Below are 57671 nucleotides of genomic sequence, written 5' to 3'. Positions count from 1 at the left end.
AATCTCTGGGCAGTTGTCTTTCTCAACACACTGCTCTTGCAGATTTTTAGGCAAAGTATAGTTCAGATAGTCAGTGCTACTAATCAGGCTGCCAGCGTTTGCGGACATAGCCATTGTCCCTAGTAGCACCCCACTCACTAGTAGACCTAACAGACGTGTAGGACTGGCGTTTATCGCTAAGCGCCCCGCCGTTTCTGGGGTTTTGATATCGAAGTGATTCGCAGCGTTCATATATCCTCTTTTATCCACATAAGACGTTACTGAATATTCTACCGTAACCATGGCAACGTATTGTAGGAACACTGTTTGTGTTTTTGAGGTGCTATTCCTACTGAGCACACCCCTTGCCACATTCAATAGATAAATAATAGCTAATAAAAAAGACACGGCTGGCGTGTCTTAAGAGATAGCTATACATTATATTTACGGATATTAGTGCTCACGCGTACTACTAAAGGTGACTTCTGGATAACGATCTTGCATCAGCTGCAAATTAACCCGCGATGGCGCAAGATAGGTCAAATAACCACCACCATCTAACGACAGCTGGTCGTGGGCTTTTTTCTTAAACTTAGCCAGTGCCACTTCATCATCACAGTGAATCCAGCGTACCGTGGCAATCGAGACCGGCTCAAAGATACATTGTACCTTGTACTCTTCTTTGAGACGATGCGCGACCACCTCAAACTGTAGTACACCCACCGCACCCAAGATTAAATCGTTGTTAATCTGCGGCATAAACACCTGTGTTGCGCCCTCTTCACTTAACTGCTGTAGACCTTTTTGCAGCGCTTTTGATTTCAGCGGATCTTTTAGCACCACACGGCGGAACAATTCTGGGGCAAAGTGCGGAATACCGGTAAAGTTCAACTCCTCGCCTTCGGTGAAACTGTCACCGATAGAAATCGTCCCATGGTTATGAAGCCCAATAATATCACCCGGGTACGCCTCTTCTAACGCTTCACGGTCACCAGCGAGGAAGGTCAATGCATCGGCAATGCGCACGTCTTTACCCAAACGCACATGCTTCATTTTCATGCCTTTCTCGTACTTGCCTGAGCAGACGCGTAAAAAAGCAATGCGGTCACGGTGACGCGGATCCATATTTGCCTGAATCTTAAAGACAAACCCACTAAAATCTGTCTCCGTTGCTGCCACTTCACGCTCTTGCGTGGGATGGGATTTTGGCGGCGGCGCATACTTCACTAACGTATCGAGTACCATATTGACACCGAAATTGCCGAGTGCCGTGCCAAACAACACAGGCGTCATCTCACCCGCTAAAAACGCCTCAACACTGAACTCTTCTAACGCCATTTGTACCAGCTCAAGTGACTCTTCAAAGGCATCAAACATCAATGTCCCTAGACGCTCACGTATATCCGGATAATCATAGCCTTCACGGGTCTCAGCAACCGTCATCTTACCGCCATGACCTTTTTGATAAAAGTAAGTCTTATTTTCGGTCAAATGGTACACGCCGATAAAATCTTGTCCCATGCCAATAGGCCAAGTCACAGGAATACATTTAATTTTTAGCACCGCTTCGATTTCACTCAGTAGCTCTAGCGGCTCACGAATCTGACGATCGAGCTTATTGACGAATGAGATAATCGGCGTATCACGCATGCGGCAAACTTCCATCAATTTGATGGTACGTTCTTCGACACCCTTGGCGCCATCCACCATCATCAGCGCGCTATCCACGGCAGTCAAGGTGCGGTAAGTATCTTCACTAAAGTCGGCGTGACCGGGTGTGTCTAGTAAGTTGACGATGTGGTCTTGATAAGGAAACTGCATGACAGAGGTAGTAATCGAGATACCACGCTCTTGCTCCATACTCATCCAATCTGAGGTGGCATGACGATCTGTTTTGCGGCCTTTGACTTCACCAACCACCTGAATCGCCTGCCCCCACAACAGTAACTTTTCAGTCATGGTAGTCTTACCTGCATCGGGATGCGAGATGATGGCAAAGGTACGGCGTTTGGCAACTTCTTTGGCTAACTTTTTTGGATCTACGCTCATAGTTTTCGGCTTCAACGGTTGTGTCATTTAGAAATCAATCTAAATAAATAGAATAAATAATGAGCGTATTGTAGCGGATTTAGCAGAATGGTGCAGAATAAGCGTATAAAAAAACCCGCCCTAATCGTCAAACACAGCGTGTCAGTCGCCTTTTTGGTGGCAATTTATGACAGGGTGTTTGGCCTCGTACTTACAAATACACAGTATATGTTTACGACTGACCTATATAGGAACTTCACTAGTTTGTTATGCTAAATCCCATATTAAAATTTACCGCTTAAATATAAAAATTCAAAATATTAAAATAAAGGATGTGTTATGAAAACATTATATTCTACTAAATCTAAGGTTACTGGCGGTCGCATGGGTACAGCAACGCTAAGCGATAGTGATCTTGAAATAAACATGGCACCGCCAGGCGGCAACCAGAAGGGCAATAATCCTGAGCAGTTACTTGCTATGGGTTATGGGGCTTGTTTTGATAGCGCCTTGGGTGTGGTCAAAAAAATGGAAAGCGCAAGCTTCGGTTCAACGACTGAAACTTCTGTTGATTTGTTACAAGGTGACAATCATGAGTACAAACTTTCCGTAAAAATTCACGTCATTGCTGATAGCACTGATCTATCAGCGGACGACATTCAAAAACTGGTCGAAAAAGCCCACCAAGTTTGTCCCTATTCAAAAGCGACCCGTGGCAATATCGATGTAGAAGTCACCTCAGAAGTAAAATAAGCAGTTAGGGCTTATCTTTACAGAAAAGGTTTCGTATAAAAGAATCCAGTCAGCGCTGGATTCTTTTTTATTTTAGATTTTGGAAAACCCTAGAATATCTCGTAACGGTTAAGCAGTTCGGCACGCGCTGATTTTAGCGTTATAATAAGCACATATTTTATCTAACAGATACTAAGTGACTTTTATGAGCGATAATATGAGCGACAGTAATCACAACTCCCACCAGGCACTCGACCCCAAAGCCCTACCAAACTTTGACACCATGCCCAATGTCGCGACCATGGACACCAGTCACGTCGACAAAGACCAACCGCCTTTTATTTTGGTTGATGGCTCTTATTATCTATTTCGTACTTATCACGCTTTACCAAAAACCATGCAAAACTCGCAAGGGCTGGTAACCAATGCCATTCGTGGCACGCTCAACGCGCTGCTAAAACTGATGCGTCGTTATCATCCGACCCATATGGCCGTGTGTTTTGATACTAAGTCGCCGACTTTTCGCCATCATATGTCTGCTGATTATAAGGCGGCTCGTCCACCCATCGATGTAGAGTTGGTAGAACAGATTCCTTATATTCATCGTTTAGTGACGGCGTTAGGCATTCCGCTGTTACGCATCGAAGGCGCAGAAGCCGATGACATTATCGGCACACTGGCCCACCGTGCGGTTGAACAAGGTCATCACGTGGTCATCTCCACGGGCGATAAAGACATGATGCAGCTGGTCAATGACTGCGTGATACTAGAAGACAGCTTTACCGGTAAAGTGACGGACACCCAAGCGGTCATTGATAAGTTCGGCATCAATCCAAATCAAATGATTGATTTTTTAACTTTAATGGGTGATGCCTCTGACGGTATCAAAGGCGTGCCTGGTATCGGTAAAAAAACCGCGAAAGACCTGCTTATTGAGTACGGCACCATTGACAATATGTTAAAGCACATTGGCTTTATTAAAGGCCGCGGAGCCAAAGGTCTGATTGAGCACGCAGACGATATTCCGTTTAATGCCAAGCTGGCCACTATCGTCACGGATTTGGAGATCGGTCAAGACTGGAATGACTTAAAAATCAATACAGACCCTTGTGCCCACATAAACGAGTTGCGCGAGCTGTATGGTGAGCTTGAGTTTAGAAATGAGCTGGCATCGCTTGATCATCCCAACCATCCCGCCAATGCTAATGGGAACGGCTCGCAAAGTGTCGCTGATAGCCAGGCGGATGCCGAATCCCAAGCGCAAATCGCCAAATCGCTACAATCAACCAAGATCGACAATATCAAAGACAGTAAACATCATGACAAAGCATGGCACACTGTTTTAGATGAGCCGGCATTTGATAATTTGGTCAAATTACTAGAATCTGCGCCGCACTTCGTCATTGATACCGAGACGACCAGCGTTCACTGGCGCGAGGCACAAATCGTCGGTCTATCTTTTGCCGTACAAGCCCATGAGGCTTATTATGTACCGCTAACGCACAGCTTAGAAGGTGATGAGCTGACAGCCAAGCAGCTTGATCGCGATATGGTATTGGCACGCTTAAAGCCTATTTTAGAAAACCCAAGCATTGGTAAAATTGGTCAACATCTAAAATACGACGCTCATATCCTCGCCCACTCCGGTATTGACCTCATCGGTGCCATCCATGAGCAGCCAAATAACTGGGCAATGGATACCATGCTCGCCAGCTATGTGATTAATGCGGCTGTCACTCGTCATGGTATGGACGATCTGGCACGGCACTATCTGCAAACGCAAACCATCAGCTATGAAGATGTCGCTGGCAAAGGGGCGAAACAAGTCACCTTTGATCAAGTCGCCATTGATATCGCCAGTGACTACGCGTGTGAAGATGCCGATATCACTTATCAGCTGTTTGAGGTGTTTAGCGTCGAGCTTGCTAATGACGCCAATAATGCCAAATTACTCCATGAGCTAGAGATTCCAACGGCCCAAATACTTTGTCAAATGGAAGCGCACGGTATCCTAATCAAACGCTCATTTTTGAACGAGCTGTCCAAACGCTTTGATGAAGAAATCATTGCCTTAGAAAAACGCGCGTATGAAGTCGCTGGCGAAGCATTTAACTTAGGCTCACCGAAACAGCTTGGTGAGATGCTGTTTGACAAACTGGGCGTCCCTGGTGGTAAAAAAACCAAGTCTGGTCAATACTCAACAGGTGAGGCGGTCTTGTCAAAGATTGACCATCCATTGGTCGATATTACTTTAGAGTATCGCGGGTTATCTAAGCTAAAAAGTACTTATACCGATGCGCTGGATAATGTGGCAGATGCTAAGACTGATCGCGTCCATACCAGCTACCATCAAGCATTAACCAGTACGGGCAGGCTGTCCTCAACCGATCCTAACTTGCAAAACATTCCGATCCGTACGGCCACAGGTCGCCTGATTCGCCAAGCCTTTATCGCACCAGAAGGTCGCGTGATCTTGGCCGCGGATTACTCACAAATTGAACTGCGTTTGATGGCGCATTTTTCAGGCGATAGCAACCTGACTCGTGCCTTTAACGAAGGGCTGGATATTCACGCGGCCACCGCGGCCGAAGTGCTTGGAAAGGATGTCTCAGACGTGACACCAACCGAGCGCCGTAATGCCAAAGCCATTAACTTTGGACTGCTCTATGGTATGAGCGCCTTTGGCCTTGCCAAGCAGATACAAATGAGTCGCGGTGAAGCGCAAGATTATATCGATATGTACTTTGAGCGTTATCCAGGCGTCAAGAACTATATGATCAACACGCGTACCAGCGCTTATGAGCAAGGCTATGTCGAGACGATATTGGGTCGCAAGCTCTACACGCCCGATATCACTCACAGCAATCGTATGGTCAAACAGGGCGCTGAGCGTGCTGCTATCAATGCACCGCTACAAGGCTCTGCCGCTGATTTGATTAAACTTGCCATGATTGCCGTTGATAAAGTATTACCAAAAGATCAGGCCAAAATGCTGCTACAGGTGCATGACGAATTGGTGTTTGAAGTCGATGCGGATAAAGTGGATGAGATTAGCCAGTTGATTACCGATGCGATGCAAGATGTCTTGACCACGACAGCGGTAGATAAAGGTTGGAGTGTAGACTTTGCCGTGCCGTTACTCGTTGAGACTGATAGTGGGCAAAACTGGGATGAGGCGCATTAATCGCTGATTTCAGTTGGCTAAGATATAAAATGAGTGGGTTTTTTAAGTGCTCAAAAAAAGCGCAAATAAAGCCAACTCACCAGTGCTAATGCGCACTAACATAACAGTTTGGAGAGTACAGTCGATTCACTTTAAGAACGATATAAGGCGACTGGAATGCATTTTTCGCAGCCTCTGTATTAGCAGCAAGCAAGGAAAATTGATACCAGTCGCATGTCGCTATTAACGTATCAATTTTATTTTGTACTGCCTATAGTTAATCATCATACTTATGGTTAAACACGTTGTGCTGTCCAGCTTAACCTTTCCTTATGACCAGTTGGTTAATATAACTAACTGACCACAACAAATTTGGCGTTATAATAGCCGTCTATTAAATAGTATGTCATTGGATAATTTTCGATCTACGGTGAGCCTTTGCGCTCACTTTTTTATTTTTCAAAAACTAGGAGTTTCCTACTTTGGCTTCAGATGGCATCATTGAAATCCCTGGCAACTTGCTCTTGTTCGCCTGTTTGCTACGTTGCGCGCAATATCTTTGGCAGAGCCATCTCAAACACGCACGGGCTTTTTGGTTGGCTGCGGCACTGATATTTTTTACTGTGATACGCCGCGAATTGAACTACCTACCAGATTTATTTGTTCCCAGTGACTTCTCACTTCTCAGCCAATCTTATGACTGGTGGGAAGATAGCATTTTGACCGTTATTTACCTCGTTGCGCTTGGCTTGCTGGCTTACTCAAGGCATTATCTTTATGCGGTATTGAAGCGTGTTCCTGTTTCTCTCTATCTCAGTGTCACGGCATTGGCGGTAATACAATATATGGGAGAAAATGCGATTGTGTTCCCTCATACTATTGGCGGTATCGTCGAAGAGCTGGCTGAAACGGTGATCTATACTATCGCTTTGGTTTATTTATGGCGATTACACTTAAGCGCTTATAGCGGCCAATCATATAGTGGTCAACCATAGAGCGTAAGCAAGCCATATCGTCCTCCGTCACAGTAATACTTTTGCGACCCTCTTACAGACACTGGCAAAAATTGTGCCCAACTCCTCAATGCATTTGGTCAATACCAGATCGGTGCCAACTAAGTCTTTAACATGACGTCATTACACCCATCAAAAACTCATTATCATCTTATAAATTTCCATGACAGCTACTCAACATGAGTGGCCGTTGTTACTTGTCCCCACACACTCATCGCTTGCGCCGACGCTCTATTGACAAAATTACTGTCTTTCGTCTCTATACTCTATCAGATCTTCTTGAGTTATTTTTCGGGCTATCTTACATTTTTTGAACATGCTGTGACAGCTTACTACTATGAGCGGCTAGCATAACGCGTCACACTACTCTTGATAAACAAATCTTGATAAACAAATCTTGATAAACAAAACCAATAATAACCATCGATAGTAAGGAACCCATTATGGACAACTCAAAAACCCCACTACCAAAAGAGATGGATCAAATTGATGGCAATGCCCGTCGCAACAATGACAATAACGATGTCACTCTAGATAACCAAGACAACCAGTTAGTCGACTTAGACAACCCTATGCTGCACACGACTGATGATGACGACGTGATTGATAACAGGGCAGGTTTTGATAATTCAGAAGTCGGCACGGATGCAACTCAAGGTTTGACGCCCATACATCGTCAGAATATCGATGAAGCACGTGTTGATGAGGTGTTGGTTCAAGACAACCTTGATGACAGTGACTATCCAGATGTGGTAGACATCGCGGATAAAGAAGCGGCAGAACGTAGTAATGATGATGACTTTTAACAAAGCCAATTAAGCCATTTTTTGGCTTTAGGCGTGTGTGCCTTATTTGCAAAATAAAAGCCCCTTTATTGCTATTATTTTACTGTTATTAAAGGGGCTTTTGATACGATAAAAAACGTAACTATTTACGCCCAGCCTTCTAACGTTCCCGCCCAGCCTTTGACCAAAGGCACACTTAGGGCTTCGAGCAAATCAATGTGAGCCTCATCAAGGTTTAGTGCTGGAATATAATGATACTCTTGCCCGCCCGCATTTAAAAAGTTATCACGGTTTTCAATCGCCAGCTCCTCTAACGTCTCGAGGCAATCCGCTGAAAATGCAGGGCTGATGACTTGTACTGAACGTACCCCTGATTTACCCCAATCCTCTAGCACCACATCGGTATAGGGCTTGACCCACTCTTGTTTGCCAAAGCGTGATTGAAAGCTAATAATCCACTCATCTTCTTGCAAACCAAGCGCGTGCGCCACTTGTGCGGCCGTACATTTGCAACGACTAGGGTATGGATCCCCTTTATCCGCATAAGGTTGCGGGATACCATGAAAGCTAAACATGAGCTTATCAGGCTTGCCATGCTCTGCTTGAAAACGACGTACCGAATCGGCCAGTGCTTGAATGTACAGCGGGTGGGCAAAGTAATCTTTAACAATCGTATAGTTTGGCAAGTTGCGTTGTTTTAGCGTCCACTTAGTAAGCGCATCATATACCGCCCCACCTGAAGAAGCCGAATACTGCGGGAACAAAGGCAAGATGACGAAATGGTCAACCCCTTCACCGCGCAACGTATCCATCACCTCAGGCAGTCCAGGATTACCATAGCTCATCGCTGGATGTACAGAGACACGAAAGGGGCCCGCACTATCCGCCAAACGCGGCGCTAACAACTCAACTTGGCGCTTTAGTATCTTACGAATCGGCGAGTCCCCCTCCCAGATACTGGCATAAGCCTTTGCCACGCGTTTAGGGCGACTGGGCAAGACAAACAGGTTTAGAATAATCGCCCACAAGAATTTTGGGATTTCAATCACCCGTGGGTCTGACAAAAACTGTTTTAGGTAACGACGCACCGCAGGCGCGGTCGGCTCATCAGGTGTACCAAGGTTAACTAATAGGACGGCGATACGGGGTGGCAGTTCAGGTTTCATAGCAGCACTGTTTTAGGAGTAGGTTAATTAGAGAAAAACATGGGATCATGTCAAAGATTAGCAGATAAAAGATTGTTAAGTCATTATTGAATGAACGCCCGATTAGTGTAGCATTTTATCCCTTAACAACGCATGAGAAAAGTTCACTTATATCGTATGATACTCGATCACTATTCTTTATCACCCACCATTATCTATCTATTATACAGTCACGATAAAAACTCGGCTCAAAAGATGTCCCTCGAAGGTTGTACTCATATGCGCATCACCATACAATAGGCAAGCGCGTTGTAGTAAACAAAGTGTAGGTAAAAAACGTAGGTAAAAACAATGTCGGCAACACAGCCTATCGACATATTGCCATTTTATTTTATTGATGATTGTTGTCTTGCGAGGTAGCTTTGAACGCACGCCCTGATAATACCAGTGACCAGCTCCCAAAAGATGAAGCTGATTTGACTAGCCAAGTGAACACTGTTGGCTCAGTTGGAGTCGTCACGCCCGAAATTTTTCACTTCCCTGAGCCATTAACCTTAGAGTGCAATCGTACCCTGCCCTCGTTTGACTTGATCGTCGAAACTTATGGCACGCTAAACCACGATAAGTCGAATGCCATACTTATTTGTCATGCGCTGTCAGGCAGCCATCATGCGGCAGGTTTTCATAGTGCCGATGACAAAAAGGCTGGCTGGTGGGACAACATGATTGGCCCGAATAAAGCCATCGACACCAATCAATTCTATGTGGTGTGTGTCAACAATATCGGTAGCTGTTTTGGCTCCACAGGCCCCACAACGATCAATCCAGACCGCGTCAGCTCAGACGAGCATCATTTAGACAAACCACATACAAGTGATCATAACGAAGCTCAAGTTTATGGGCCTGATTTCCCTTTGGTTACCATTAAAGACTGGGTAAAAACCCAAGCCATGCTGTCAGACCGCCTAGGCATTGATATTTGGCACGCCATCGTTGGTGGCTCAATGGGCGGGATGCAAGCGCTACAATGGTCGGTTGATTACCCAGATAGGCTCAAGCGCTGTGTGGTGATTGCCAGTACCCCCAAGCTGTCCGCACAAAATATCGCCTTCAATGAAGTCGCGCGTCAGTCCATTCTCTCTGATCCTGACTTCAAAGACGGACGCTACTTACAAGCAGGCACTTATCCTCGTCGTGGCCTGATCCTAGCGCGCATGGTCGGACATATCACCTATTTGACCGATGACGCCATGAAAGCCAAATTCGGCCGTGATTTAAAATCCGGCAAGTTTATGTATGGCTACGATGTCGAGTTCCAAGTCGAAAGCTATCTACGCTATCAGGGCGAACGCTTTAGCGAAAACTTCGATGCCAATACGTATTTGCTAATGACCAAGGCACTAGATTACTTTGATCCGACGCGTGATTATCCAGCAGCAGTGGCAACAGAATCGACAGAACCATTAGTCCCACTTGAGGACTCAATTGGCGCATCAGTCGAGGCCACCAAAAAAGCCACTCAAAATGCGCTAGAAGAGACGGTAACCGCGATAGATGAGGGCGAGAATAACCGTCAGCAAGAGCTTAACGCACTTAAAGCCGCCTTTGCCCACACCCAGTGCCAATATTTGGTTGTGTCATTCACCACTGACTGGCGCTTTGCCCCAGAGCGCTCACAAGAGATTGTCGATGCGCTGATGGCCACTGGTAAGCCGGTCAACTACATTAATGTCGATGCACCGCACGGTCATGACTCATTCTTATTTGATATTCCGCGTTATATGGGCGCCGTCAAAGGCTTTTTAACCGCGCCATTTATAACAGGTAGCCTACCGAAAAACAGCCGCGGCAACAATCATCAGAAAACAGGAGCGCGCTCATGAGAATGGACCATCAGTTGGCTGAGCGTTGGATTGCCCCGCACTCACACGTGCTTGACTTGGGCTGCGGTAATGGTGAGCTGCTCGCGCACTTGCAACAAAACCGCGGTGTGACGGGGTATGGGCTGGAGATTGATGAAGAAAAAATCAATGACGGCATTGCCAAAGGTTTATCTATTATTGAGCAAGATCTCAATGATGGTTTAGCACGTTTCGCTGATAACAGCTTCGACACTGTCGTTATGGCGCGGGCCCTACAAGCGGTAAAATCACCAGATGTATTATTGCTTGATATGCTGCGGGTGGCTCGCGAAGCCGTCATTACCTTTCCTAACTTTGCTCACTGGCAAAACCGCCTACACTTGGGACTAAAAGGCCTCATGCCCGTCTCAGAAGCTCTGCCTTATGAATGGTATAACACCCCAAACATTCATCTGTGTACCTTTAAAGACTTTGAGCAGCTGTGCGCCAAGCATGATATTCATATCATCAACCGCTTTGCGGTCAGTGACTCTGAGAAAGGTCACACGACTCTGATGAAGTCATTGATACGACAAGCCCCCAATCTGTTGGCCGATGTGGCTATTTACCGTGTCACCAAACAACAGCCAAAATAATCCAAGGGTTTATTAATGGACATGCAGCGGATCCATAAGGTCAGTTTTTAACCTTAACACGGTATTAATCCTTTATTGCGCTTAAGTAACTCTATGATTTTATTGAGGACAATGAAGTACAAATAGGAATTAAATCGTGTAATTAGTATTTGAGTTTCGTAAGTTTGGGTGTTAAGCTAGCAAAATAGTGTCAATCGCACCATGTTTTTCACCGTTTATCGGTTGAATGAAGACCATCTGCCATGACTTTATGCGTTGTCACACTACAATGATGAATGATATTGCTAATAATTAGGTAAGCTGCTAAAGCAAGATTTCACCTAATTGTTATCACCGTCTAAACGGATTTGACGGTACAACTTTTTCTTTTGCTTATTAACTGCCTAATTTTGGAGCTGCTATGAAATTATTAAAAGCTGCGTTGTTTACTGCCTTATTTTCTTGTGCCGGTATTGCCAACGCTGAGTTAATATCAAACGTACCACTGGACACGTCACGCTTTGAGCTGATGCCTATTAGCGAGCTATCTAATCGTGCGGCTCAAGGTAATGACCATGCTCAGTTTTACCTAGCCAAGCGTTTGCAAAAAGGTGAAGGGGTTGCCCAAAACACGCAACAAGCGATTCAGTGGTACACCAAAGCAGCAAACCAAGGCGTCGCTCCTGCTCAATTGAACCTTGCCATCATGTACTTGCGCGGTGAAGGTGTCCAGCCAAACTTGCAACAAGCCCGTGTTTGGTTAGAGAAAGCCGCCATGCGTGGCGATAACCGTGCTAGCTATACGCTTGCGTTGTTAGACGAAAAGCAAAAAAATCTTGTCGATGCGTATAAATGGTACGACTTGGCTGCCCGTGATGGTATGCTCGATGAAAAAGTGCGTAACAAAGCACGCGGCAAAATCGGCCAGTTGGCATTGAACTTATCAAGTGCAGACATCGCGAGCGCCCGCACCAAAGCAGATACTTGGTTCCAGAGTAAGTAAACTCTACTTTTGAACTTACGCCGCGAATATAAAAAAGCTCAGTATTTTACTGGGCTTTTTTGTTTTTTAGCATTCCTTCAAGTGCTTTGGTGCCTATAGAATATTTTAATAAAATCGCCAACATATTCTAAAAATTTGCTACACTACGCGCGCATTGGCCAATTCCACAATTGCACCAATGTTTTATCACTTCAAAAAACTTAACGTATTGCACTAGGTTTGCGACCTAGCCAGCAGGAGAAAGACATGAGCACGACCCAAAATAGCAATATCCAAGATACCACTGTAACTGATGATAAGTCAGCCCCCGCCTACGATAGCGTCACTAATAATATCGTTGTGGCTGCCCTTTATAAGTTCACGCGCTTTGCTGATTTTGAGCAATACCGCGAGCCAATTTTAAACACTATGCTCGATAATGAGGTCAAAGGCACCTTGTTAATCGCAAGCGAGGGCATTAACGGTACGATTTCTGGCACGCGCCAAGGTATTGATAATGTCCTTGAGTATCTACGTAGCATCGAAGCGATTGGCAGCTTTACCTTTAAAGAGTCTTATACTGATGCCCAACCTTTTTATCGCACCAAAGTAAAGCTCAAAAAAGAAATCGTGACCATGGGCGTAGAAAACATCGACCCATTACAGTCAGTCGGTCGTTATGTGAAACCTAGTGAGTGGAATGCGCTAATCTCAGATCCAGACGTTATTCTCATTGATACGCGAAACGACTATGAGGTAAAAATCGGTACGTTCCAAAATGCCGTCAACCCCAATACGGAAACTTTCCGCGAGTTTCCTGAATATGTGGCAAAAGAGCTAGATCCCGCGAAACATAAAAAAGTTGCGATGTTCTGTACCGGCGGTATTCGCTGTGAAAAGTCCACCGCTTATATGCGTGAGCAAGGGTTTGAAGAGGTCTATCATTTAGAAGGTGGTATCTTAAAATATCTAGAAGAAGTCCCGACCAGTGACTCTATGTGGCAAGGCGACTGCTTTGTCTTTGACAATCGCGTTTCGGTCAATCATAACTTAGAAAAAGGCAGCTATGAGCAATGTTTTGCCTGCCGTATGCCCATCACTGCCGATGACATGCAAAGCCTTGCCTATGTTAAAGGCGAGTCATGCCCGCACTGTATCGATAAAGCCACAGACGAGCAAAAAGCCCGGTTCCGTGAGCGTGAGCATCAAATGCAGTTAGCCAAAAAACGTGGCGAAGCCCACATTGGTAGCGACGTTATCGATGTGATAGAAAAGCGCAAAGCAGCTAAAATTGAAGCCCGCCTGCAAGCAGAAGCAGCTAATCATATCAAAGCTGACTAGGCTGTCGCCTGACGCCATAAAAAAAGAGATGCCCTAGTGAATAGAGCATCTCTTTTTTAATACCAGTTTTTCATGAGAAGTTGTATATTCAGGCAATCAGCGCTGTTATTAGAATAAAATACGCACGCGGATCGTTTCTTCTACGTCTTTTAACTGATCTAGCGCGGCTGTTGAGTCATTGTAGTCGACATCCATGACCAAATAACCGACATCGCCTTCTGTCATTAGGCTCTGTGCGAGGATGTTAATCCCTGCTTCAGCAAACAGGCGGTTGATCTGTGACAATACGCCCGGTACGTTTTTATGAATATGGAGCAGACGATGCGAGTTTTCTTTAAACGGAACAGAAACCTCTGGGAAGTTGACAGCAGTCGCGGTATCGCCTTGATCAGAATATCTGACAAACTTATCAGCTACTTCTAGACCAATATTGGCCTGCGCTTCTTGCGTTGAGCCACCGATATGCGGCGTCAAGATGACATTATCAAACTTACGCAGTGGTGATTCAAACTCTTCATCAGCTGATTTTGGCTCTTTTGGGAACACGTCAATTGCCGCGCCCAATATCTTTCCAGACTCAAGTGCCGCCGCCAGATCGTCGATCTCGACACAAGTACCGCGAGCGGCATTGATAAAGTAGCTGCCCTCTTTCATTTGCGCGAACTGCTCCGCTTTCATCATGTAACGCGTGCTTGGCACATCAGGGACGTGCAACGTCACGATATCAGCCGTTGATAGCAGCTCCTCTAAGCTGCCTACTTGTACGGCATTGCCCAGTGGCAGTTTGGTCACGGCGTCATGATAGATGACTTTCATACCAAAACTTTCTGCCAACACAGACAACTGCGAGCCAATAGAGCCATAACCGACGATACCGATGGTTTTACCACGCACTTCATGTGAGTTGGTCGCAGACTTGCCCCAGCCGCCGCGATGGACGGTTGCATTTTTTTCAGGGATACCGCGGTATAGCATGATGGCTTCAGCCAATACCAGCTCAGCCACTGAACGGGTGTTAGAGAATGGCGCGTTAAAGACTGGGATACCTAGATCACGAGCCGCGTCTAAGTCTACTTGGTTGGTACCGATACAAAAGCAGCCAATACCGATCAGCTTGTGTGCGTGCTCAAGGACGTCACGTGTCAGCTGCGTACGCGAGCGAATGCCGATAAAATGCGCATCTTTAATTTTTTCGATCAGCTCATCTTTATCTAAGGCGTGACTGATATTCTCAATATTATGATAACCAGCTCCTTCTAGTACTTTTAACGCATTGTCATGCAGGCCTTCGAGCAATAAAAACCGGATTTTGTCTTTTTGTAGTGATAACGCCATATGAGAACTGTCCTATAATTGCTTATAAAATTATCTAAGGGATAATCTATGATGAATGAAACGAAAACAGTCTAGATATCTTACACAAAATCGGGCGCTGATGTTAGCAGATTAGATGAATTATTGATTATCAAGCCTGAAAACTTTTTATGCTATAGTGAATTATTTTGTTCAACATTGATTGCATTGCTTTTTCCTACTGACGCTCAACTATGGACACTCAATCGTGTCATTCTATAGTTGCTCGCGAACGAACGTGCAGTTATACCCACACAATTATGTAAACATCGTTATATGTGTTTCGTTAGAGACATTTAGCGATATAATATTCCCTTTCATGCATCGCGCTTCCGTTATTACTGAGATTTGACCATGACTTCTTTATCTAGCCAAAGCCCTTCTGAAACCAATACCGCTGCTGTCCAAATTGTTTTAAACACTCTACTCGACACCCATCAGTTTGACCCCGCCCAAATCAAAACTGACCTTGAGAGCTTAGAACATTGGGGCAAAGACTGGACCAAACACTTTGCGCCAGCCGCTGCTGCCATCGTCTTTCCAAAGACCACCGAGCAAGTACAAGCCATCGTCCTCCTTGCCAATGAGCACAATGTCGTTCTAACCCCAAGTGGCGGTCGTACTGGTCTGTCTGCAGGCGCCGTCGCGGCCAATGGCGAGATAGTCGTCAGCATGGATAAAATGAACCGGATCGGCCAGTTTTATCCTGCCGATCGCATGGTTGAGATTGAAGCAGGCGTGGTCACTGAGCAATTACAACAATTCGCCGAATCAAAAGATCTGTACTACCCCGTTGACTTTGCCTCAGCCGGCTCCAGTCAAATGGGTGGCAATATCGGCACCAATGCAGGCGGTATCAAAGTTATTCGCTACGGTATGACCCGTCAATGGATCATGGGACTCACCGTCGTCACCGGTCGTGGCGATATCTTGCAGCTTAATCGCGGTATGGTCAAAAATGCCACCGGTTATGACTTGCGCCAATTGTTTATCGGTAGCGAAGGCACGCTAGGGCTAGTCACCCATGCCCAAATCAAGCTGGAACGTCAGCCGCAAGACTTAAACGTCATGGTACTTGGCATGGACAGCTTTAACGATGTGATGAATGTCCTATCGGCGTTTCAAGCGCAGATTGATTTGACCGCGTTTGAATTCTTTGATGATGTCGCGATTGATAAACTCATGGCCCACGGTCAAGTCCAAGAGCCATTTGAATCACGTACCAAGTTTTATACGCTGCTAGAGTTTGAAGCGCCATACGAGCCGATCATGGATAAAGCCATGGCCATATTTGAGCACTGCATGGAGCAAGGCTGGGTCGTCGATGGGGTGATGAGCCAAAGCCTCGCACAAGCTGAGGAGCTCTGGAAACTGCGCGAATACATCTCTGAGACCATCTCAGTATTCACCCCTTACAAAAACGATGTGTCTGTACTCATCAGCTATGTGCCTGAATTTATCACTGAGATTGATCACATCGTCAGCAGTAACTATCCTGACTTTGAAGTCTGCTGGTTTGGCCATATCGGTGATGGTAACTTGCACCTAAACATCTTAAAGCCTGAAAACATGAGTAAAGACGACTTCTTTAGCGAATGTCAGATCGTCAATAAGTATGTGTTTGAGACGGTACAAAAATATGGCGGTTCTGTGTCTGCTGAGCACGGGGTGGGTATGACTAAAAAGCCGTATCTACACTATAGCCGCAGCGAGACTGAAATAGACTACTTACGTGACATTAAAAAAGTCTTTGACCCAAATAACATTATGAATCGGGGTAAGATTTTTGATATTTAACTGACCGTCTTATCATCAGCCTGACATAAAAAAGACGCTAAACTGCAAAAGTTAGCGTCTTTTTTTACACGTTTGAGCTTATAAATACAGCAGTACTAAAGCTGCAATAAGTAGCGCACTTAAAAAGCCTTGAACGATTAAAAAGGCTTGATGCGGTGCAGCAATATGACCACATAGGTTCCCCAGTGTACTTTAAGTAATGCCAATACGTGCGCTTTCTCACCTTCGATACATTGCAAAAAGTGACCACTGCCATAACATAAGACACCTGTGATACCCGAATAAACAAAAAGTGTTAACTCACAAAAACGTAGCAAATAGTTACCACGTTAGACTGTCACTGATCAGGCAGCTTGTTATGATATCGAACAAAACAAAGGGCGCTAAAGGCAAAGCCTTGTCAACTTGAGTACCGCCCCACACATATACTTGATACCACCAAAACCCGTAGAGTCCCACAACAGGAAAATTATGAGTAAAATAGAAAAATTAGATGATTTTCATCTTACGATCGCTGAAATCAAGAAAAAAGACTATCCGCAATTAAAAGCACTGATGGACCGTGTCTATGTAAACTTAGGCGGTGCGTGGTCAAAGAACACCATTCATGCCTTAATTGATGCCTTCCCTGAAGGCCAGATTGCATTATTTGACCACGATCAACTGATTGGTATCGTCCTATCCATGCGTGTGGATTATGCCAAGTTTTCAAACCCGCATACCTACGATGATCTGATTGGACAAAAAGAAATTATCAGAGACAATCCAGAGGGTGATGCTATCTATGGGTTGGATGCCTTGATTGATCCTGAATATCGCGGTTATCGCCTAGGTCGTAGGCTTTATGATGCCCGTAAAGAGCTTTGTCGCCAGCTTAACTTCCGCGCTATTTTGGCAGGTGGCCGCATTCCTAATTACCATAACCACCAAGACCTCACCCCTGGCGAATATATTGACGCTGTGGCAGCTCGGGAAATACATGATCCTGCGCTGTCGTTTCAATTATCGAACGGCTTTATCGTCAAGCGTATCTTGACCGCTTATTTGCCCGATGACAAACAATCCAAAGGGTTTGCAACTTTGCTTGAGTGGGCAAATATTTATTATGAGCCACAAGATTACAAGCCTAGTACGCGTAAGTCTGAAGTACGTATTGGTGGTATTCAATGGCAAATGCGTGAGGTCGAATCCCCTGAAGAGTTGTTACAACAAGTCGAGTTTTTTGTCGATGTGATGGCAGACTACAACTCAGATTTTGCTTGCTTACCAGAATTCTTTAACGCGCCATTAATGGGTTTGTGTGAATCGACGGATCAAAACATCGCTATTCGATTTTTGGCCGGTTATACCGAATGGTTCAAAAATGAGATTTCGCATTTAGCAGTCAGCTATAACGTCAACGTGATCACTGGTTCCATGCCATTACTCGATGAAGACGATACTTTGTACAATGTGAGTTATCTATGTCGCCGCGATGGTACGGTTGAAGAGCAACGCAAAATTCATATCACGCCGCACGAGCGTAGCGCTTGGGTCATCGAAGGTGGTGATGAGGTCAAAGTATTCGATACGGATGCTGGTCGTATTGGTATCTTGGTCTGCTATGATGTTGAATTCCCAGAGCTTGCCCGCCTACTCGCGCTTGATGACATGGATATTTTGTTCGTCCCTTTTTGGACAGATACCAAAAACGGTTATCTGCGGGTGCGCCACTGTGCACAAGCACGGGCGATTGAAAACGAATGCTATGTCATGATTTGCGGCTCAGTGGGCAACTTACCGCAAGTTGAGAGCTTGGACATTCAGTACGCACAGTCGTCTGTTTTCTCACCATCAGACTTTGCCTTCCCCCATGATGCGATTATGGCAGAAACGACCCCCAATACTGAAATGATCTTCTTCTCAGACGTGAATTTAGATAAGCTCACCCACGTCCGTAACGAAGGCTCGGTACATAATTTGCTTGATCGCCGTGATGATTTGTTTAGCTTAAAGTGGAAGCGAAAAGCCAAAATTCCAGCGAGCAAATTAACTGATGAAGAGCGCCGTGAAAACTCAGGCAGCGTACTGACCGGTGATCCGTTACAAAACCGCGCCAAAAAACCCTAATCGGTTAAGATAAGACATCTATCATAAATCGTTTGATAATACGGCTGACCACTCAGCCGTTTATTTTTATCTATAGTCAACTCGACATAAAAAAGCAGCCATGATGACTGATATCAAAAAGAAAAAAGACAAACCTAAAAAAACACCAACGCAAAAGGCGTGGTCTGTCTTTAGAACCATACTATTATACGGTCTGGTATTCGCGGTGATTTATACGGCGTTTAATTGGTGGCGCCAACCGGTCATGCCAGCCAACCCGCAGCTACAGTTAACAGACTATCAAGGACAACCGGTTGATTTAGCAGCGCTGAGTCGTGAGCAACCAACGCTGGTGTATTTTTGGGGGACGTGGTGCCCCATTTGTCGTGTTACCTCTCCGGCAGTAGACAAACTTGCGGCACAAAACCATTATCCCATCGTCACTATTGCGATCAAATCAGGTTCTGACCAAGAACTCCATCGCTACCTCACTGAAAACAACTATCGTTTTACCACAGTAAACGACCAAGAGGGCCGTGTCTTTGCCGACTGGCAAGGGCAAGTGACGCCGTCCTACGTCATTTTAAAAGAGGGTGAGATGGCACAAGGTCTGACAGGGATTCAGCCCCTATGGTCATTGAAGTTACGATTGTGGTTGTCGTCCGTTTTTTAACGTTTAGCCAATTTTTTGTCGGTTATAAATAAACCCTCAACAAGGTCACACGTATGACGTGATAGGTGACATATCCCTGAGATAAACAGTTGATTTTCGGCAAAATACGCGCGACACTGGTCAGCCCTTTTTACCCTACCCTTTTTGTCATATAATAGCTGCCGTTATCCTTGCACCTATTTAATGTATTCTTATCACGGTGTTTTGTGGCTGATAAACGTATTTTATGTTGCATTCGTCTCGTGAGCATTTATTATTGACGTAACGGGCCTTATAAATGGCATATCGCGGCCTAACCTTACAGTCACAGCACCACTAAATAAAGACGCTAACGGTCTGTGCTACTGGTAAAATCTTTTAGCTTGCGGTTTGCAAACATGACAGAGGTGGCAAACGTTTTATCGCATACACACCATAGCACCTTTAAAGCGTTTTAACCCTATTAACAAAAAAACGCCTAGGCACGTTGAAACGATCAGCTAAGCGTTGCCTTAAATTTTATATCCGATTGTACACTGACCTTTTAATCCAATCCTAACCTACCTTTTAAAAAGACACCTTTATGACTGATAAAAGTACTGATACACCAAGCCACGATTATAAAGACACCCTAAACCTTGCCGACACGCCATTTGCGATGCGTGCAAATCTTGCTAAGCGCGAGCCTGATTGGCTGGCGGCGTGGGAAGCGGATGACGTGTATGGCAAAATTCGTCAGGCACGAGCGGGTGCGCCCAAGTACATTTTGCACGATGGCCCTCCATACGCCAACGGTCAGATTCACTTAGGTCACGCGGTCAATAAAGTACTCAAAGACATTATCGTCAAGTCCAAAACACTATCAGGTTTTGATGCGCCATACGTGCCTGGCTGGGACTGTCATGGTCTGCCAATCGAGCAAAAAGTCGAAGCCAAGGTCGGCAAAGTTGGCCAGAAAGTCTCGGCCACTGAGTTTCGTGGTCTTTGCCGTGAGTACGCCAGCACACAGATTGAATTGCAAAAAGCGGATTTTAAGCGCCTAGGCGTGTTTGGTGATTGGGACAATCCTTATCTAACGATGAACTTTCATCAAGAAGCCAACATCGTACGTGCGCTTGCCAAAATTCATGAAAACGGTCATGTGACCCGCGGTATGAAGCCCGTCAACTGGTGCTTGGACTGTAGCTCTGCCTTGGCAGAAGCTGAGGTCGAATACCAAGATAAAGTCTCAGATGCCATCTATGTCAGCTTTGATGTGCTTGGCACTGATAAGGTTGGCGCTTTGGCTAATGTTGAAAGCCGTATTGCCGCTGTTATCTGGACGACGACGCCATGGACATTGCCTGCCAACCAAGCCATCTCGGTACATCCTGAGCATGACTATAGCGTGGTTGCCACTTCAAGGGGCAATTTGCTGTTGGCGGCTGATTTGGTTGAAACCGCACTGACTGAGCTTAAGTTGGACAACAAAGGTATCCTTGCGACTGTAGCCGGACGCGAGCTTGAAGGGCTGCGTGCCCAGCACCCACTGATTGCAGAGCGTCAAGTACCACTTATCTTAGGCGATCACGTGACCACTGACAGTGGTACAGGTCTCGTGCATACCGCGCCGGGTCATGGTTTGGACGATTATATTGTGGGTCTTAAGTACAATTTACCCGTTGAAAACCCAGTAAGCGGTACAGGCGTTTATTTAGACAGCGCAGCGGTATTTGCGGGTGAGCATATTTATAAAGCCAATCCAAAAATCATCGCAGCCTTACACGACAACGGTCACTTAATCAGCCACACCAAGATTGAACACAGCTATCCACATTGCTGGCGTCACAAGTCGCCGATTATTTTCCGCGCCACGCCGCAGTGGTTTATCAACATGGAAACCAAAGGGTTACGCGAGCGAGCACTTGCTGATATTCCATCCGTCAATTGGACGCCAGCATGGGGCCAAAACCGTATTGAAGCGATGATGACGGGTCGCCCTGACTGGTGTATCTCCCGCCAGCGCACGTGGGGCGTGCCGATTACCTTCTTTACCCACAAAGAAACGGGTGAGCTACATCCAAACACGCTAGAGCTGATGGAAACGGCCGCGCAAAAAATCAATGAAGGCGGCGTGGAAGCGTGGTTTGATGCCAGCTGTGAAGATTTCTTAGGTAGCGAAGCCGCTGACTATGACAAAGCCACAGATACGCTCGACGTGTGGTTCGACTCTGGTACGACGCACTTTGCAGTACTTGAACAGCGTGATGAGCTGACCAATCCTGCCGATATGTACTTAGAAGGCTCTGATCAACACCGTGGCTGGTTCCAAACGTCACTACTAACGTCTGAAGCCATGTACGAGCGTCCGCCCTTTAAACAAGTACTGACGCATGGTTTTGTCGTTGATGAAAACGGCCGTAAGATGAGTAAGTCACTGGGCAATATCATCACCCCGCAAGAAGAGATCAATAAAACGGGCGCAGATATGCTGCGTTTATGGATTGCCTCAAGCGACTATCGCTATGAGATGAGCGCTGGTAAAACGGTGTTTAAAGGGGCAATCGATATGTATCGCCGCATCCGTAATACGCTCCGTTTCTTACTTGCCAACACCGATGACTTTGATCCAACGACCAACAGCGTTGATATCAATGAGCTTGTAAGCTTGGATAAATTTATCCTTGAGCGCGCGCAAACGGTACAAGCGCAAATCATTAGTGCGTATGATGCGATGGACTTTCACCAAGTCACGCAACATGTGACGGCGTTTTGTTCGCAAGATTTGGGCAGTTTCTATTTAGATATTATCAAAGATCGTCAATACACCACCCAGACTGATGGGCAGCCCCGTCGCTCTGCGCAAACGGCTATTTATCATATCGCTCATGCCTTGATTCGCTGGATCACACCGATCTTGTCATTCACGGCGCAAGAGGCTTGGGAAGTATTGAATCAACGTGATACGGCTAAAGGTGGCTACGTCTTCACTCAGGAATGGTATGAGTTCCCAGAGTTTGAGCTCAGTGCCATCAGCAACGATGACTGGCAACGTATTATGCTGGCCAAAGACATGGTAAATAAACATATCGAAACCGCACGTGGCGAGAAGATCATCAATGCTAACTTATCTGCCGATGTCAGTCTGTATGCTGAGGGTTCGATGTTTGAAAGCCTAGCCAAGCTGGGTGAGGAGCTGCGTTTCGTCCTGATTACCAGCAGTGCCACATTACAGCCCATGAGCGCGGCCCCTGCTGACAACGTTGCTCTAGAGGGGCAAGCCGACAGCGAGACAGAAGCATCTGTAGAGTTAGTGGTGGATGTTAGTGCCGCCACGGGTACCAAATGCGTGCGCTGTTGGCACATCCGTGATGATATCGGCACAGATAGCGCACACCCTGAGATCTGCGCTCGCTGTGTGACCAATGTCAGCGGTGATGGCGAGGTGCGTCACTATGCCTAACTCAACGGGTCCGTCAGAAAATAACCAGCCGCATGTAGAAGTCGATCATTCTCCCAAGCCTGCGCATGCGACCACGGGCAGCTCAACCACGCCGAGAAGTCGCTTAACTAAGACGCCAAAGGTCATCGCTAATGGTCGACGCGCGTTTATGTGGTATTTGTTGGCATTGGTGGTGGTGGTCATCGATCAATGGACGAAGTGGTTGGCGGAAACCAAGCTGACCTTTCATGAGCCCGTACCAGTGATTGAACCTGTTCTTAACTGGACACTCGCCTACAACTATGGTGCGGCCTTTAGCTTTTTGGCAGATGCAGGTGGGTGGCAAAAGTGGTTCTTCTCAGGCTTGGCGCTGGTCATGTCGCTGTTTTTGATCATTTATTTAATCAAAGCACCGCGTAAAGCCACACTGCTATCGTTCGGTTTAGCTTTGGTGCTTGGCGGTGCGGTTGGTAATTTAATTGATCGTTTACTACATGGTCATGTGATTGACTTTATCCATGTACACAATGCCGACGTTTGGCATTATCCAATCTTTAACATTGCTGATATGGGTATTAGTATCGGTGTGGCACTGATTGTCATTGACATGCTGTTTTTGGAAAAGAAGCGCAGCATTTAACGCTTATTACTCTAGATAATGCTGTGAATAAAGGCGGGTGACGTGTACGTGACCCGCCTTTTTGCCATCTATCTTTTTAACTGTATAGTCTAAGCTACGATCTTATGACGCCCAAACACCAGTCTCTGTACGAATTGGGTGGGTATATTTGTATAAAGTAATCACTGAGGTTCGCCTTTTGTGAACGCAACCGTTTTTAAAAAGTACAACTTATTATACTCATACCATATACAAGCAAACGCTATAAAATCATTTAGAATATATGAGAAAAGGCGAAAACAAAATAAGTAAAAGGATATTCTCTATGTTACCTGCTCACCCAAACCCTGTTTTTCAAAAACGAATAACCATTTCCGATGCAGCGAATAACGAGCACACAATCACTAGAAAGTCAGTCACTTTATCCGTGTTACAAGCAGACATCACCACGCTAAACGTTGATGCCATTGTCAATGCTGCCAATTCAAGCTTATTAGGCGGTGGCGGTGTAGACGGTGCGATTCATCGCGCCGCAGGCCCTGAGCTGCTTAAATACTGCCGTACGTTGAATGGCTGTCCGACAGGCGATGCCAAAATAAGCCCAGCGTTTAATTTGCCGTCTCAGTGTGTCATTCATACTGTCGGCCCTGTTTGGCATGGTGGCAATCGAGATGAAGAGGCACTGCTTGCCAGTTGTTATCAAAAATCTCTCGCAATAGCGACTGAGCAAAATCTGACGAGTATCGCCTTTCCCTCCATCAGTACAGGCGTCTATGGTTATCCACTAGATAAAGCCACTGAAGTAGCAATTGACGCCGTACAGGCCTATATAAAAGGCTATGAATCAGACGATAAACAAGCATCCAACCTCCCAATTCGTGAGGTGATTTTTTGCTGTTTCTCAGATAAAGCGGCAACCGTTTATAAGCAATTATTAGAGAAGGAAGAATAAGTAAACTTGTATAGTCGAGCCGCTATCAAATAAATATAGTGCTACTGAGATAAATTTTACGCAGCCTCTGTCTGCGCAGGCACAGCAAGCAAGCAAGCAAGCAAGCAAGCAAAATTTATACCAGTAGCACGTCGCCTTCAATGTAACGATTTCATATCCAACTGATTATGTCATCGATAATGTCTACAAGATGCCGTCTAAAAACGCCAAGCCGTCACCCGCTAAGACAAACAACAACCCTGCCATATTGATGACCACGGTCAAGTAATAGGTGAGTCGAAACTCAGGCTTTTGTGACTTATGACGCAAATAAGTCTGCGCAACCATTGCCCCGACCCAGCCGCCAAGGACACTTAGCAAATGCAGCGTTGATTCAGGCGTTCGCCAATCGCCGCTTTGAGCAGCGGCCTTGTCTTTGGCGTACATCGCATAGGTTATGACTCCCAAAGCCGCATACCAAGCAATGACCAGCCAACTCAGTTTATGAGTGACCGCCAATAAAATTAACACGCCATAAAATCCAATGCCTAAGAACAAGCGTTTCTTTTGCCCTGCTTCAAAGTCCGCTTGAGCGCTACGCTTTGTATTACGCTGACGGATTTGCTGATTTTTTTGAGCCATTTTTTGTTGTACAAAGCTCAGCTCTTGTACTTCTTTTGCTTGTATCCGTCCTTGATTGTCTTGTCCAACGGTAAAAACCACTTGTTCACCGACCTCAGGCCGACGGCGCGCTTTAAATTCATTGATATGAAAAAAAACGGACTCACCATTCTGCGTTTCGATAAAGCCAAAGCCCTTGTCATCTTGCCACTTTTTGATGAAGCCTTGTTGTTTATTTGCCATATCTGCCTACTTTTTTATCATTAGTCATTACTATAGATAGTATATCCTGTTAACTGACTCATAAAAAAAGCTAAGAGCAGACTCTCAGCTTCTTTGGATGGGATATAAAAGCATTTTAAACACTTACCATTAAACCAATGGCATTAACGACATTTCTTTTGTTCATATAGATTATTCAAATTATCACGACGTTCTTTTGCAGCGTCAATGGCTTCTTCTGTATTAGAGTACGTACCAATTAATGCCGGCCAGAACAGTACTGCGGCAGCTACATTCTTACCAGTGACTTTACGCTCAGCACGCGCGTCTTTTTCAAATTGTTCAGCTTCTTCAATTTCACTAAGAATTTGTGTGCATGACAAATTAACATCACTTACTTTTTTAGTCTGTACGACATGAGGGGTCGCACAACCTTGTGCTAATAATGCAAATACACCAATTACTAATATAGCTTTTTTCATAGTCGTCTCAAAATTGTTTAAATTAAACGTTATAGAACCCGATTCGCTATGTTAACGAATCGATAACACTTATATACAATATAGAAATTTAAGTCAACTTAAATTTACTTTTAACAGTAATTTATTGAAATTTAGTCAGTAATTAAGCGATATTTATATATGTTTTTACACTCTTCTCAGGATATAGCGGTATGTAACATACTGACTATGCTAGACTATTTATCTGCTAGAAAGACAGCCTCTCATACTGATATATTTATCATAATTTATAAAAGAAATGACAACTATGACCGACTCACAATTTGTTAAGCCCAATGAAGACACACGTATTACTTATGGCAGCCTTGTGAAGCTGCACTTTGAAGTATCCCTAGAAAACGGTACGGTGATTGATTCGACCTTTAACCGCGACGCGCCAGTGACCTTGACGATTGGTGATGAGAGCCTATTACCAGGCTTTGAGCAAGTGCTCATGAATCTACGCGCAGGTGACACCCGTACTGCCCATCTTGAGCCAGAGCAAGCGTTTGGCGACTGGAACCCTGACAATATCCAACATTTTAGCCGTACCCAGTTTGCGCTCGTGGCTGAAAACCCTGAAATAGGGATGATGGTGGAATTTGAGGATAAAGGTAAAAACACGCTGCCCGGTACCATCAGCGCGATCGATGATGACGAAATCGAAGTGGATTTTAATCACCCGCTTGCGGGGCAATCCGTCCTATTTAAAGTAAAAGTATTCAAAGTCACCCCGCCTGGCGTTACGGGTATCAAGTTAATGTAATAATTTAATATAGTTATTTCAACTATCGTTTATAAGCTATACAAGAGACACAGTGCTACTGAAATAAATTTTATGCAGCCTCTGTCTGCGTAGGCACAGCAAGCAAAAAAAATTGTTTCAGTAGCGCATTATAGTGTACGTTTTTACTGATAACGGATTGTATAGTCGCTCAAATATCCTATCAACGACCACCAAACAAAAAACAAAAACGAATTTAAAAAGGACACTTACATGCAATATGAAACGCTGCCACAGCTGGATGAAAAGGTTTCTAAAATTTGCCTAGGTACCATGACATGGGGACAGCAAAACACCGAATCTGATGCGCATACACAGATGGATTTGGCACTCTCTGAGGGCGTGAACTTTTGGGACACGGCTGAGATGTATCCTTCACCACCAGATAAAGACAAGCAAGGTGATACTGAGCGCTTCATGGGCACGTGGTTTCATAAAACCAAGCAGCGTGACAAAGTGATCCTTGCCAGCAAAATATCTCCGATGGATTTTTTACGGGATGGTCAGACACGTTATACGGCCGAACACATTAGTCGTGCTATCGATGACAATTTAGAGCGTTTACAAACTGATTATATTGATATTTATCAGCTACACTGGCCTGAGCGTCAAGCGAATTTTTTTAGTCAGCGCGGTTACACAGAAGAGATGGCAGCGCAGCCGCTAGATGATTTAACGCCCTTTTTAGAAACCATCCAAGCGTTAAATGATGAGATTAAAAAAGGCCGTATTCGCGCTTATGGGCTGTCAAATGACACCGCTTGGGGTCTGATGCGTTACCTTTGGGAGGCGGATAAAAACGGCCTGATTGCGCCCATCACCGTGCAAAACCCTTATAGTTTACTCAATCGCTTATATGAAGTTGGTATGGCCGAAATCGCGCATCGTGAAAACGTTGGCCTGCTCGCTTACTCGCCGCTTGGCTTTGGCGTACTGTCTGGTAAATACCTCGACGGCAAACGCCCTGCTGGTGCGCGTCTGACGATGTATGATCGCTTTGCCCGTTATACCAATGAGCAAGCAAAGGCAGCCACGGCGCAATATGCCAAAATCGCAGCTGATGCGGGGTTGGATATGGCACAGATGGCACTGGCTTTTGTCAACACGCGTTCGTTTGTCACCAGTAATATCATTGGCGCAACCACTACCGAGCAGCTTCAGTCCAACATCGACAGTATTCACGTCAATCTGACAACAGACGTATTAGAGGCAATTGAAGCGGTACATACACAGCATCCCAATCCGTCACCTTAGAACGTTGCAATTAACTTAATCACTATTAAGCTTTGATGATTTACTTTAATTACTGGGATGAATTTTTTGAAGCCTCTGTCTGGCATAGCGCACAGCAAGCGAGAAAATTTCATCCCAGTAAGTCATTTTTATCAGTAGAGCATTCTTTGTTTTAAACTGACTAAATAAAAAAAGGCGCCAATCGCGAGTATTATCACTGCGATTGGCGCCTTTTTCTTTGCGTCTGCTTTCTCACTTAAACGAGAAGTTAAGCATTAGAGGCTTTCGTCAATACCCGAGAATGTAGCTCAGCCAGACCTTCTTGCATCCGTGCTTGCAATAAATTGGTCAGCTCACTTTTATTCAGCCCTTTAGGATCTATCGGCTCAAGTGGTAAGACATAGGCTGTGACATCCTTGCTATCGAGCACCTTTTTTATGCTGTCTTTCATCGTAAGCTTACCGTAATAGGGTAACGCTTCGCTTAGAGTACCATCTTTATTGACATAAGAGATAATGAGCGGACGAACAGGGACATCGGCGTCGATTGCCGCTTGTAGCAATGTGCCATGTATGCGCTTGATTTTTTTACCATCCGTCGTGGTTGCCTCTGGAAAAAAGATCACCGAGAACCCTTCGGTCAAAAAACTGGCTATTTGCGCTGCGACCGAACCTGCATCCCCAGAGCCACGCTCAATAAATACCGTACCTGCCGCATGGGCCAGCTTACCAAAGATAGGCCAATCCCCAATTTCAGCTTTGGACAAGAAGAAAGCAGGGCTTAGCGTGCCTACCACAGGAATATCCATCCACGACACATGATTAGATACCCATAAACCATGATGCTGCTCTACTGGCTCAACGGCTACAACCTTTACGCCAAAAGAGCCGGCCATTTTGCGACAAAACGTCTGGATATAGCGTGGCAGCGTTTCGCGTGGTGGCTGTTTAAACGCCCCGATACGTTGAGCGGCGCGCATGCCCCCAGCGATTGTCGTGGTCATGCCAGCAATTTGTCTGCCGCGGCCCAATTGTCGTTTGAGTGAAAAGCCTGACTTAGATTGGCTCATCTGTGTCCCTCGTGGTTAAAAAACTTATGATTATATATCTTAAACAAGCGCCATGAGTATAACAAAATTCAGTCAGTCAGTGACGATTTGTGCACTGAATTATAGATGGCTTTTGTTAGTGTGTTGACCCTCGTCACAATAAGAGTATGTGCTGGTTACAGCGATCCATTTGAGAATAAGACATCCAATCATTGCCGTTGTAACATAAAACCATCGCTAATTATGATAATACGCTTTAATATCAAGTGATAAGGCCCTATATAAGGGATCATATGAACGTTATGTCAAAGCGTACTGAGGCTTACTGAGCTGGCTTACTGAATTGATAATAACGATATATTTATTTTATTGAATAGGTGATACTCTTTGGATTATTTTGAAAGACATGAAGGTGGCGAACGCGCCATTATCGTACATTTAGACATCCGCCAAATTCAAGATCCTGATGATCTTAGTGAGTTTGAACTGTTGGCAGATTCAGCAGGCGCAGATCGTTTGGCGCTGGTGACAGGCTCACGCTCACGCCCTGATGCCAAGTATTTCGTGGGTAGCGGTAAAGCAGAAGAAATCGCAGAATTGGTGCGCGAACACGATGCAGATATCGTCCTTTTTAACCATAGCTTATCGCCCTCACAAGAGCGTAATATTGAAGCCTTGGTCAAATGCCGCGTCCTTGATCGCACCGGCTTGATTTTAGATATTTTTGCTCAGCGTGCCCGTACCTACGAAGGTAAGCTGCAAGTTGAGCTGGCGCAGCTGAACCATCTCTCGACACGTTTGGTACGTGGTTGGACGCATTTGGAGCGTCAAAAAGGCGGTATTGGCTTGCGTGGACCTGGTGAAACCCAGCTGGAGACGGATCGTCGCTTGCTACAAACTCGCGTCAATCAGCTAAAAAGCAAGCTAGAAAAAGTCCGTCAAACCCGCGCCCAAGGCCGTGCTCGTCGTCAAAAATCTGACGTGCCAACCATCTCACTCGTTGGTTATACCAATGCCGGCAAGTCTACACTGTTTAATCGTTTGGTCGATGAAAACATCTATGCTGCCGATAAACTGTTTGCCACGCTAGATCCTACATTACGCCGCTTAGACTGGCAAGGCGTGGGCCGAGTGGTATTAGTCGATACCGTGGGTTTTGTCCGTCATCTACCGCATGAGCTGGTCGAATCTTTTCATGCAACATTGGAGGAGACACTAGAAGCCGATTTGCTGCTGCACGTCATCGACTCCTCAAGTGAAGATATGCATGAGCAAATCCAAGCGGTGAAAGCTGTACTGGCTGAAATCGACAATGATGTGCCAGTGCTCAATGTCTATAATAAGATTGATTTGACCGATGAGCCTGCACATATCGGTTATGCTAGCGAAGGTCAACCGAATCGCGTTTATGTGTCTTCTAGAGAAAACCTCGGCATGGAAGCACTGTCGCTCGCTGTCCAGCAGTTGCTGACAGGTAATTTAACGACCTTTGATTTGACCTTGCCTTATAATGCGGGACAACTTAAAAACACCTTGTATGAGCTGGGCGTCATCTTAGAAGAAAGTTACGATGATAATGGTCATGAGTGCTTGACCATCCGTTTGCCAAGCGAGCGGCTAAGACAACTGCTGGGTCAAGCTGACTTAGATCCTATAGATGTACTACCGTTAGCACAGGCAACCCTACTGATGCCAGTACTTGAAGCGTTCGAAAAACCGGATGTTAGTGAAGCGCCCACCATGACTGAAGCGCATGAGAAGGCTTTTGACGAGTTCGATGCGCTAAACTCTGTAGACGAAAACGTAGAGATGTCAGCAGCGAAAGAAACACCAACGCCTGACTCCCAGAGTTGATTCAGTGGCCAGCTTTTTAAAACTGCTCGTGTCTCAAAGTCACGTTATCAGCTAGTGGTAGATAATAAAAGGATGATATCAGTCGATATCATCCTTTTTTATGGCATGTGTTTGATTTTTAGTTTTTAGATTTTTCAGCTTCTAGATTTTTACAGTCTTCGCAAAGTAAAAAAGCCCTATTCCCTATAAACTTTATAATTTTGCCTACTCTCTATATAATCGCTTGTTACGTATTCAACAAATATTGATGTATAAGCCATCCTTATTAAGGCACTATTACCTATACTGCCTCTTGTTGCTACTCTACTTATCTCTGACTTGGCCAGAATTTCTTATGAAATCTACTCCCTCCTCCCCTTTGCCGCTGTGGCTAGCAGTCATCTTGACCTTAGCGATGGTCATCTTTGTCCGTGAGTCTGCCGTTATTATTTGTCAGTGGGCTGGCATAGAAAAAGCGGCCAACATCGTCGGGCTGGTCGCGATGTTCTTTATTTTGATGACGTGGCGACTGCTCAAAGGGTTACCAAGCTGGCTGACCCAAGCCAGTAATACCTTATTGGTCGATAGCGGCTTTGCCTTCTTGCCCGTCTCCGCTGGCGCAGGCTTATTGCTATTTGCCTTAGGTGATGAGCTATGGGGCGTGATGCTAACGATGATCATTAGTACACTCATACCACTTTGGGGGCTGGCCATACTTGCCAATCGCTGGCTAAATCACGATACGAGTAACGATCACACCACCGTGAACGAGCACAAGGGACAGCCGTGAGCTGTGTGAATAAGGAAATCTTATGAGTTTTGATAGTGTGTTTACAGCAACCCTTGCGGCGATATTGTTAACCTTAGCAGCCCACGTGATAGCCCGTGTCTTGGCACGTAAGCTCTCATGGTTGCCGATGGTCATTACGGCGCTTGTATTGGTCCTCGTGTTTTTGTTCATTCTGCAATGGGATTACAATCACTATTACGGTGTGGCCAAGCCTGTATTTGATCATCTATTAGGATACGTCACGGTACTACTAGCAGTACCGCTGGCCGCGATGAATTTTAAAGGGCTACCCATCAAAAAACTCACGTTAATCGTCGCACTTGCCAGTGTCGTTGGCGCGTTATTGCCGATGTCACTGGCTTATCTGTTTTCGTTAAGTCATGACACGATCCTAGCCTTTGCTACCCGTTCAGTGACGACACCCATTGGCCTGAGTGTGGCAGATTTGATTAAAGCCCCACTAGCAATGGCAAACTTAATTATTATTGTCTCAGGACTACTGGGAGGGAGTTTGGCGCGCTTCTTATTTCGCGGTATCGATGATGATCGTGCTAAAGGCCTAGCCCTTGGTTTGGCCGCTCACGCTTTTGGCACCGTAGAAGCGTGGCAGATTAGTCACACTGCTGGGCGTTATGCGGCGTTTGGACTGGCAGTTAATGGGCTAGTCACCGCTGTCTGGGTACCGATTTTTATCAGTGTGCTTAGTCATTAAGCGCGCTATATCGTTAGATTAACGTGGCGTCTTAGCCTTTGAGACGCCCCATTTGTACTGCCTTTTGCTCTGTCTTTTGGACTACCACTGTTTAAACGTGCACAAGGTTTTATTGTATTATAAAGGCTGAGTGAGTGACTCACATAATGGAAGGGAACGCCATAGCGTGTTGATTTATCTAACGTTATTTTGGCATTTGTCTGCGTCAAAAACTTATTATATGTTATAGTAAACAACTATTATTTTTTGTATCTATTGCAAGTGGTTTTAGTTAGCCGTGGTTTTTGCGAGATCATCAGAGCTGTTATGGCTATAAAGTCCTGCGAACCCGATAACCGCTTAAACGCGCAAAACGACGCGCTTATAGGCAAAGCAATTTGCTATTACTCGATAAAAAGTGATAACCCTATGATGAACGTTGCAACTTTAGTTACCCGCTGCATGTCTCCTATTTTACTCACCGCCGTTGCCCTATCTAGCTTACCCATTGCCGCTCAAGCAGGGAATATGTATATCTATAAAGATAAAGGCGGACAAGTCCTACTGACTAATGTCAATCCAAGTGGCAACTTTGATAAATTTACCAAAAAAGTAAAAGTGACTTACTACAAAGACTCTAAGATGTATGACGGCAGTAGTAGCAGTAATAACTACGGTAGCAGCTCTGCTAGCAATAGTGGTAGCCGTAACGCTTATGACAACTATATTCGCGCCTCTGCCAATCGCCATGGCGTCGACCCTGCCCTTATGAAGGCAATGATGCATACTGAGTCAGCGTTTAATCCAAATGCACGCTCGCCCGTGGGAGCGCAAGGTCTGATGCAGCTGATGCCAGCAACGGCTCGCCGCTTTAATGTGAGCAACCCGTGGAACCCTGCTGACAATATTGAAGGCTCAGCCAAATACATCGCTTGGCTCATGCGCCGTTTCAACAACAATATCGAACATGCGGTCGCCGGTTATAACGCTGGCGAAGGCAATGTCGATAAGTACGGTGGCATTCCCCCTTTTAAAGAAACGCGTAACTACGTCCAAAGAGTCATGAGCCGCTACCATAGCTTATATAAGAATGATGCAGGGCTGGCGGGTGCTAGTATGAGTGCTAGCAATCAAATGACTAATGCGAATACCACAAGCGGTGGGCTGCAAAATGTCAGCTACGGCACCAGCAGTAACAATAACGCCAGTTATAGCAATTCAGCCTACGCCGCATTACGCTAACATAAAGACAAAACGATCAGCTAAAAGACCAAAAACCAGACATAAAAAAAGCCCGTTAATACATTAACGGGCTTTTTTATGCTTAAACGCCAAACTCTACGTGTCAAATAAAAACTTATTTAACACTCACAGTATGGTCTACCGCTTACTTGTTAGCGGCTTGAGTGGCAGCAACTTCAGCAGCGAAATCTTCTTGTTTCTTCTCGATGCCTTCACCAACTTCTAGACGTTTGAAACCAAGTACTTTTACGCCTTCAGATTTTAGTACGTCACCAACTTTTTTCTCGTTGTCCATGACATACGGTTGACGCAGTAAAGTTACTTCGTCTAGGTACTTACGTAGGCCACCTTCGATCATTTTTTCAACGATGTTGTCAGGCTTACCAGACTCTTTTGCTTTGGCTTCGATGATGTCTTTTTCGCGTGCTAGTACGTCAGCTGCCACGTCTTCGTCATCGACAGCAACAGGGTTGAATGCAGCAATGTGCATGGCAAGGTTTTTACCAGTCTCAGCGTTGCCACCTTCATAAGAAACCACAACACCAATACGTAGGCCATGACGGTAAGATGCGATGTTAGCGCCTTCTAGCGTTTCAACACGGCGAATTTGGATGTTTTCACCGATTTTCTGTACGAGTGACACACGAGCTTCTTCAACAGTTTGGCCATCGCCATAAGGCAATGCAGAGATGGCAGCAACGTCAGTTACGTTGTTTTCTAGCGCAAGGTTAGCCACTTTTTCTGCAAAGGCAGTGAAGCTGTCATCTTTTGCTACAAAGTCAGTCTGGCAGTTAACTTCTAACAAGAATGCTTTGTTGTCACCTTGAGCAATGATGATAGCGCCGTCAGCTGCGATGTTACCTGCTTTTTTGGCCGCTTTTGCTTGACCAGACTTACGCAAGTTATCGATGGCAACTTCAACATCACCGTTTGATTCTTCTAACGCTTTTTTACATTCCATCATGCCAAGACCAGTACGGTCACGCAATTCTTTTACCATTTTGGCAGATACTTTTACTTCTGACATAAGAGTTACCTTAGTATAGTTATGTATGGGAGAGCTTAATTTTTACTTGATGTCTTTTTACTGCTCGTTTGCATAGTGTCGCCTGTTGTAGTCATGAAAACACTTTTGGTGCTCGTTTAACACATATTGTGTCTAACAGGCGCCAACATAAGCGACAATACTCGCCTATGAACGAGTCGTCCATTAACAACAAGGCATGACGAGTAAAACTACATCATGCCTATTATAAGCTTATACGCTGTTAACGGCACTATAGGGATGCCTGATAGCGACACTATCAAGGCAACCTGTCCATTATAGCGCTATTTACTGAGTCTTATAGATCAGCTTGTGCTTCTGCTGGGTTTTTTACAGCAGGCGCTTCTTCTGGCTGTTCAATAGCAGCTGGTGCTTCGTCAGTAGCAGCAGGCGCTTGCTCAGCTTTACCGCCAGCTTGAGTCTGTGCGTATTCTTTACCAGCGATGATCGCATCAGCCATAGACGTCACATACAAAGTCACAGCACGGATCGCATCATCGTTCGCTGGGATAATGTAATCAACGTTGTCTGGGCTAGAGTTTGTATCAACGATACCGATCACTGGGATACCCAAGTTTTTGGCTTCTTTGATAGCGATCGCTTCGTGATCTACGTCTACAACGAAGATTGCGTCAGGTAGGCCGCCCATGTCTTTGATACCGCCTAGTGAACGCTCAAGTTTTTCCATATCACGAGTACGCTCTAACGCTTCACGCTTGGTTAGCTTCGCGAAAGTACCATCTTCTGCTTGCTTCTCAAGCTCTTTTAGACGGTTGATTGACTGACGTAGTGTCTTCCAGTTAGTCAACATACCACCTAACCAGCGATGATCAACGTATGGCATGCCAGCGCGAGCTGCTTGCTCACGAACGATGCCGCTTGCAGCGCGTTTAGTACCAACAAACAATACTTTGTTTTTCTTAGCAGCTAAGCCGTTTACGTAAGTCAATGCTTCGTTAAACGCTTTTACGGTGTGCTCTAGGTTGATGATGTGAATCTTATTGCGGGCACCGAAGATATATGGACCCATTTTTGGGTTCCAAAAACGTGTTTGGTGACCAAAGTGAGCGCCGGCTTGTAGTAAGTCGCGCATTTCGATTTTGGTTGGATTCTTTGTAGCCATGTGAATATATCCTATTGGTTGGGTTATGCCTCCACATCACAAAAACTGCCTATCTAGCGACACGCATCTGCTACCGGTTCGTTTTTATCAGTAAAGTACTAACGGTTCACAAATTAATCAAGTCGCCAAACACCCAGCAATTTTTTGCCATGATGTGTGTGTCATTGGTTGGTTTAAAAAAGAAGCTATCGTCAGAGGTCAGCAACATACTCACACCTGAACTATAAAGCGAATTATAAAAATAGCTGCGCTGTATTTTATCACATTATCGATTAAAACCTCCAGCAGTTTATTAGGCGCGTGACAATGCGATAAAAACAAAAGTACAGCCGTATCAAAAGACAAAAAAAGCGACACCGCAGCATCGCTTTTAATGGTTAGCTTGTTTTTAGACCACTTAACGCTCAACCCTCTCGCTTTGGTTGGCTCAGCGTACATCAGGTTATGTGATACAAATACCAATGACCGCTTTATAGCCACGCCACGTAAATGGGGTGACATAACTTTGGCGATCTTTTGACAAGTAAGACACACTTGGTGCCCCCTCAACGATATGAGGCGGCGAGATAATAAACTCTGACCCAAATTCAGTACGAGCATTACCAGAGATGGTATTGGCCATTTCCCCCAACAAATCTTTCATCATGGTAATGGAGGAATCAGGCTCGCCCATCACTTTGATGACCTCTCGCAACATCACACTCGGCGCACTCACATACACACAGCCTGCAAGCGGCCCTGATATCTGGATGATGCCGCTATAGTCATAACCAACTGCACTTTTATTGTTGTTCAAATAAGGGGTGTCAATCGCCACTTCTGAGCCATCAATCTGGGCAAAAAATGCGTTAATTGAACTGAGGAACACACCCAATTTTTCTACTTTAACCATAATATATTAGTATCCATCTGTATTACGTGGTGGCAGGATCATTAATCCTGCAAACAAACCACAATCTCGCCAACTTGCGAGCGCCAAGTGATGGGGATGATAAAAGAACGCTCGTCGTTCGGCAATACAATGCTTTGCGGAGAGCCTTTGAACACAAACGGCACAGAGATATGAAACTCTGAACCAAACTCTTTGCGCGCATTACCCGCGATGGTATTGGCCACCTCGCCTGCCAAATCTATGTAATTGGCCTCACTTTTATCAGTCTCACCCATGCTGTCCAATATAGAAGACAGCAATTGATGGGTTGCCGAAAAATACACCACGCCTTTTTGTCCACCTGAGATACCGATCACACCCGTATAGTCATGAACTTTTGGCTGTTTGTTCTCTAACAAGTAAGGGGTATCAGCGACGAGCTCTTCTCCACCGAACTGATCAAAATAGTGACTGATAATACTTAAAAAAATCTGTAGCTTTTGTTCTTTCATAGTGACATCTGCTTTGGTCGATGAATGGTGTTAGTCTTGCATCAGCTCATACAAAGACTCTACAAGCTCTTCTTCTGAAAAAGGCTTGCATAAAAAGCCGCTGGCACCCAACGACAACGCCTCAATGCCAGTGGCTTTGTCAGACAAGGCTGACACCACCAAGATACGGACTTCAGGATCAATCGCAATGATTTTTTCAATACATTCAAGTCCATCCATTTGCGGCATGGTCAAGTCCATGGTGATCACATCAGGACGATGGACATTGAACTTTTCGATGGCCTGAACACCACTGGTGGCCGTGGCCACCAACATAAACTGGCCTGAATCATACGCGCGCTGAATACGGTTTCTAATAATATTTGAATCATCAACAATCATTAACTTATGCATAACTTATCTATTACCTTGAATGAAGGCCTTGTCGTCCTTGACAATGTACCTACGGTTTTTAATTTTAATTAAGCTTTTGGTAACGTAATAACAAACCGTGTCATCTGACCCAGCTCGCTATTCACATTCAGCTTGCCATCATAATCTTTTACTTGTGCTTTAATGATGTCAAGCCCAACACCGCGGCCGCCATCTTCATCTGCGTGTTCTTTGGTAGAGAAACCAGAGGAAAACAGTTGCTTAAGTAAATCACCCTGACTGAGCTGATTTGCCTCTTCGGCACTAAAACGGCCTTCTTTGCTTAATTTGGTACGGATGCCATCATAATTGATACCTTGACCGTCATCTTGCACCATCAGCGTAAAATCTGACCCGTTGTCTTTTACTTCCAAATCAATCGTCCCGACCGCGGCCTTCCCAGCAGAGTGACGAGTACTTGGTGTTTCGATGCCATGCACCACCGCATTACGTAGGAGTTGAATACTAATCTCTTTGATCGGCTTGGCAAGATGCGCTGGGATGTCCGCTTGTGTCAGTGTATTACTCTTGAGCTGTACTTGCTTACCTTGCCTTGTGGCAATGTCTTTAGCAAAGTCTTTGTAAAAAGACAGCCGATCATCTTCTGCGTCACCGTCCAGATCGATGTCCTGACCACCATTCATATCTATACTACCGATTGAGTGGTTTGCTGCCTGACTTTCAGTAACGACCGTTTTTGAGACGCTGTTTTTTACGATGTCGTTATCTGCGGCAAGCGGTGTTGGTGCGGTGGCCGCTTGCATAGCCGCTGGGGCTGGGGCTGGGGCTGGGGCTGGGGCTGAACGGTTGATGCGTTCACCCAAGGTGGCAATAGTGTTTGATAGACTTAACAAGTCATCTAAATGTACGGCCAATGGCAAGAAATCATTACCCGATAGCTGACCTTGATTTTGCAACGCATGTAGTTTGTCTTCTGCATCTGAGGCAATCTTGGTAAAGCTGTGCAGCTTTAACGCAGACGCCTCCCCTTTTAGGCTATGCATTTCGCGATAGATGGCTTTTAGCTTACCTTCTAGCTCGTATTGTGAACTACCCGGATTTTTTAAGATGTTGTTCATCTTTTCGATGTGCATCTGAGTGTTGGTAATAAACTCGTTGATGATCTTTGGATTCACATTCAAGATGGTGGTGAGCATCTCAATCTGCATATCGTTTTGCGACCGCTCTTTTTCTAGGCGCTGCTCTAGATAAACGGCGTCTGACACGTCGTTGACGTTGACCAAAATACGGGCAATGTCTTTGTTGTCATAAACACGCGAAAACTTAAAATCTAAGAAGCGATTGTTCAACGCTTTACTGCCAGCGGTGTTGTGGAGCATCACTTTATGCAACGGGTTGAGCGAATCCACCAGTTTTTCTTTGACTCGGGGGTTATAAAGCTGTTCAATAAACTGCTGTGTGGTCTTCAAGTCTTTATCAGAAATACGCCCACGCAAGACATTGGTAAAGTTCTCGCCTGCCAAACGATCAGCACCGATAATGTCGTTGAGTGCGCGAGAGTGCTGCTGACCAATATTGAGGTCTTTATCAAGCAAGAATAGTCCCGTATTGACCGTTTGCATAATCTCTTGCGTTTCGCGGCGAGCGGCAAATGCTTCGGCATCCGTCTCCCGTAAGCGGCGCACAAAGAAGAAAACAAAGATTAAGAAGTACGTAAAGATAGCGGCAACACCAAGTACCTGAATAAGACGAATGGTCGTCGCCTGACGCTCTGCACTATTGAAGACGTCTTTCGTCAGATTGTCTAACGAATCGTTGATAAACAAACTGGATGTCTTGGCCTGCTCAACCGCTTGCGTCAACGCATCGGCAGAGGGCACCATGACATTGTCAGCATCTTTAAGATACGTTTGGATTTTAGGTTCTAGCGCTTGCCACTGCTCATTAGCGGCAGCAACGTTGGCTTGCGCCTTACTATCAATGTTTGGCAAATCATAAGTATTGCCCTCAGCATCAGTGATCGTGCCACCTTGTTCAATAGCAGTCATAGAGCTGGTAATCAGCGCCGTGTTTTGCTCCAAGCGGCTCAGCACTCGTTGTATGTGTGGGGATTTGGTATCCTCACCATAACTACTGTCTAAGTCAAAGAGATCTTTGATTACCGCTTGCGCACTATTAGCAACTTGGTTGGTTTGATCAATCAGCGCCGTGTTTCTTTCTAATAAATTTGAGGTATAAAACGTAAACGCTAGCAAAGCACCAATCAGCGATAAAAATAGGGCAATTGAAACAATTAGACCTTGATAGCGCTTATTGTCAACATGAGGTGTGGTTGCCATCTTTAGAACTCCTTAGTTCACTTGCTTAGTATTGGTGGCAGAAGTGCTCTTGTCAGCAGAGGTATCTACACCCAACCAGCGCTCTTCAATCTCTTTAAACGTCCCTTTTGCTTTAAGCTTCACAATACCCTCGTCCACTTTATTAATGAGCTCATTATTGCCCTTGGCCATCAAGATAACTTGCTGCGCTGATGGGTTATCCTCTCCCTCATAAGGCACGATGGTGACATCATATTCTGGATGGTTTTTTGCGGTGAACTGTAAGATCGGTAAGTCGTGCAAAATGACATCGACTTTGCCTTGCATCAAATCTTCATACAATAAAAAGGCCGTGCTACGAGTCGTCATTTGACTATATTTGCCCATGGCATTGAGCTGATCTTCTTGTTTTGAGCCTTCCATAGCAGCGACGTGCATACCCTGCAAATCTTCTATGCCATTGATGGTCACATCACTTTTTGCGTACATGATAGAGGATGGGTTAAAAAAGTAAGGCGCAGATAATCCGTATTTTTCGGCGCGGTCATCTTTATAAGAAATACCTGAGATTGCTAAATCGCGACCCCCTGACGCCACACTATCAAACATGTTTTGCCACGTTTCTTTGTAAAATTCGACTTTGAACCCTTGTTCTTCACCAATCGCACGAATTGAATCGATATCAATACCTTGCATATTGCCGTAGTCATCTTGGAACGAAAACGGAGGCATCGTGCCTGTGGTCGCCACTTTTACAGTGGGGGCGGTATCAGGCAACTGACTAACAAAACTGTCTTTTTTTTCTGTGACTGGGCTTCCAGTCGCACTGGCATTTTCTTGGGTGGCAGAGTTACCACAGCCAAATAAGCCCACACTCAATACCATTGGTAACACGCGATATAACTGCACCATAATCTACCCTTTAAACTTAACGTTGTTGTACATATTAAGGAATGACAATCTAGCAAGGTTAGGTAATATTTCTACAATATTTTCTTACAGAAAGTTACGTTCGATAATACTTGGGTAAATTTGCGATTGCAATAATTATGTTTAGTTATTACATACAATTTATTATGGGTAGATCAGACTGCGATAATACTTCATATCTATAGGTAGCTGTTTATAAAGGAGACTTGGCTAGTAGGGAGCGCTGCTAGCGTTTTTAAAAGAAACCGACGGTAGTTTGGGCTAATAAAGTGGCCATTTTATAGTCCATATACTTTTAGGAGGGCGTTGGTATACAGTCAAAAGAATGAAAGGGCCATAAAAAAAGTACTTATACATAGGATGTATGAGTACTTTTAGAATGTGGTGTAAGAAGCGTAATACTTAGCGCTTACTCAGCATCATCAAGATTTAAATTACGGTCTATTTGCCAGATTAAAAAGGAACCAAGGCTCATGAGAGCAAACATAGCTATACCGATCTTCAGTACGGGATTGACCGGAAATAGATTTAGTAATAAACCACCAAAAATACCAACTGAAAACATAAGCGAGCCTTGTAGCGCACTTGCCATACCAGCACGGCGTTTTTGGAAGGCTAACGCAATGGCAGAGGCGTTCGGCTGTGTCAAACCCAAACCTGCGATACAAAAGAAGATACAGGCAAGTACCAAGGGCAGCCACGCATCCGTACCCAAAAAGAGGCCGACCATAAACAACACACCCGCAGAAATAACCTGCATCATGGCACCAAAGCGTAAAATACTTAAAATACGAAAGCGGTTGGTCAGCCATTGGTTCATCTGTGTCAGACCCACAAAGCCTGCAGCATTCATCCCAAACAGCCAACCAAAGTGGGTCGCTGAGACACCATAGGTATCCATAATCAGCTCAGAGGCCGAGCTGATGTAGACAAACATGGCCCCCATCAACAGGCCACCGCCAATCGCCGGATAATTAAAAGTGGGGTCTTTTAATAAGTCCCAATATTGACTGAGCACTTCTTTGGCAGGGCGCACATTACGGTTTTCTTCAGTCAATGTCTCAAAAAAGAAAAATTTAGTGAGTAATAGGTTGAGCGTACCAAAGGCTGCCAAAAACCAGAAAATAGAGTGCCAACTAAAAAACTGTAAAAATAGGGCACCAAGCGATGGGGCTAATATGGGGGCTAAGCCCATCACCAAAATCATAATAGAAAATGCTTTGGCGGTTTGTTTGGCCGTCAGGCGATCACGAATGGCGGCACGTGTAACCACTGCGCCCACACAAGCGCCAAGTGCTTGTATGGTTCGTCCAAAAAACAACACATATTCATTATTAGTGCTCGCACAAATAACGGAAGCGATGACATACAGCGTCATACCAATATATAAGGGCTTAACTCGGCCAACGCGATCACTAAAGGGGCCGTAAAACAGCTGACCAAACACCAATCCCAAAAAATACGCTGGTACAGAGTTGGCCATAAAGGCCGTGGAGACGCCAAAGTCATCGGCCATTGATGGTAGTGCTGGCAGATACATATCGATAGATAATGGTCCTACCGCTACGATAAGCCCAAGCATCATAATCCATGCGACAGGCAAATCAGCAGAACGCACACGCTCAGAGGCGATGGGTTTATTGGGGAGGGTAGATTTTGGAGCAGACATATTTAGACCGTTTTATATAGTGGTTATTATTTTATTATTCATGTTGTCTTTTTCGTTAGCGGTTATTAGGGCGTGTCCTCATATTAAAAATGGTGATAAAAATGAGATAAAGTGCAGGCAAACAAGGAAAAGAGCGCAGATAATATCGAGATATTAACCAGCTATTTGACGCTGTTTGACAAAATTTAGCCATTTTTAGTCCATTTAGATGACTATCGATTGAACCGAGGACATGCCCTAGTACAGAAATCAGCGGCTATTCACAAAGCCGTGCACCTCTGTATGCATCTGTGCAAACGGACAATGTTATGACAGGGTTATATTGTACTAGCGTCGCTTATACTTCAATAGTGGCATGACGTTAATAAAACAAATCTCAACCACCAAACACCATCAGAAAAATGCCTCAAAATAGGGCCAAACGTTTAATGCCTCTCTTGTTAGGATCGATTAACGGAACTGACGTTTGCCAAATACCGTACTGGCTTGCTTGGCTTTTCTGAGCGCCAGCTTACGGTTGCGACCGAGCATCATTTTTAGCTGCCATACTTTCTCTTTATATAAAGTGGCCTTAGGCTGCTGATGCATGGCATTGATGATACGCTTACTCGCCAGCACAGCATCCGGAGAACGCTCTGCAAATTCAGCAGCGAGCTTTTGCGCCTGCTCAAGCGGCGTCTCACTACAATGACTGATAAGACCCAGCTCGCAGCCTTTACTGGCATCAATGATACGTGCACTCATGGCCAGCTCTTTTAAGGTGTCTTCTCGCACCACCCCAAACGCAGATTGGGTCAGCCCCATGTCCGGTACTAAGCCCCACTTGGCTTCCATGATAGACAGTTTGCAATCAGGATGACTGACTCGTACATCACACGCTAATGCCAGCTGTAGACCTGCACCAATACAATAACCTTCTAGTACCGCAATGACGGGCACAGGCACATCGCGCCAAACAAGACAGACTCGTTGAAATGAGCTCTGCCATGGTTTTATAAGCTCCCACACGGCAAATGCTTGGTTTTTTGGATGGTTTAAATCACCCAAGTCAATGCCCGCACAAAAGGTCGCTTCCGCTCCATTTAAAATGACCGCTCGTATTGTTTTGTCTTTGCTAATACGACCTGCCACTGCAATCAGCTCATTTACTACTTGAAAGCTCATGGCGTTTTTTTTGTGCGGACGATTTAGGGTAACCGTTAGTATGTTATCAGTGATACTAACTTGTAATGTCTCATACTGGTAAGTGGCAATCGCGTTCATAACAATCCTTATTAAAAATAAACATAGTGTTGATAGCAGCAATATTAGCAGGCTTACCCTTATTCTACCGTAGCAATAACTGACTGCCACGGTACGCCCGACAAGACCGCTCTAAAATATCTATAAGATTCTGTCCACTATTTTATCCGCAAATCGATTAAGAGCCCTTAACTTTTGAGACACTGTCTTACCTACTATCTCGTTTATATCATCTTCCACGTCATATCGTTTTCACTTAAACGGTGATAATTCAGCTGAGGATAGGCGGACAGATCTAGCGCTTGTAAGTTGTTTAATGCGGTTAGCAATGCCTCATAATAAGGCTCGAGCATAGCAAACTGTGCGGGGGTGGTATGCTGGATATTTAACAAACACTTGTCTTCTAAGTCTTGACTGGCCTGACGTAACTGTGGTACCCCAGTATAACGACTACCGCCCAATATACGATGGGCAATTTGCGCCAGCGTATTACGATCACGCGCGATCCACGCTTGGGTTAGGGCTTGCTTCTCATCGTTGATCGTATCAAGCATCATAATGATAAGCTTGGCTGCTAGGTCAGGTTTGTTCGCCGACCGCGTAAGCGCATCTTGCCAGTCTAAAATGGCTAAAGTATCGTTAATGCTCCCCCCTACATTACTGCTGTTTGCATAACGATGGCTGCCTAAATCCTTTCTTTCTTGCTCAGATGCTTGTGAGTCCACATGGGCTGTCATCGTATTATAACCACTGGCTGCAGAGTTTTTCGGTGGGTTTAAGAGTGAGATGGTTCCCTGATTTTGCAAACGTAAACTCTCATAGCGCGGCTGGGTGTCACGCGGGGTTTCTCGTCTGTAGTCCTCACGAGGCTGACTATCACGCAAATAGTCATCCCGAATTTTTTTCAATGATAAAGGCCGCGTAATTTTTTGCTGACTTACCCTATCAGAGGCACTACTGCGATTGCTCTCCTCCCCTTTCACCAGTGGATAAGCCATCATGGTAGAGTCTGCAGGCCAACTTGAATACTTTTCAGCCTCTGCATTTTGCAAGTCCATAGTGTGCAAATCATTCTCTGGTGCGTCATTAGCTTGTAAGTCAACGCTATGTAGACTGGAATCAGGCAACACCGTTAGTTGAGGGGTGGTCGTTGTGCGTCCCAGCCATTTTTGCAGCACTTGCAGTAACTGAGGCTGGCTAATCGGCTTACCCACATAATCATTGATGCCGCTCGCGATAAGCTTGTCACGCTCATCGGCCAAGCCATGAGCGGTCAAGGCAATGATGGGGATTCGGCCATCATCGTGCTCAATATTGCGAATTTGTCTTGCGGCTTCATGCCCTGACATGCGCGGCATTTGAATGTCCATAAAGATTAAGTCAATACTGTTTTTATCCTGACTAGCGCCTTTATCGTCAAGGCTTGCCTCTTCATAAAGTGCGCTGTTTGATTTCTTGTTTATTTCATCGCGCGTTTCAGCTTTAGAGATTTGGGTTTTATTCGATAGACTCTGCTTGTCATTTTTCGTGGTTTTGATGTTTTTGGTTTGCTGTTTACTGATGATCTCGATGGCATCAAACCCACTACTCGCCGTAATCACCTGAATGCCAAGCTCGCTGAGCAAAGCATCGAGCACCAGTAAGTTGGGTAAATGGTCATCGACTGCCAGCACAGTCACGCCTGTCCAACGTGGCTCTTGCAGATTTTTTGGCACGCTGCGGTTTTGTGTATCGAGCATGGCGTAGAGTTGTCTTTTATCTAGTGGCTCATACAGTACATTGGCATGATAACGGTTTAGTAGCGCTTGATCGGCGGCCACTTGATAACCAAATACCGCAAGCTTGCCTTGATAATGGAGACGAATCTGTTTGAGGAGCGCCATCATATCGTCTTGAGTGTCATCATCAACGATGACCCAATCCCAATAGTTGCCACGCTCTTTTAAGGACTCAAGCACCCCTGGCAATGAGTTGGCTTGCGTCAATTTAATCGGTAAGTACTGCAAGCTGGCTTTGAGCACTTGGATGGACGCGGTATGATTGATCCAAACCAACACGTTGAACTCGTCGGTCTCACTTGCCAGTGGTGCCAAGACTGGCAGCTCAATCGTCTGACCAGTGGCGGCTTCTAACACATCGACATGTGCTGGCATGCGAAACCAAAAAGTGGCGCCTTGATTGGCAATATTTTCTTGGGCATTGTCATGAAACCCAATATCACCGCCCATTAGCCGGGTTAATTGCTTAGAGATGACCAGACCCAGCCCTGTGCCACCATATTGACGAGTGATGGATGGATCACCTTGGCTAAAGCTTTGAAACAGCATTTTTTGATCGGCCAGAGAAATCCCTTTACCGCTGTCTTGCACACTGATCATCAAGTAATTGTCTCGGTGATCGTCTAAGCTGACGCGCACCACCACATCGCCGCTGTCGGTAAACTTAATGGCATTGCCGACGATGTTGGTCAGTACTTGTTTGAGGCGCAAGGCATCACCGTTGATGCGCATCGGTACGTCGTTATAAAACAGCACCGCCATACGTAGACCTTTTTCTGCAGCCACTGGGGACAGCATATCGACTACATCGTAAATGGTGTCATAGAGATCAAACTCATGGCGATCGAGTACCAATTTGCCGGCTTCTATTTTAGAGAAATCCAAAACATCATTCACGAGTGCGAGTAAGTGAGCTGAGGATTTGCGGATGGTCTGCACATATAAGTCTTGTTCAGGGTTTAATTCACCATGACGGGCCAATAAATTAATAAAGCCATCAATACTGTTTAGCGGCGTGCGCAGCTCATGGCTAATATTGGCCAAAAACGCAGACTTGGCTTGGCTGGTCGAGATTGCCGCATCACGCGCATTACGGATAGAGATGTTCTGCATCTCCATCTCATCAAAAGCCAGGCGCAAATCATCTTCGGTTTGCTCAGCATGATCCTTGAGATCCTGAAAACTTCTGTGCAAGCGGCGCAACGTTTTGACCAAATCTTGCTGTAATAAGTTAAGCTCACCATCGGACTCAACCGGAATCGGCTGATACAGATTATCGACATGGGTGCGTTGCAGCTGTAAGCGTAGCTCATAGATTGGAGCGATCCAGCGTTTTGAATAGATGTTTAAACTTAGCAATAAAATTAAAATAGTGAATAAACCCGTAATCACCAGCGCCATGGCAATACGATACCGAGCAATATAGAGTGGCTCATTGTCCATATCGACGAGCAGCCATAGCCTCTGCCCTTCAAACTCTCCTAGCACACTGCCATAAGCCGTCCCAATAGGCGTTGGTCTTTGCGATAAGAAGTTCTCTGTTACATCTATCGAAGGCCACGCTTCATTTAATCCATAGCCTACTGCCGCGAGTACTTGATTATTCTCGTTAATAATAGCAATGCGCTGTACGTGCTGCTCGGATTGCATGCGTCCTAATTTATCTTGCACACCCTCAAGTTTAGTGAGCACGGTATTATCCGCATTGTCATCACGGCTTGCTTGCGAACGCTCCTGCTCTAATAATTCAGGAATCAGCTCAGCAATCGCTGGGGTGTAGCGAATCAGCACCGCTTCGGCCAACACTTCTTGCTCTGAGTTGCTGGCACGCATGGTTTCATAAAAGACCAAAATACCACCGACAGCCGCTAACACACAAATGGGCAAAAACACCAAGATGATGAGCTGACCATACGCACTACTGGTATCAAAACGTTTTTTGTATGCCATGCTAGCTTTACTCTCTACTGGGGTTTGCACTGTGTATAAATGACAGTGGTCAGTTGTGGTTGCCACTCATTAAATCTTAACGGCTGTAGGTATTTTAACAGTATTTATAAAGGTAGATACTGTCATCGCAAATGAGTGAATGGGCTGCCGCTATCGACTGTATGATTTTAACTGTCCAGCCGATATTAGACACGCCTCATTTACCAAAATCTCTTGATGCTCTCAGCGTAGCCAAAAACAAAATGATATAATGACGCAACTTCTTATTTTTTACCATTTTCTTGTGACTACAATAATATAATTGGCCACTAAATCACAGGCTTACACCGGTAGTCACGAGGTTAAGGCTTTTATTCAAAAACCAACATTAAATTTAAAAAATAAACCTCTGTTTAAAAATCAATTTTGAACCTAATAAGGATACCTTATGTCCGATACGGCCATGTCAAACGCTAACTTTATTACTCAGGTCACTGTCCTTGCCGATTGCGTCGGTCAGACACCATTGGTCAAATTGCAACGCTTACCTGAGCAAGCGCAAATGACCAACGGTGCAACATTACTGGCCAAGCTTGAAGGTAATAATCCAGCTGGCTCTGTAAAAGACCGTCCTGCTTTCAATATGATTTATCAAGCAGAACAGCGCGGTGACATCAAGCCTGGCGACACCCTGATTGAAGCCACCAGCGGCAATACTGGCATTGCCTTAGCCATGGTCGCTGCGATGCGTGGCTATCCGATGACATTACTGATGCCAACCAATTCAACTCAAGAGCGCAAAGACGCCATGATTGCTTATGGTGCAACCTTAATCGAGGTGGATGAGGGCATGGAAGCAGCACGCGATCTGGCATTGCAAATGCAAGCAGACGGTAAAGGTGTCGTGTTAGATCAATTTAACAACCCTGATAACAGCCAAGCCCATTACCTAACCACAGGGCCTGAATTATGGGCACAAACGGACGGTAAAATTACTCACTTCATCAGCTCAATGGGCACGACCGGTACGATTACGGGTGTCTCGCGTTATCTGAAAGAAAAAAACCCAGACATTAAAATTATCGGCCTTCAGCCTGATGAAGAAGCCTCGATCGCTGGTATCCGCCGCTGGCCTGCCGCTTATATGCCGGGGATTTTTGACGCCGATCTGGTCGATGAGGTTATGGATGTCGATCAGAGTGTTGCGGAAGTTTACATGCGCAAACTGGCTAAGACCGAAGGTATCTTCGCTGGAGTGTCTTCCGGGGCAGCCGCATGGGCCGCGATGGAAGTTGCTAAAGAAAACCCGAATGCCGTCATCGCTTTTATTGTTTGCGATCGCGGTGATCGTTACTTGTCGACGGGTTTGTACAATGTTGATGATAGCAATGTCGATAATAGTGCAAACGTTAACTAACGCCAGACAACACCGCCCAATATTGTTGAATCCACTTAAAAAACGTACAAAGCAACCGAGTGCAGACATACATGTCATACTCCAAGCGCAGTTAGCATCGTCACTCTTTATAGTGGATTCATTGTAAGCTTATAAATAGTCAGGACCACCTATGCCACAAGCCCTACCATCCGACCCTATCTTAGTCTTTGATATTGAGACTGTCGCTGATGTTGATGCAGCTCGCCGTATCTATCCCCAGTTGGCAGCGCTCAATGATGCAGATGCGCTAAGTGCATTGACTGCGATACGTACGCAAGAGGCTGGCCATGATTTTATGCGCTTACCATTGCAGCGCATCGTTTGTATTTCTGCGCTTTATATCAAAGAGGGTAAGTTATCGTTATTTTCGTTGACCGCAGATAAGTTTAACGAAAAAGACATTCTAGCCAAATTTTTTCGGGCGTTTAGTGACATTGAAACACTGCCTCAGCTCATCAGCTGGAATGGCTCGGGTTTTGATATTCCGGTGCTGATATATCGCGCCATGCAGTATGACTTGTCAGCCCCCTGGTTGTTTGAAGAAGGCGAACGTATCAAAAACATGCGATTTGATAATTACGTCAATCGTTTCCACACTCGCCATCTTGATTTGATGGACAGGTTTAGTCAGTACGGTGCCAGTCGCCGCGAAGCGATGGATGTGGTTGCTAGTTTGTATGGACTACCCGGTAAAACGGATGTCGATGGCAGTATGGTTGGCGATCTCGTCAGCAAGGGTGATTGGCAGACGCTATCGATATATTGTGAGTCTGATGTCATGAATACTTGGTTGATCTATCTGCGCTGGTTGCGTTTAACCGGTCAGTTGTCCTCAGCAGATTTTACTGCTTGGCAGCAGCAAAGCCATGATTATTTGGTCAACTATACCCAAGCAGACGGCCGTGCTCGCCATCAAGACTTCATTACTGATTGGTCAACTGCGCCCGACACATAAAAAACCGCGTGACAAATAGCGGCTTTTAGTGGCTTTCATCTTCATTTTTTAGTTATTTATCATTTATCATTAAGGCAGGTTTATGCAACCCACCGATTCAAAAACATCTACAACGCTTGATGCGACGCAAAAAGCCAGCGATACCCAAACGATTGCCATTCCTCCTAATAAGAAAAAGTCTAAACCCTCATCAAAAACGCGTCGTCGGCTAAAAGACGCGGAACCATTACCTTTTACAGTAGATGGCTTATCGCATGATGGTCGCGGCGTTGCCGTATATGGTAACGGCTTTGGGACAACGGACGGTCATATCGAGGACAAGCATGGCAAAAAAGTCTTTGTAAGCTTTGCACTACCCGGTGAAAGTGCGATGGTTAGACTGACCAACGTGCGCAACAGCTTTGAAGAAGGGGACGCTATTAGCATCACTGCAAACCCAAACCCTGAACGCGCCGTACCGCCCTGCCCGCACTTCGGGGTCTGTGGTGGTTGTAATTTGCAGCATTGGGAGCCTACAGGACAGATCAATTTTAAACAGTCCGTCTTGGCTGAAATGCTCCTACATCAAGCCAATATAGCGCCTGACCATTGGCTTGAGCCAGTCGTTGGCGATCGCCTGGGTTATCGCACCAAAGCTCGTCTTGGCGTACGTTATGTCGTCAAAAAAGAGACGGCTCTAGTCGGCTTCCGCGAGCGCTCAAGTAACTTCTTAGCAGAGTTAAATGAGTGTCATATCTTAGATCCCCGTATTGGTTTTGAGATTGAAAATCTAAAATCGCTGATTAGCACCTTAGAGAGCCGTGACAAAATTGCCCAGCTTGAATTGGCAATGGGTGAGCAAATACCGGAGCTACCCGATGGCGATCAACCTGTTGCCCTGATTGTGCGAAACTTGGCGCCGTTATCAGATGCTGACATTGATAAGTTAAAGACATTTTTTGCAGCGCGTCACTGGCAGCTGTATTTACAGTCCAAAGGCGTCGATAGTATTGAGCGCATCGCCTTGACGGACGCTGACGATATGAGCCAGCAGTTTGGACGCTTGTATTATCAATTGCCAGAGTACGATCTGACATTTGAATTTATTCCGACTGACTTTACCCAAGTCAACTTATCTGTCAACCGTCAAATGACCAAGCTTGCTTGTGATTTGTTGGATTTAAAAGCAGGTGAGCGCGTACTGGATCTGTTTAGTGGACTGGGCAATTTCAGCTTGCCCCTAGCGCGCCTCGTTGGGGAAACTGGCTCGGTGATTGGGGTCGAAGGTAGCGAAGCGATGACGGCACGCGCCGCTGATAACGCACGTCGCAATGGCATCAATAATACAGAGTTTTATAGCCAAGACTTGACACAAGACTGTACGGACAAACCTTGGGCCAACCAAGGCTTTGATGCGCTACTGATTGACCCACCGCGCTCGGGTGCTTGGGAGATTATGCAGTATTTGCCAAAATTTAATGCAGACCGCATCGTTTATGTGTCTTGCAACCCAGCAACGCTCGCCCGCGATACCAAAGCACTGTTAGAGCAAGGCTATCGTTTGACTCATGCTGCCGTGATGGATATGTTTTGCCACACAGGGCACGTTGAGTCCATTGCTCGCTTTGAGAAAATAGCAGTTTAATGCTTTTCTGCTTTACCGAAGCTGACCAAAACGATAAATAGCCGTGTTTATAGCCACTGATGCTTGACCAAAATTGGGTTAAGCTAGGCTAATAAATAACGGCTCTTTATCCTGATTCACAACAGACATTACATAGCCTCGCTTGATTTGTCCCCTTAAAATGAGATAATAGCAAACAATCTTCCTATGTTTGTTGAATGAAAACTTAGTGAACGTTTGCACTCATAACTTTATATATTTTTCGCGTATTCTATAGCTGCTAAGAATCACAATTTTTAGCAGTTGTAGTGGTTTGTAGCTGACACTTTATGAGTGTCACTTCGAGGTTTTTGCGTAGTAAATGAGGTTATAATTAACTCAATATAGCTAAGAGGAGTCGGCTATGGTAAAGATTCGTGAAGGATTACCACTAGTGGATGGACAGACCACGCAAGCCGATAGCGCAGCACTAGCGGCACAACTGGTGGCGAGCCAACGCTCTCATCAGTCTGCCAACAGCTATGCCCAAATCCCCCTCGATATCAAATACCAGCTATCCACTCACAAGCTACACACCACTTTTGATCGCTCAGCATTACATGCTTTTCATAGTCATGACCCAAAACTTGAGAACGAGTATTCTGACAACCCGCTTCTAGATGAGAATAATACACTCTCAAAACAAGAGCTGGAGGCGGTTGATTTAGATCAGGTCAATATTGACATTCCGACTTGGTTAGACAATGTCGCCAAGCGTATCGGCCAAGAGTCCGTCCCTAACCTAAGCGCTGCTTGTGAGTTTATTCGCAGTCATATGAATACCAGTGAATCTGAGCGCTCAGGTGCTTATGTGACGGGTATTGGTATGACGGACATACTGACCTATCTTTATCAAGATGAAGATGCTCTTGTCGCGGCTATGCTATACCGCAGCGCGCGTAAGTCCATTATTAGTCTCGCTGATATCGAAAAAAACTTCGGTGCGGATATATCGACTCTGGTCAAAGACACCTTAGCCATGGGTAAGCTGTCTGAGATTATTGAAAGTAACAAACGCTTAGAAGACCACTTTGTAAACAATCAACGAGATCAGCTATCCAATATCTATAGCATGCTGATTTCTGTCACCAATGACGTACGCGTCGTACTGATCAAGCTGGCTGAACGTACCTTTGCCATGCGTGAGTTGACCTTCTCTAATGAAGAACGGCAAAGCCGCGTCGCACGCGAAGTCATGACCATTTATGCCCCGTTAGCGCATCGACTGGGCATCGCCCAGCTCAAATGGGAGCTTGAAGACTTAGCTTTTCGTTATCTGGCTCCCCAGCGCTATAAAGAAATTGCCAAACTACTGTCTGAAAAACGTAGCGAACGTGAGTCCTATATTCAACGCGTGCAAGACAAGCTGAACGAAGCACTGCTGGACGCCAATATCGAGGGTGAAGTTTCTGGACGCGTGAAGCACATCTATTCTATCTACCGAAAAATGAAGCTCAAAGGCTTATCGTTTGATCAGCTTTATGACATTCGTGCGCTGCGGGTCTTGGTCAATAACCCCTCAGATTGTTATCACGTGCTCGGCTTGGTACATGGTTTATGGCGTTATATTCCCGAGCAGTTTGATGACTACATCACTAACCCCAAATCTAATGGTTATCGCTCACTACATACAGCGGTTATTGCTGAGAATAAGTCACTTGAAGTGCAGATTCGCACTCATGAAATGCACTTTGAGGCCGAGCTTGGCATGTGTGCGCATGTCAATTATAAAGAAGGCCTGAAGAAGAAACAGGACAACTATCTTAATCAAAGAATCAGCTCCTTGCGTCAGCTCCTATCTATCAATAATGAAACGCGCAATCAACCGCGCTCGTCGTTACTAACAGGCGAAGAAATAGATGACATGGGGTTTGATGAAGAAGAGCAAGTCGTTGATTTTGATGAGCTCGAACGCATTTATATCTTCAGTCGTGATGGCGATATTACCGAATTGCCAAAAGGCGCAACCGTCCTTGATTTTGCCTATTACGTACATACGCAAGTTGGTAATCGTGCGCAAGCGGCTCGAGTCAATCAGCGCTATGTGCCCCTGACCTACCAGCTCAAAACTGGCGAACAAGTTGAAATTATTACCAAGGCGTCACGCGAGCCCAATCGCGACTGGCTGGTTGCGTCACTCGGTTACATCCATACCAACCGCGCGCGCTCGAAACTGCGTCAATGGTTTAACAAGCAAGATCGCGATAAAAATATCGAGATTGGCCGTCAAATGCTCAGCAAAGAGCTCGAGCGATTGTCAGTGCATCCAAACAGCATTGATTTAAACGATTACACTCAGCATTTTCATGTCAATAATACCGATGATATTATCGTTGGACTGGTCACGGGTGACATTGGTCTCAACCAGCTCACCAGCCATATTTCTCGGCAACTACATCTAGAGCCTGAGATTCCGCCAGAAAGTTTTGTGCCAAATACGGATACCAGAGACGCAGGTAAACTTGATGCGTATAAAATTCGTATCGATGGTCTGGATAATATTGAAATCAACTTAGCAGGCTGCTGCCATCCTGTACACGGTGAGCCAATTGCTGGCTATATCACCTTGTCGCGAGGTGTCAGTGTCCACAATCGTGGTTGCCCTGAGTACTTACGCCTTATAGAGCGTGACCCTGAGCGCGAAATAGAGGCGGCTTGGCGGGTTCAATCTGGCCGCTATCAACCGGTTGATATACACGTAGAAGCCTATGATAGACGAGGATTATTACGTGATTTGACACAGATTATTGACAAAGAAAACGTGAATATTCGTCAAGTTGAGACACTGAGCAATGATGATAATATCGCCTTTTTAAAATTTCATATCGAAGTTTCAGGATTGGCACATTTATCTAAACTTCTCGCCAAACTGGAGCAACAGCACGGTATCTTACATGCACGGCGCGCTGTCGCCTAAGTAGCCCTGCCTTAACCTACATTTATTTAAAATAGAGTTCTTATAAAAACACCATGCCTGAATTACCAGAAGTAGAAACCACTAAGACAAGCCTTGCACCATTGTTAGGGCAACGCGTCATCGATGTAAAAGTATTTCAACCAAAGCTACGCTGGTCTATGCCCGATGACTTGGATAGTTTGGTTCATTACACATTAGACAGCGTTGAGCGTCGAGCGAAGTATTTAATACTGAATTTTCTGCCATTAGCACCTAACGATGGCAGCTCTGCTACGCAAGCAGGAACATTGTTACCGCGTCAGCTCCTAGTGCATTTAGGAATGTCAGGTAGCTTACAGCAACACAGTGACGGTACTGATACACGTAAACACGACCATTTGGTGATAGTGTTTAGTGACGTGGATGACACAAAGTCGCAGCTACACTATTATGATCCCAGACGTTTTGGCTCAGTTTTATGGTATAAGGATTATGGGACGAATCTGTTAGATCATCTAGGCCCCGAACCACTGGCGGATGAGTTTACTGCAGACTATTTATATCAGTTCATCCAACGCACAAATACAGCTGATATAGACGAGACTGATAAAACAGCCCGTAAAACCAAGTTAAAGAAACCACAGCCCATTACCCGCCCCATTAAATCTGTCATTATGGAACAACAAATTGTGGTTGGGGTTGGGAATATTTATGCGACCGAAAGTTTGTATCTGTCAGGGATCCATCCTGCTACCCCTGCCCATCACCTGTCTTACGATCAGCTCACTGTGTTGGTTGCCCATATTAAGGCAATCTTACAAAAAGCCATAGAGCTTGGAGGGTCAACCCTACGAGACTTCACGGTGGCAAGTGGCCAAACGGGGTATTTTCAACAGACATTAAACGTTTACGGCAAGCAAGGTGAGACTTGTCCGCATTGTAGTACGGTACTTGAGAACATCAAGCTAAATGGCCGCGCTAGTGTTTACTGTGCCAACTGTCAACCACTCATCTAAAGACTGTTTTAGCAATGTATGTCTATGGCACCCTAAACATGGGTAGTCTGTTATATAGTCAGATTAATATAAAAGAGATACACGGGGCTGGAATAAATTTTTTGTAGCCTCTGTCGGCGTAGACACAAAAAGCCAGAAAAAGTTGAACCAGTCGCGCAGCATAATATCGTGTATTCATTTTATTCAGTATTGACCATAACAACTAAATACTTCCGTTTAAACGTTCTAACTTTTTTACTACGCTCGCTACATGGTACGCATTTTTGTTGCTTATTCACGTACATCTTGCTTTAATAGGGCTAACAGCTACATAAGTCGTGCAGCTTTTTTGGTTGCCTGTAATATTCAGTCTACCTATTATTTTTATACTGTTTGTGCATAGCAACGGCAGCAGTCAGTAATCATACCCATTATGAATTTTAGGACATCGTTATGACGGTTAAAGCCAAGAACCAACGCTCAGTTAAACAGCAAGTTTTTACTGTAGCTGCAAGTTTAAGTTTATTGGCCGCCAGTATGCAGCCTGCTTTGGCAGCCATAGAAATTGATGAAACAGACTTTGGTCCTTCGTATGAGACTATGGTGGTGGATACGGTTGTAGGTAAGCCGCTACAACTTGTCAATGCCGTTGCTGGTACTGCCGCCTATCTTGTCAGTCTACCCTTCTCGCTTATCGGGGGTAATGCCGATCAGGCGCAGCAGAAATTATTTGTTGAGCCTTGGGATGCGATGGGCCGTTGTCTAGGTTGCACTGTTGCCGAAGACAATTATTATAAATCACAAGCCACTAATGATAATGTGGTACGTATCGTTGTTGACCAACCATCAGAGATTTTGATTAACACCAATGATTATGTGGTAGTCACTCCGTAAGCGGTTTGCTCTTTTAGAAGTTTTTAAACGGTACGTATGATTTAAAAGCTGCAACTTTATCAATCGACAATAAAAAAAGGCTAACATCGCGTTAGCCTTTTTTTGTTGCTTGACTCTTATTAAGCCAAACTATTAAGCACCTTTTTTACTACGACCATGACGCTTACGCTCACTTTCGGTCAAATAGCGTTTGCGGATACGTATGGCTTTTGGCGTTACTTCCACGAGCTCATCGTCTTGAATGAATTCAAGCGCCTGCTCAAGAGTGAACTTGACAGCTGGCGTCAACGTCAACGCTTCATCAGTACCACTAGCACGTACGTTGGTCAACTGTTTAGCAGTCGTTGGGTTGACCGTCATATCATCGTTACGCGAGTTCAGGCCAACAATCATACCCTCGTAAACTTCAAGCTGTGGCTCAGCAAATAATTTACCGCGTTTTTGTAGGTTAAACAGGGCAAAGCCTAGGCAAGTACCATTGGCCATAGAAACCAATACACCGTTAGAGCGGCCACCCACATCACCGATCTTTTGCGGACCGTAATGTGAGAAGCTTGACGTCATGATGCCACTACCTGAAGTCAGCGTCAAAAACTCTGAGCGGAAACCAATCAGACCACGTGCTGGCATCGTAGCCTCAATACGCATACGACCTTTGCCATCCAGCTCCATGTTAGTCATCTCGCCTTTGCGTAGACCAACCTGCTCCATGATAGAACCTTGATGCTCTTCTTCGATATCAAAGACAACATTTTCATATGGTTCTTGCAGCTTACCATCAACTTCTTTGACAATAACTTCTGGACCTGAAACACCCAGCTCAAAACCTTCACGGCGCATGTTTTCAATAAGTACAGACAAATGAAGCTCACCGCGACCTGATACTTTAAATTTATCAGGAGATTCTGTGTCTTCTACACGCAACGCCACGTTATGAATCAACTCACGCTCAAGACGTTCACGAATATTACGTGAAGTCACAAACTTACCATCACGACCAGCAAAAGGTGAGTTATTGACTTGGAAGTTCATAGAGACAGTTGGCTCATCAACCGTTAGCGCTGGTAATGCTTCAACGTGATTAGGATCACAGATAGTATCTGAGATATTAAGCGCATCAATACCTGTGATACAAACGATGTCGCCCGCTTGTGCATCTTCTACTTCGATACGATCCAGACCATGATAGCCCATGATTTTTAGGATACGACCATTACGCGTTTTGCCATGCTTATCAATGACAGTAACTTGCGTATTGGTTTTAACCTTACCGCGCTGAATACGACCAATACCAATAACGCCGACAAAGCTATTGTAGTCGAGGCTTGAGATTTGCATACGGAATGGCGCATCTGCATCAACCTGTGGAGGCTGTACAACATCGACAATAGTTTTGAAAAGTGGTGTCATGTCATCAGCTAAATCATCGGCTTCTAGACCTGCAATACCATTCAATGCTGAGGCATAAACAACTGGGAAATCCAACTGCTCATCTGTGGCCCCTAGGTTGTCAAACAAATCAAAAATTTGATCCATGACCCAATCAGGACGTGAGCCCGGACGGTCAATTTTATTGATAACCACAATCGGCTT

At 45.2% G+C, this 57671-nt stretch carries 45 protein-coding genes (2 of these 45 cut by a window edge); 26 read left to right on the top strand and 19 right to left on the bottom strand.

Annotated elements, in window-relative coordinates; translation table 11 throughout:
- Both B2P60_RS02540 and B2P60_RS02535 read right to left on the bottom strand, forming a co-directional pair.
- A protein-coding gene (locus B2P60_RS02540; RefSeq protein WP_286739279.1) for an RsiV family protein crosses the window boundary here: on the bottom strand, positions 1 to 231 show its start. It extends 624 nt beyond the left edge of the window; 231 of the gene's 855 nt are visible here — the first part of the coding sequence; its start codon is at positions 229 to 231; its stop codon lies off the left edge, out of view.
- 201 nt (positions 232 to 432) lie between these two features.
- Positions 433 to 2028 carry a peptide chain release factor 3 gene (locus B2P60_RS02535; protein WP_193004632.1) on the bottom strand — a complete coding sequence of 532 codons (1596 nt, stop codon included), beginning with the start codon at positions 2026 to 2028 and terminating at the stop codon, positions 433 to 435.
- A gap of 318 nt (positions 2029 to 2346) precedes the next feature.
- Between B2P60_RS02535 and B2P60_RS02530 the strand changes: the two genes are divergently transcribed.
- The 4 genes from B2P60_RS02530 (at position 2347) to B2P60_RS02515 (ending at position 7721) form a co-directional block, all read left to right on the top strand.
- The gene (locus tag B2P60_RS02530; RefSeq protein WP_230709101.1) at positions 2347 to 2760 is read left to right on the top strand and encodes an Ohr family peroxiredoxin; all 414 of its coding nucleotides are present in this window, start codon (positions 2347 to 2349) and stop codon (positions 2758 to 2760) included.
- A gap of 196 nt (positions 2761 to 2956) precedes the next feature.
- Positions 2957 to 5923 carry a DNA polymerase I gene (gene polA, locus B2P60_RS02525; protein ID WP_286739292.1) on the top strand — a complete coding sequence of 989 codons (2967 nt, stop codon included), beginning with the start codon at positions 2957 to 2959 and terminating at the stop codon, positions 5921 to 5923.
- Between the two features lie 461 nt (positions 5924 to 6384).
- Positions 6385 to 6897, top strand: a complete 513-nt coding sequence (locus B2P60_RS02520; protein ID WP_286739277.1) for a hypothetical protein — start codon at positions 6385 to 6387, stop codon at positions 6895 to 6897.
- Positions 6898 to 7358: 461 nt separating this feature from the next.
- Positions 7359 to 7721, top strand: a complete 363-nt coding sequence (locus tag B2P60_RS02515) for a hypothetical protein (RefSeq protein WP_198334160.1) — start codon at positions 7359 to 7361, stop codon at positions 7719 to 7721.
- Between the two features lie 125 nt (positions 7722 to 7846).
- On the opposite strand, the gene hemH is transcribed toward B2P60_RS02515, so the two are convergent.
- Complete coding sequence (hemH, locus tag B2P60_RS02510; protein ID WP_286739275.1) at positions 7847 to 8866, bottom strand: ferrochelatase; 1020 nt, start codon at positions 8864 to 8866, stop codon at positions 7847 to 7849.
- 467 nt (positions 8867 to 9333) lie between these two features.
- Here hemH and metX point away from each other — a divergent pair, with 467 nt between their 5' ends.
- From metX to B2P60_RS02490, 4 genes are all read left to right on the top strand, one after another.
- Entirely contained in the window at positions 9334 to 10728 is a 1395-nt protein-coding gene (gene metX / locus B2P60_RS02505) for a homoserine O-acetyltransferase MetX (protein ID WP_286739291.1), read from the top strand.
- Positions 10725 to 11342, top strand: coding sequence for a methionine biosynthesis protein MetW (gene metW, locus B2P60_RS02500; protein ID WP_193004638.1), 618 nt, complete (start codon positions 10725 to 10727; stop codon positions 11340 to 11342). The genes metX and metW overlap by 4 nt, the downstream gene beginning before the upstream one ends.
- 400 nt (positions 11343 to 11742) lie before the next feature.
- Complete coding sequence (locus tag B2P60_RS02495) at positions 11743 to 12324, top strand: tetratricopeptide repeat protein (protein ID WP_193004639.1); 582 nt, start codon at positions 11743 to 11745, stop codon at positions 12322 to 12324.
- A 246-nt stretch (positions 12325 to 12570) separates the two neighbouring features.
- Complete coding sequence (locus tag B2P60_RS02490) at positions 12571 to 13644, top strand: rhodanese-related sulfurtransferase (RefSeq protein ID WP_286739273.1); 1074 nt, start codon at positions 12571 to 12573, stop codon at positions 13642 to 13644.
- Between the two features lie 108 nt (positions 13645 to 13752).
- Here the strand turns inward: B2P60_RS02490 and serA are convergent, their stop codons facing one another.
- Positions 13753 to 14979 (bottom strand): phosphoglycerate dehydrogenase, encoded by a 1227-nt coding sequence (serA, locus tag B2P60_RS02485; RefSeq protein WP_193004641.1) that lies wholly within the window; start codon positions 14977 to 14979, stop codon positions 13753 to 13755.
- Between the two features lie 372 nt (positions 14980 to 15351).
- Here serA and B2P60_RS02480 point away from each other — a divergent pair, with 372 nt between their 5' ends.
- Complete coding sequence (locus B2P60_RS02480; protein WP_230709093.1) at positions 15352 to 16794, top strand: FAD-binding oxidoreductase; 1443 nt, start codon at positions 15352 to 15354, stop codon at positions 16792 to 16794.
- A gap of 137 nt (positions 16795 to 16931) precedes the next feature.
- Here the strand turns inward: B2P60_RS02480 and B2P60_RS02475 are convergent, their stop codons facing one another.
- Positions 16932 to 17111 carry a BLUF domain-containing protein gene (locus tag B2P60_RS02475; RefSeq protein ID WP_286739269.1) on the bottom strand — a complete coding sequence of 60 codons (180 nt, stop codon included), beginning with the start codon at positions 17109 to 17111 and terminating at the stop codon, positions 16932 to 16934.
- A 154-nt stretch (positions 17112 to 17265) separates the two neighbouring features.
- Here B2P60_RS02475 and B2P60_RS02470 point away from each other — a divergent pair, with 154 nt between their 5' ends.
- From B2P60_RS02470 to B2P60_RS02450, 5 genes are all read left to right on the top strand, one after another.
- The gene (locus B2P60_RS02470) at positions 17266 to 18903 is read left to right on the top strand and encodes a carbon-nitrogen hydrolase family protein (protein ID WP_193004643.1); all 1638 of its coding nucleotides are present in this window, start codon (positions 17266 to 17268) and stop codon (positions 18901 to 18903) included.
- Between the two features lie 100 nt (positions 18904 to 19003).
- A complete protein-coding gene (locus B2P60_RS02465; RefSeq protein ID WP_286739266.1) occupies positions 19004 to 19555 on the top strand; it encodes a protein disulfide oxidoreductase in 552 nt (183 codons plus the stop codon).
- 562 nt (positions 19556 to 20117) lie between these two features.
- Positions 20118 to 22976 (top strand): isoleucine--tRNA ligase, encoded by a 2859-nt coding sequence (gene ileS / locus B2P60_RS02460; protein ID WP_286739264.1) that lies wholly within the window; start codon positions 20118 to 20120, stop codon positions 22974 to 22976.
- Positions 22969 to 23595: a signal peptidase II gene (lspA, locus tag B2P60_RS02455; protein ID WP_286739262.1), complete on the top strand. Its 627-nt coding sequence runs from the start codon at positions 22969 to 22971 to the stop codon at positions 23593 to 23595. Before ileS ends, lspA begins: the two co-directional genes overlap by 8 nt.
- A 304-nt stretch (positions 23596 to 23899) precedes the next feature.
- Complete coding sequence (locus B2P60_RS02450; protein WP_286739260.1) at positions 23900 to 24526, top strand: O-acetyl-ADP-ribose deacetylase; 627 nt, start codon at positions 23900 to 23902, stop codon at positions 24524 to 24526.
- 183 nt (positions 24527 to 24709) lie between these two features.
- Here the strand turns inward: B2P60_RS02450 and B2P60_RS02445 are convergent, their stop codons facing one another.
- Together B2P60_RS02445 and B2P60_RS02440 are read right to left on the bottom strand one after the other, a co-directional pair.
- On the bottom strand, positions 24710 to 25369 hold the full coding sequence (locus B2P60_RS02445) for a DUF1294 domain-containing protein (protein ID WP_286739258.1): 660 nt from the start codon (positions 25367 to 25369) through the stop codon (positions 24710 to 24712).
- A gap of 143 nt (positions 25370 to 25512) precedes the next feature.
- On the bottom strand, positions 25513 to 25830 hold the full coding sequence (locus B2P60_RS02440; protein WP_286739257.1) for a hypothetical protein: 318 nt from the start codon (positions 25828 to 25830) through the stop codon (positions 25513 to 25515).
- 286 nt (positions 25831 to 26116) lie between these two features.
- On the opposite strand from B2P60_RS02440, the gene fkpB reads away from it, so the two are divergent.
- Both fkpB and B2P60_RS02430 read left to right on the top strand, forming a co-directional pair.
- Entirely contained in the window at positions 26117 to 26614 is a 498-nt protein-coding gene (fkpB, locus tag B2P60_RS02435) for an FKBP-type peptidyl-prolyl cis-trans isomerase (RefSeq protein ID WP_286739256.1), read from the top strand.
- Positions 26615 to 26845: 231 nt separating this feature from the next.
- Entirely contained in the window at positions 26846 to 27886 is a 1041-nt protein-coding gene (locus B2P60_RS02430; protein ID WP_198334177.1) for an aldo/keto reductase, read from the top strand.
- A gap of 247 nt (positions 27887 to 28133) precedes the next feature.
- Here the strand turns inward: B2P60_RS02430 and B2P60_RS02425 are convergent, their stop codons facing one another.
- Positions 28134 to 28934: a lysophospholipid acyltransferase family protein gene (locus tag B2P60_RS02425; RefSeq protein ID WP_286739253.1), complete on the bottom strand. Its 801-nt coding sequence runs from the start codon at positions 28932 to 28934 to the stop codon at positions 28134 to 28136.
- Positions 28935 to 29300: 366 nt separating this feature from the next.
- Between B2P60_RS02425 and hflX the strand changes: the two genes are divergently transcribed.
- From hflX to B2P60_RS02405, 4 genes are all read left to right on the top strand, one after another.
- On the top strand, positions 29301 to 30767 hold the full coding sequence (gene hflX, locus B2P60_RS02420) for a ribosome rescue GTPase HflX (protein WP_286739251.1): 1467 nt from the start codon (positions 29301 to 29303) through the stop codon (positions 30765 to 30767).
- Between the two features lie 334 nt (positions 30768 to 31101).
- Complete coding sequence (locus B2P60_RS02415; protein ID WP_230709080.1) at positions 31102 to 31536, top strand: CidA/LrgA family protein; 435 nt, start codon at positions 31102 to 31104, stop codon at positions 31534 to 31536.
- 22 nt (positions 31537 to 31558) lie between these two features.
- Positions 31559 to 32248: an LrgB family protein gene (locus tag B2P60_RS02410; protein WP_193004653.1), complete on the top strand. Its 690-nt coding sequence runs from the start codon at positions 31559 to 31561 to the stop codon at positions 32246 to 32248.
- A gap of 408 nt (positions 32249 to 32656) precedes the next feature.
- Positions 32657 to 33469: a lytic transglycosylase domain-containing protein gene (locus tag B2P60_RS02405; RefSeq protein WP_193004654.1), complete on the top strand. Its 813-nt coding sequence runs from the start codon at positions 32657 to 32659 to the stop codon at positions 33467 to 33469.
- Between the two features lie 145 nt (positions 33470 to 33614).
- Here B2P60_RS02405 and tsf read toward each other — a convergent pair whose 3' ends face one another.
- From tsf to B2P60_RS02355, 10 genes are all read right to left on the bottom strand, one after another.
- Complete coding sequence (gene tsf / locus B2P60_RS02400) at positions 33615 to 34496, bottom strand: translation elongation factor Ts (RefSeq protein WP_286739250.1); 882 nt, start codon at positions 34494 to 34496, stop codon at positions 33615 to 33617.
- Positions 34497 to 34812: 316 nt separating this feature from the next.
- Positions 34813 to 35637, bottom strand: coding sequence for a 30S ribosomal protein S2 (rpsB, locus tag B2P60_RS02395; protein WP_193004656.1), 825 nt, complete (start codon positions 35635 to 35637; stop codon positions 34813 to 34815).
- Positions 35638 to 36079: 442 nt separating this feature from the next.
- Entirely contained in the window at positions 36080 to 36529 is a 450-nt protein-coding gene (locus tag B2P60_RS02390) for a chemotaxis protein CheX (protein WP_193004657.1), read from the bottom strand.
- A 41-nt stretch (positions 36530 to 36570) separates the two neighbouring features.
- Positions 36571 to 37020, bottom strand: coding sequence for a chemotaxis protein CheX (locus B2P60_RS02385; protein WP_230709074.1), 450 nt, complete (start codon positions 37018 to 37020; stop codon positions 36571 to 36573).
- A gap of 30 nt (positions 37021 to 37050) precedes the next feature.
- Positions 37051 to 37413, bottom strand: a complete 363-nt coding sequence (locus B2P60_RS02380; protein ID WP_045443633.1) for a response regulator — start codon at positions 37411 to 37413, stop codon at positions 37051 to 37053.
- Positions 37414 to 37481: 68 nt separating this feature from the next.
- Positions 37482 to 39731, bottom strand: coding sequence for an ATP-binding protein (locus tag B2P60_RS02375; protein ID WP_286739245.1), 2250 nt, complete (start codon positions 39729 to 39731; stop codon positions 37482 to 37484).
- A gap of 12 nt (positions 39732 to 39743) precedes the next feature.
- Entirely contained in the window at positions 39744 to 40622 is an 879-nt protein-coding gene (locus tag B2P60_RS02370; protein WP_286739243.1) for a substrate-binding periplasmic protein, read from the bottom strand.
- A 427-nt stretch (positions 40623 to 41049) separates the two neighbouring features.
- Entirely contained in the window at positions 41050 to 42309 is a 1260-nt protein-coding gene (locus B2P60_RS02365; RefSeq protein WP_286739241.1) for a multidrug effflux MFS transporter, read from the bottom strand.
- 450 nt (positions 42310 to 42759) lie between these two features.
- Positions 42760 to 43572, bottom strand: coding sequence for a crotonase/enoyl-CoA hydratase family protein (locus B2P60_RS02360; protein ID WP_198334187.1), 813 nt, complete (start codon positions 43570 to 43572; stop codon positions 42760 to 42762).
- 203 nt (positions 43573 to 43775) lie between these two features.
- On the bottom strand, positions 43776 to 47279 hold the full coding sequence (locus B2P60_RS02355) for a hybrid sensor histidine kinase/response regulator (RefSeq protein WP_286739238.1): 3504 nt from the start codon (positions 47277 to 47279) through the stop codon (positions 43776 to 43778).
- A 442-nt stretch (positions 47280 to 47721) separates the two neighbouring features.
- On the opposite strand from B2P60_RS02355, the gene cysM reads away from it, so the two are divergent.
- From cysM to B2P60_RS02325, 6 genes are all read left to right on the top strand, one after another.
- Entirely contained in the window at positions 47722 to 48675 is a 954-nt protein-coding gene (gene cysM, locus B2P60_RS02350; protein ID WP_198334266.1) for a cysteine synthase CysM, read from the top strand.
- Between the two features lie 151 nt (positions 48676 to 48826).
- Positions 48827 to 49651 (top strand): 3'-5' exonuclease, encoded by an 825-nt coding sequence (locus B2P60_RS02345; RefSeq protein WP_193004664.1) that lies wholly within the window; start codon positions 48827 to 48829, stop codon positions 49649 to 49651.
- 82 nt (positions 49652 to 49733) lie between these two features.
- Positions 49734 to 51275, top strand: coding sequence for a 23S rRNA (uracil(1939)-C(5))-methyltransferase RlmD (rlmD, locus tag B2P60_RS02340; protein ID WP_286739236.1), 1542 nt, complete (start codon positions 49734 to 49736; stop codon positions 51273 to 51275).
- Between the two features lie 382 nt (positions 51276 to 51657).
- Complete coding sequence (locus B2P60_RS02335) at positions 51658 to 54210, top strand: RelA/SpoT family protein (protein WP_193004666.1); 2553 nt, start codon at positions 51658 to 51660, stop codon at positions 54208 to 54210.
- Positions 54211 to 54263: 53 nt separating this feature from the next.
- Positions 54264 to 55205 (top strand): bifunctional DNA-formamidopyrimidine glycosylase/DNA-(apurinic or apyrimidinic site) lyase, encoded by a 942-nt coding sequence (mutM, locus tag B2P60_RS02330; RefSeq protein ID WP_286739233.1) that lies wholly within the window; start codon positions 54264 to 54266, stop codon positions 55203 to 55205.
- 432 nt (positions 55206 to 55637) lie between these two features.
- Positions 55638 to 56078, top strand: coding sequence for a hypothetical protein (locus B2P60_RS02325; protein WP_286739231.1), 441 nt, complete (start codon positions 55638 to 55640; stop codon positions 56076 to 56078).
- A gap of 132 nt (positions 56079 to 56210) precedes the next feature.
- Here the strand turns inward: B2P60_RS02325 and typA are convergent, their stop codons facing one another.
- Positions 56211 to 57671, bottom strand: the 3' portion of a protein-coding gene (gene typA / locus B2P60_RS02320) for a translational GTPase TypA (RefSeq protein ID WP_193006266.1). 390 nt of this gene lie beyond the right edge of the window; only the last 1461 of its 1851 coding nucleotides appear in the window; its start codon lies off the right edge, out of view — the gene reads right to left on this strand; its stop codon occupies positions 56211 to 56213.

Source organism: Psychrobacter sp. UBA3068 (assembly GCF_002366815.1).
In the GTDB taxonomy this organism is placed as follows: domain Bacteria; phylum Pseudomonadota; class Gammaproteobacteria; order Pseudomonadales; family Moraxellaceae; genus Psychrobacter; species Psychrobacter namhaensis.
This window is presented reverse-complemented; position numbering and strand designations above follow the sequence as displayed.

Coding starts and splice junctions, on each gene's coding strand:
- B2P60_RS02425 (WP_286739253.1), bottom strand. CDS start 28,934: ATGAGCCAATCTAAGTCAGGCTTTTCACTCAAACGACAATTGGGCCGC.
- B2P60_RS02390 (WP_193004657.1), bottom strand. CDS start 36,529: ATGGTTAAAGTAGAAAAATTGGGTGTGTTCCTCAGTTCAATTAACGCA.
- lspA (WP_286739262.1), top strand. CDS start 22,969: ATGCCTAACTCAACGGGTCCGTCAGAAAATAACCAGCCGCATGTAGAA.
- B2P60_RS02415 (WP_230709080.1), top strand. CDS start 31,102: ATGAAATCTACTCCCTCCTCCCCTTTGCCGCTGTGGCTAGCAGTCATC.
- rlmD (WP_286739236.1), top strand. CDS start 49,734: ATGCAACCCACCGATTCAAAAACATCTACAACGCTTGATGCGACGCAA.
- B2P60_RS02375 (WP_286739245.1), bottom strand. CDS start 39,731: ATGGCAACCACACCTCATGTTGACAATAAGCGCTATCAAGGTCTAATT.
- B2P60_RS02490 (WP_286739273.1), top strand. CDS start 12,571: ATGAGCACGACCCAAAATAGCAATATCCAAGATACCACTGTAACTGAT.
- B2P60_RS02450 (WP_286739260.1), top strand. CDS start 23,900: ATGTTACCTGCTCACCCAAACCCTGTTTTTCAAAAACGAATAACCATT.
- B2P60_RS02535 (WP_193004632.1), bottom strand. CDS start 2,028: ATGAGCGTAGATCCAAAAAAGTTAGCCAAAGAAGTTGCCAAACGCCGT.
- serA (WP_193004641.1), bottom strand. CDS start 14,979: ATGGCGTTATCACTACAAAAAGACAAAATCCGGTTTTTATTGCTCGAA.
- B2P60_RS02345 (WP_193004664.1), top strand. CDS start 48,827: ATGCCACAAGCCCTACCATCCGACCCTATCTTAGTCTTTGATATTGAG.
- B2P60_RS02385 (WP_230709074.1), bottom strand. CDS start 37,020: ATGAAAGAACAAAAGCTACAGATTTTTTTAAGTATTATCAGTCACTAT.
- B2P60_RS02430 (WP_198334177.1), top strand. CDS start 26,846: ATGCAATATGAAACGCTGCCACAGCTGGATGAAAAGGTTTCTAAAATT.
- ileS (WP_286739264.1), top strand. CDS start 20,118: ATGACTGATAAAAGTACTGATACACCAAGCCACGATTATAAAGACACC.
- B2P60_RS02325 (WP_286739231.1), top strand. CDS start 55,638: ATGACGGTTAAAGCCAAGAACCAACGCTCAGTTAAACAGCAAGTTTTT.
- B2P60_RS02360 (WP_198334187.1), bottom strand. CDS start 43,572: ATGAACGCGATTGCCACTTACCAGTATGAGACATTACAAGTTAGTATC.
- tsf (WP_286739250.1), bottom strand. CDS start 34,496: ATGTCAGAAGTAAAAGTATCTGCCAAAATGGTAAAAGAATTGCGTGAC.
- B2P60_RS02445 (WP_286739258.1), bottom strand. CDS start 25,369: ATGGCAAATAAACAACAAGGCTTCATCAAAAAGTGGCAAGATGACAAG.
- hemH (WP_286739275.1), bottom strand. CDS start 8,866: ATGAAACCTGAACTGCCACCCCGTATCGCCGTCCTATTAGTTAACCTT.
- B2P60_RS02465 (WP_286739266.1), top strand. CDS start 19,004: ATGATGACTGATATCAAAAAGAAAAAAGACAAACCTAAAAAAACACCA.
- B2P60_RS02355 (WP_286739238.1), bottom strand. CDS start 47,279: ATGGCATACAAAAAACGTTTTGATACCAGTAGTGCGTATGGTCAGCTC.
- B2P60_RS02440 (WP_286739257.1), bottom strand. CDS start 25,830: ATGAAAAAAGCTATATTAGTAATTGGTGTATTTGCATTATTAGCACAA.
- B2P60_RS02365 (WP_286739241.1), bottom strand. CDS start 42,309: ATGTCTGCTCCAAAATCTACCCTCCCCAATAAACCCATCGCCTCTGAG.
- B2P60_RS02470 (WP_193004643.1), top strand. CDS start 17,266: ATGAGTAAAATAGAAAAATTAGATGATTTTCATCTTACGATCGCTGAA.
- metW (WP_193004638.1), top strand. CDS start 10,725: ATGAGAATGGACCATCAGTTGGCTGAGCGTTGGATTGCCCCGCACTCA.
- B2P60_RS02370 (WP_286739243.1), bottom strand. CDS start 40,622: ATGGTGCAGTTATATCGCGTGTTACCAATGGTATTGAGTGTGGGCTTA.
- B2P60_RS02530 (WP_230709101.1), top strand. CDS start 2,347: ATGAAAACATTATATTCTACTAAATCTAAGGTTACTGGCGGTCGCATG.
- rpsB (WP_193004656.1), bottom strand. CDS start 35,637: ATGGCTACAAAGAATCCAACCAAAATCGAAATGCGCGACTTACTACAA.
- fkpB (WP_286739256.1), top strand. CDS start 26,117: ATGACCGACTCACAATTTGTTAAGCCCAATGAAGACACACGTATTACT.
- B2P60_RS02335 (WP_193004666.1), top strand. CDS start 51,658: ATGGTAAAGATTCGTGAAGGATTACCACTAGTGGATGGACAGACCACG.
- B2P60_RS02410 (WP_193004653.1), top strand. CDS start 31,559: ATGAGTTTTGATAGTGTGTTTACAGCAACCCTTGCGGCGATATTGTTA.
- B2P60_RS02480 (WP_230709093.1), top strand. CDS start 15,352: ATGACTTCTTTATCTAGCCAAAGCCCTTCTGAAACCAATACCGCTGCT.
- B2P60_RS02495 (WP_193004639.1), top strand. CDS start 11,743: ATGAAATTATTAAAAGCTGCGTTGTTTACTGCCTTATTTTCTTGTGCC.
- B2P60_RS02515 (WP_198334160.1), top strand. CDS start 7,359: ATGGACAACTCAAAAACCCCACTACCAAAAGAGATGGATCAAATTGAT.
- B2P60_RS02380 (WP_045443633.1), bottom strand. CDS start 37,413: ATGCATAAGTTAATGATTGTTGATGATTCAAATATTATTAGAAACCGT.
- cysM (WP_198334266.1), top strand. CDS start 47,722: ATGTCAAACGCTAACTTTATTACTCAGGTCACTGTCCTTGCCGATTGC.
- mutM (WP_286739233.1), top strand. CDS start 54,264: ATGCCTGAATTACCAGAAGTAGAAACCACTAAGACAAGCCTTGCACCA.
- polA (WP_286739292.1), top strand. CDS start 2,957: ATGAGCGACAGTAATCACAACTCCCACCAGGCACTCGACCCCAAAGCC.
- B2P60_RS02405 (WP_193004654.1), top strand. CDS start 32,657: ATGATGAACGTTGCAACTTTAGTTACCCGCTGCATGTCTCCTATTTTA.